This window comes from Pseudoalteromonas sp. AS84, from assembly GCF_038900255.1.
GTDB lineage: Bacteria > Pseudomonadota > Gammaproteobacteria > Enterobacterales > Alteromonadaceae > Pseudoalteromonas.
Genome location: NZ_JBBMQY010000026.1, coordinates 1 through 50,916, shown reverse-complemented (window position 1 = coordinate 50,916; position 50,916 = coordinate 1). Strand labels below are relative to the sequence as shown.

44 protein-coding genes, 3 tRNA genes and 1 pseudogene are annotated in these 50,916 nt (G+C 38.3%); 30 read left to right on the top strand and 18 right to left on the bottom strand.

Annotated elements, in window-relative coordinates; all coding sequences use genetic code 11:
- Window positions 1-2: 2 nt before the first annotated feature.
- The 3 genes from WNY79_RS18895 to WNY79_RS18885 all read right to left on the bottom strand — a co-directional run bounded on the left by WNY79_RS18895 (window position 3) and on the right by WNY79_RS18885 (window position 272).
- Window positions 3-76: transfer RNA gene (locus WNY79_RS18895), tRNA-Asn, on the bottom strand.
- 21 nt (window positions 77-97) lie between these two features.
- Window positions 98-174 (bottom strand) — tRNA-Asn (locus WNY79_RS18890).
- A 21-nt stretch (window positions 175-195) separates the two neighbouring features.
- Window positions 196-272, bottom strand: a tRNA-Asn gene (locus tag WNY79_RS18885).
- A gap of 1,051 nt (window positions 273-1,323) precedes the next feature.
- Here WNY79_RS18885 and WNY79_RS18880 point away from each other — a divergent pair.
- From WNY79_RS18880 to WNY79_RS18860, 5 genes are all read left to right on the top strand, one after another.
- Window positions 1,324-2,703: an MATE family efflux transporter gene (locus WNY79_RS18880; RefSeq protein WP_342876609.1), complete on the top strand. Its 1,380-nt coding sequence runs from the start codon at window positions 1,324-1,326 to the stop codon at window positions 2,701-2,703.
- Window positions 2,700-4,694 (top strand): excinuclease ABC subunit UvrB, encoded by a 1,995-nt coding sequence (gene uvrB / locus WNY79_RS18875; protein ID WP_342876608.1) that lies wholly within the window; start codon window positions 2,700-2,702, stop codon window positions 4,692-4,694. The genes WNY79_RS18880 and uvrB overlap by 4 nt, the downstream gene beginning before the upstream one ends.
- A 2-nt stretch (window positions 4,695-4,696) precedes the next feature.
- Window positions 4,697-5,635 carry a class I SAM-dependent methyltransferase gene (locus WNY79_RS18870; RefSeq protein ID WP_342876607.1) on the top strand — a complete coding sequence of 313 codons (939 nt, stop codon included), beginning with the start codon at window positions 4,697-4,699 and terminating at the stop codon, window positions 5,633-5,635.
- A complete protein-coding gene (locus tag WNY79_RS18865; protein ID WP_342876606.1) occupies window positions 5,636-6,316 on the top strand; it encodes a tRNA (adenine(22)-N(1))-methyltransferase TrmK in 681 nt (226 codons plus the stop codon). It abuts the gene before it with no gap.
- Window positions 6,317-6,417: 101 nt separating this feature from the next.
- On the top strand, window positions 6,418-7,440 hold the full coding sequence (locus tag WNY79_RS18860; protein ID WP_342876605.1) for a hypothetical protein: 1,023 nt from the start codon (window positions 6,418-6,420) through the stop codon (window positions 7,438-7,440).
- A gap of 3 nt (window positions 7,441-7,443) precedes the next feature.
- On the opposite strand, the gene WNY79_RS18855 is transcribed toward WNY79_RS18860, so the two are convergent.
- Window positions 7,444-7,686: a hypothetical protein gene (locus tag WNY79_RS18855; protein ID WP_010553668.1), complete on the bottom strand. Its 243-nt coding sequence runs from the start codon at window positions 7,684-7,686 to the stop codon at window positions 7,444-7,446.
- 208 nt (window positions 7,687-7,894) lie between these two features.
- Here WNY79_RS18855 and WNY79_RS18850 point away from each other — a divergent pair, with 208 nt between their 5' ends.
- On the top strand, window positions 7,895-8,344 hold the full coding sequence (locus WNY79_RS18850) for an isoprenylcysteine carboxylmethyltransferase family protein (RefSeq protein ID WP_294120816.1): 450 nt from the start codon (window positions 7,895-7,897) through the stop codon (window positions 8,342-8,344).
- Window positions 8,345-8,432: 88 nt separating this feature from the next.
- Here the strand turns inward: WNY79_RS18850 and queC are convergent, their stop codons facing one another.
- Window positions 8,433-9,089, bottom strand: a complete 657-nt coding sequence (gene queC, locus WNY79_RS18845; protein WP_002960416.1) for a 7-cyano-7-deazaguanine synthase QueC — start codon at window positions 9,087-9,089, stop codon at window positions 8,433-8,435.
- Between the two features lie 145 nt (window positions 9,090-9,234).
- Between queC and queE the strand changes: the two genes are divergently transcribed.
- The 6 genes from queE to WNY79_RS18815 all read left to right on the top strand — a co-directional run bounded on the left by queE (window position 9,235) and on the right by WNY79_RS18815 (window position 16,544).
- Entirely contained in the window at window positions 9,235-9,900 is a 666-nt protein-coding gene (gene queE / locus WNY79_RS18840; protein ID WP_024591014.1) for a 7-carboxy-7-deazaguanine synthase QueE, read from the top strand.
- Between the two features lie 226 nt (window positions 9,901-10,126).
- Entirely contained in the window at window positions 10,127-10,870 is a 744-nt protein-coding gene (locus tag WNY79_RS18835) for a class I SAM-dependent methyltransferase (RefSeq protein WP_342876604.1), read from the top strand.
- 436 nt (window positions 10,871-11,306) lie between these two features.
- Window positions 11,307-11,615 (top strand): helix-turn-helix transcriptional regulator, encoded by a 309-nt coding sequence (locus WNY79_RS18830; RefSeq protein ID WP_342876603.1) that lies wholly within the window; start codon window positions 11,307-11,309, stop codon window positions 11,613-11,615.
- 66 nt (window positions 11,616-11,681) lie between these two features.
- A complete protein-coding gene (locus tag WNY79_RS18825) occupies window positions 11,682-14,921 on the top strand; it encodes a hypothetical protein (RefSeq protein ID WP_342876602.1) in 3,240 nt (1,079 codons plus the stop codon).
- Complete coding sequence (locus WNY79_RS18820; protein ID WP_342876601.1) at window positions 14,914-15,369, top strand: hypothetical protein; 456 nt, start codon at window positions 14,914-14,916, stop codon at window positions 15,367-15,369. Before WNY79_RS18825 ends, WNY79_RS18820 begins: the two co-directional genes overlap by 8 nt.
- A complete protein-coding gene (locus tag WNY79_RS18815; protein WP_342876600.1) occupies window positions 15,366-16,544 on the top strand; it encodes an alpha/beta hydrolase in 1,179 nt (392 codons plus the stop codon). The genes WNY79_RS18820 and WNY79_RS18815 overlap by 4 nt, the downstream gene beginning before the upstream one ends.
- Window positions 16,545-16,648: 104 nt before the next feature.
- Here WNY79_RS18815 and WNY79_RS18810 read toward each other — a convergent pair.
- The 3 genes and pseudogenes from WNY79_RS18810 to WNY79_RS18800 all read right to left on the bottom strand — a co-directional run.
- A pseudogene (locus WNY79_RS18810) lies at window positions 16,649-16,824 on the bottom strand (thioredoxin-dependent thiol peroxidase); the annotation flags it as partial.
- A 211-nt stretch (window positions 16,825-17,035) separates the two neighbouring features.
- Window positions 17,036-17,515, bottom strand: a complete 480-nt coding sequence (gene bcp, locus WNY79_RS18805) for a thioredoxin-dependent thiol peroxidase (protein WP_342876599.1) — start codon at window positions 17,513-17,515, stop codon at window positions 17,036-17,038.
- Window positions 17,516-17,526: 11 nt separating this feature from the next.
- Window positions 17,527-18,060, bottom strand: coding sequence for an ACT domain-containing protein (locus tag WNY79_RS18800; protein ID WP_002963123.1), 534 nt, complete (start codon window positions 18,058-18,060; stop codon window positions 17,527-17,529).
- 359 nt (window positions 18,061-18,419) lie between these two features.
- On the opposite strand from WNY79_RS18800, the gene bamC reads away from it, so the two are divergent.
- Together bamC and WNY79_RS18790 are read left to right on the top strand one after the other, a co-directional pair.
- Window positions 18,420-19,481 carry an outer membrane protein assembly factor BamC gene (gene bamC, locus WNY79_RS18795; protein WP_342876598.1) on the top strand — a complete coding sequence of 354 codons (1,062 nt, stop codon included), beginning with the start codon at window positions 18,420-18,422 and terminating at the stop codon, window positions 19,479-19,481.
- A gap of 66 nt (window positions 19,482-19,547) precedes the next feature.
- Window positions 19,548-20,918 (top strand): YjiH family protein, encoded by a 1,371-nt coding sequence (locus WNY79_RS18790; RefSeq protein WP_294120827.1) that lies wholly within the window; start codon window positions 19,548-19,550, stop codon window positions 20,916-20,918.
- A 29-nt stretch (window positions 20,919-20,947) separates the two neighbouring features.
- Here the strand turns inward: WNY79_RS18790 and WNY79_RS18785 are convergent, their stop codons facing one another.
- Both WNY79_RS18785 and WNY79_RS18780 read right to left on the bottom strand, forming a co-directional pair.
- On the bottom strand, window positions 20,948-21,094 hold the full coding sequence (locus WNY79_RS18785) for a DUF2897 family protein (RefSeq protein ID WP_121954333.1): 147 nt from the start codon (window positions 21,092-21,094) through the stop codon (window positions 20,948-20,950).
- Between the two features lie 87 nt (window positions 21,095-21,181).
- Window positions 21,182-21,718, bottom strand: a complete 537-nt coding sequence (locus tag WNY79_RS18780) for an acyloxyacyl hydrolase (RefSeq protein ID WP_002963116.1) — start codon at window positions 21,716-21,718, stop codon at window positions 21,182-21,184.
- A 245-nt stretch (window positions 21,719-21,963) separates the two neighbouring features.
- Between WNY79_RS18780 and WNY79_RS18775 the strand changes: the two genes are divergently transcribed.
- A complete protein-coding gene (locus tag WNY79_RS18775; protein WP_101163304.1) occupies window positions 21,964-22,557 on the top strand; it encodes an ABC transporter substrate-binding protein in 594 nt (197 codons plus the stop codon).
- Between the two features lie 241 nt (window positions 22,558-22,798).
- Window positions 22,799-24,136 (top strand): ankyrin repeat domain-containing protein, encoded by a 1,338-nt coding sequence (locus WNY79_RS18770; RefSeq protein WP_002963113.1) that lies wholly within the window; start codon window positions 22,799-22,801, stop codon window positions 24,134-24,136.
- An 82-nt stretch (window positions 24,137-24,218) separates the two neighbouring features.
- On the opposite strand, the gene WNY79_RS18765 is transcribed toward WNY79_RS18770, so the two are convergent.
- The 5 genes from WNY79_RS18765 to WNY79_RS18745 are packed head-to-tail and all read right to left on the bottom strand — an operon-like array spanning window position 24,219 to window position 27,738.
- The gene (locus WNY79_RS18765) at window positions 24,219-24,662 is read right to left on the bottom strand and encodes a DUF2069 domain-containing protein (protein WP_002961460.1); all 444 of its coding nucleotides are present in this window, start codon (window positions 24,660-24,662) and stop codon (window positions 24,219-24,221) included.
- Window positions 24,659-25,213: an NAD(P)H:quinone oxidoreductase gene (wrbA, locus tag WNY79_RS18760; RefSeq protein WP_342876597.1), complete on the bottom strand. Its 555-nt coding sequence runs from the start codon at window positions 25,211-25,213 to the stop codon at window positions 24,659-24,661. The genes WNY79_RS18765 and wrbA overlap by 4 nt, the downstream gene beginning before the upstream one ends.
- A complete protein-coding gene (gene arsC / locus WNY79_RS18755) occupies window positions 25,213-25,560 on the bottom strand; it encodes an arsenate reductase (glutaredoxin) (RefSeq protein ID WP_342876596.1) in 348 nt (115 codons plus the stop codon). The genes wrbA and arsC overlap by 1 nt, the downstream gene beginning before the upstream one ends.
- A 53-nt stretch (window positions 25,561-25,613) precedes the next feature.
- A complete protein-coding gene (locus WNY79_RS18750; RefSeq protein WP_342876595.1) occupies window positions 25,614-27,071 on the bottom strand; it encodes a M48 family metalloprotease in 1,458 nt (485 codons plus the stop codon).
- A 1-nt stretch (window position 27,072) separates the two neighbouring features.
- Window positions 27,073-27,738 carry a hypothetical protein gene (locus WNY79_RS18745; RefSeq protein WP_002961456.1) on the bottom strand — a complete coding sequence of 222 codons (666 nt, stop codon included), beginning with the start codon at window positions 27,736-27,738 and terminating at the stop codon, window positions 27,073-27,075.
- 145 nt (window positions 27,739-27,883) lie between these two features.
- Here WNY79_RS18745 and WNY79_RS18740 point away from each other — a divergent pair, with 145 nt between their 5' ends.
- The 11 genes from WNY79_RS18740 (at window position 27,884) to WNY79_RS18690 (ending at window position 43,018) form a co-directional block, all read left to right on the top strand.
- Window positions 27,884-28,102: a sulfurtransferase TusA family protein gene (locus WNY79_RS18740; protein ID WP_002961455.1), complete on the top strand. Its 219-nt coding sequence runs from the start codon at window positions 27,884-27,886 to the stop codon at window positions 28,100-28,102.
- Entirely contained in the window at window positions 28,095-29,171 is a 1,077-nt protein-coding gene (locus WNY79_RS18735; RefSeq protein ID WP_024598356.1) for an AI-2E family transporter, read from the top strand. The genes WNY79_RS18740 and WNY79_RS18735 overlap by 8 nt, the downstream gene beginning before the upstream one ends.
- 135 nt (window positions 29,172-29,306) lie before the next feature.
- Window positions 29,307-31,562 carry an aminotransferase class V-fold PLP-dependent enzyme gene (locus WNY79_RS18730; RefSeq protein ID WP_342876594.1) on the top strand — a complete coding sequence of 752 codons (2,256 nt, stop codon included), beginning with the start codon at window positions 29,307-29,309 and terminating at the stop codon, window positions 31,560-31,562.
- Window positions 31,563-31,961: 399 nt separating this feature from the next.
- Complete coding sequence (gene pgi / locus WNY79_RS18725; RefSeq protein ID WP_342876593.1) at window positions 31,962-33,608, top strand: glucose-6-phosphate isomerase; 1,647 nt, start codon at window positions 31,962-31,964, stop codon at window positions 33,606-33,608.
- A gap of 268 nt (window positions 33,609-33,876) precedes the next feature.
- Window positions 33,877-35,349 (top strand): glucose-6-phosphate dehydrogenase, encoded by a 1,473-nt coding sequence (zwf, locus tag WNY79_RS18720; protein ID WP_002961451.1) that lies wholly within the window; start codon window positions 33,877-33,879, stop codon window positions 35,347-35,349.
- A 2-nt stretch (window positions 35,350-35,351) separates the two neighbouring features.
- Window positions 35,352-36,062: a 6-phosphogluconolactonase gene (gene pgl, locus WNY79_RS18715; protein WP_197185908.1), complete on the top strand. Its 711-nt coding sequence runs from the start codon at window positions 35,352-35,354 to the stop codon at window positions 36,060-36,062.
- Window positions 36,063-36,398: 336 nt separating this feature from the next.
- Window positions 36,399-37,103 carry a SapC family protein gene (locus WNY79_RS18710; RefSeq protein ID WP_002961447.1) on the top strand — a complete coding sequence of 235 codons (705 nt, stop codon included), beginning with the start codon at window positions 36,399-36,401 and terminating at the stop codon, window positions 37,101-37,103.
- A 126-nt stretch (window positions 37,104-37,229) separates the two neighbouring features.
- Entirely contained in the window at window positions 37,230-38,261 is a 1,032-nt protein-coding gene (locus tag WNY79_RS18705) for an isoaspartyl peptidase/L-asparaginase (protein WP_342876592.1), read from the top strand.
- Between the two features lie 107 nt (window positions 38,262-38,368).
- Complete coding sequence (hrpA, locus tag WNY79_RS18700) at window positions 38,369-42,256, top strand: ATP-dependent RNA helicase HrpA (RefSeq protein WP_342876591.1); 3,888 nt, start codon at window positions 38,369-38,371, stop codon at window positions 42,254-42,256.
- A gap of 75 nt (window positions 42,257-42,331) precedes the next feature.
- The gene (locus WNY79_RS18695; RefSeq protein ID WP_007581064.1) at window positions 42,332-42,712 is read left to right on the top strand and encodes a response regulator; all 381 of its coding nucleotides are present in this window, start codon (window positions 42,332-42,334) and stop codon (window positions 42,710-42,712) included.
- Window positions 42,713-42,721: 9 nt separating this feature from the next.
- Window positions 42,722-43,018 (top strand): PilZ domain-containing protein, encoded by a 297-nt coding sequence (locus WNY79_RS18690; protein ID WP_007581065.1) that lies wholly within the window; start codon window positions 42,722-42,724, stop codon window positions 43,016-43,018.
- Window positions 43,019-43,048: 30 nt separating this feature from the next.
- Here WNY79_RS18690 and WNY79_RS18685 read toward each other — a convergent pair whose 3' ends face one another.
- A complete protein-coding gene (locus tag WNY79_RS18685) occupies window positions 43,049-44,239 on the bottom strand; it encodes a class I SAM-dependent methyltransferase (RefSeq protein WP_342876590.1) in 1,191 nt (396 codons plus the stop codon).
- Between the two features lie 139 nt (window positions 44,240-44,378).
- Between WNY79_RS18685 and WNY79_RS18680 the strand changes: the two genes are divergently transcribed.
- Both WNY79_RS18680 and WNY79_RS18675 read left to right on the top strand, forming a co-directional pair.
- Window positions 44,379-45,035 (top strand): HD domain-containing protein, encoded by a 657-nt coding sequence (locus tag WNY79_RS18680; RefSeq protein WP_076924084.1) that lies wholly within the window; start codon window positions 44,379-44,381, stop codon window positions 45,033-45,035.
- A 1-nt stretch (window position 45,036) separates the two neighbouring features.
- Window positions 45,037-45,483, top strand: a complete 447-nt coding sequence (locus tag WNY79_RS18675; protein WP_294116785.1) for a VOC family protein — start codon at window positions 45,037-45,039, stop codon at window positions 45,481-45,483.
- Between the two features lie 22 nt (window positions 45,484-45,505).
- Here WNY79_RS18675 and WNY79_RS18670 read toward each other — a convergent pair whose 3' ends face one another.
- Together WNY79_RS18670 and WNY79_RS18665 are read right to left on the bottom strand one after the other, a co-directional pair.
- Window positions 45,506-46,504, bottom strand: coding sequence for a two-component system response regulator (locus WNY79_RS18670; protein ID WP_294116784.1), 999 nt, complete (start codon window positions 46,502-46,504; stop codon window positions 45,506-45,508).
- A 3-nt stretch (window positions 46,505-46,507) separates the two neighbouring features.
- The gene (locus tag WNY79_RS18665) at window positions 46,508-49,840 is read right to left on the bottom strand and encodes an MHYT domain-containing protein (protein ID WP_342876589.1); all 3,333 of its coding nucleotides are present in this window, start codon (window positions 49,838-49,840) and stop codon (window positions 46,508-46,510) included.
- 246 nt (window positions 49,841-50,086) lie between these two features.
- Here WNY79_RS18665 and WNY79_RS18660 point away from each other — a divergent pair, with 246 nt between their 5' ends.
- Entirely contained in the window at window positions 50,087-50,773 is a 687-nt protein-coding gene (locus WNY79_RS18660; protein ID WP_294116782.1) for a SprT family zinc-dependent metalloprotease, read from the top strand.
- The last annotated feature ends 143 nt before the right edge of the window (window positions 50,774-50,916 follow it).

The following is a 50,916-nucleotide window of genomic DNA, read 5'->3' as shown; positions in this document are numbered from 1 at the left end:
GGCTCCCCCTCCCCGACTCGAACGGGGGACCTGCGGATTAACAGTCCGTCGCTCTAACCAACTGAGCTAAGGGGGAATCGTTTATGGTTGAAAAACTTGGCTCCCCCTCCCCGACTCGAACGGGGGACCTGCGGATTAACAGTCCGTCGCTCTAACCAACTGAGCTAAGGGGGAATCGTTTATGGTTGAAAAACTTGGCTCCCCCTCCCCGACTCGAACGGGGGACCTGCGGATTAACAGTCCGTCGCTCTAACCAACTGAGCTAAGGGGGAAGCGTCTTGCCTTTCAACGGGGCGAAATATTAATGACCGCGTCGCAAAGTGTCAACATATAAAAGTCATAAATTGAAAAAAGAGGTTTATTCGTTGTTTTTGTGTTCGATCTGCGTGTTTTATAGCTCTATTAAAGTTATTTTTTTTGAAATTTAAGAATAACAGTGTGACTTTTATTATTGCAGAGTCTTTAAATTGGTTAAATTAAACACGTTATTAAAGTGGCTTGTTATTAAAAAACAACTCAAAAACATAAAAACTCATTTTTTACTTGGCGGTATTTTCAATATTAAATTTGTTTTTGTTTTAAATTTTTAAAAATATACCTACGCGTATATCCACAGAAATATTTTGTGATCTAAATTGTGATCTAATTACTATGAATAAAATGGGTATTTACTTTATCCGTTCAAAAATAGAACAATCAATAACTTAACTTTATGGTAAGCGTATTTTTATACCAACCGTACAACTATGTTAAGAAGAAAAATTGGAGAGCTTCAGTTTTTAGCGTGAGTTTATAAAAATGCTACAAATAGCAAATGATCAATTGTCTAGATATCACCGAAAATGGCGGCTCTCTCAAAGCCTTTATAAATGCGGGTTTGAATGAGTTATCCACGGTTTCTGTGGATAACTCTGTTTATGAAACTTTAAGAACATCATCGGCACCAATGGTTTAGGGTGCTACAACGATTTCAAGCTTTTAAATCATTATTTTTAATTTAATATAAAACAATGAGTTATGATTTGATGCAGAATAGATGCAACTCGATGAGGGAATTTTTTCGTAACGATAAACCAAGCATCACCTTTGTGTAAAAAAGCATCAGATATCACTGGGTGTTTGTAATAAAAGTTATAAAAATGTGTTTTAATTGTTTTTTGCGGTGTTTAGGCTCTATTTTAACAAAAAGATGTAAAAACTAAGTTTTACTATTTTTTCGAATCTTTACTTCTTTAATTACTTCAATTGTAGTGATAAATCCGTGGCTTGAACTGCCTTGATGCTTTAAAATGATTCGTTCAGTAAAAGAGGCCTATTTATTTCATGCGCGCAATTTCAAAATCCCAGAATCGCCCAGATTTACTAAACGATCCCATCTTGCCAACATTAAAGACGATGACCATTCCGATGATATTCGGCATGATCACGTTAATGATGTTCAATATTGTCGATACATTTTTTATAAGCTTACTTGGCACCGAACCGCTTGCAGCAGTGAGCTTTACATTTCCGGTTACCTTTACCGTTATAAGCTTAGCAATAGGGCTGGGGATTGGTACATCGGCGGTAATAGCAAAAGCACTCGGTAGTAATAAAATAGATGAAGCGCGTTTTGATGCCAGTATTTCTTTAATGGTTGGTGTGGTTTTGGTTATTGTGTTGTCATCTATTGGTTATTTACTGATTGACCCCATATTTACTCTGCTAGGAGCGGGCGCACAAGTATTACCGTTAATACACGAATACATGAATATATGGTTTATCGGTAGTGTATTTTTAATAACCCCAATGATTGGTAACTCAGTACTGCGCGCCAGTGGCGATACAAAAACGCCAAGTATAGTTATGGGCGGAGCCGGGCTGATAAACGCCATACTCGATCCAATACTAATATTTGGCTTTGGGCCTGTACCAGCGTTAGGAATTCAAGGCGCTGCCATAGCAAGTGTTGTTGCGTGGTCGGTTGCTGTCGTTATTATTTTATATATATTAGCGTTTAAAAAGCGTTTGTTGAGCCTAAAAGCAGGCAAGCAAACAGTGACTGGCGCTATTCGCAAAATATTAAAAATTGGTTTACCTGCTGCCGGCGCGAACATGCTTACACCGGTTGCAATGGCTGTAATGACCGCTTTGGTGGCACACCATGGCCCAGAAGCCGTAGCTGCATTTGGAGTAGGAAGTCGAATAGAATCGATTGCAAGTATATTAGTGCTTGCGCTATCTATGACATTACCGCCATTTGTTAGCCAAAACTTTGGTGCTGGCAAATTATGCCGCGTTAAAAAAGCGTACACCGGCACACTAAAATTTGTGATGGTGTGGCAATTTGCCATCTACGTATTACTAATTGCATTCTCAGGCGTTATAAGCCAATTGTTTGGTAAAGAACAAGCCGTAATCGATGTAATTAAGCTCTTTATTTATACCATCCCGCTAAGCTACGGCTTACAAGGGGTGATCATATTATCAAACTCATCGTTTAATGCTTTACACAAACCAATGTATGCATTGGTTTTAAGTGTCATTCGGTTATTCATATTTTATGTACCATTTGCTTATATAGGCAACGAAATAGCCGGATTATTAGGGCTGTTTATTGGCGCTGCGTTAGGTAACTTATTTACAGCAATAGTGGCGTATAAATGGTTTATGAAAAAACTAGAGGCGCTGAGCGGCGAATCGTTACAGGAGTGCAATAATTGAGCGACCATTTTCAGTTAAGATCACATTTTAAACCAGCAGGCGATCAGCCCACAGCAATTAAACAGCTTTGCGAAGGGCTAGAAGCTGGCCTTGCACACCAAACGTTATTAGGTGCTACTGGTACAGGTAAAACCTTTACCATGGCTAATATTATTAACGATTTAAACCGTCCAACAATAATAATGGCGCACAATAAAACGCTTGCCGCGCAGCTATACGGGGAGATGAAAGAGTTTTTCCCTAAAAATGCGGTTGAATATTTTGTATCGTATTACGATTACTACCAACCAGAAGCCTATGTTGTATCAAGCGATACTTTTATTGAAAAAGATGCCTCTATAAACGAGCACATAGAGCAAATGCGTTTAAGCGCGACCAAAGCACTGCTTGAGCGTCGCGATACTATTATTGTGGCCTCGGTATCGGCTATTTATGGTTTGGGCGACCCTAAATCGTACATGAAAATGATGCTACTTTTAAAAGTGGGCGAAAAAGTAGATCAACGCGACATGCTACGTCGCCTAGCTGAAATACAATATACCCGCAACGACATAGATTTTAGCCGAGGTACATACCGTGTACGTGGCGAAGTGGTCGACATATTCCCTGCAGAATCAGACACATTTGCTGTTCGAGTAGAAATGTTTGATGACGAAATAGAGCGCTTAAGCATTTTTGATCCGCTTACTGGCGCTGTTGAAAAGCACATAGTCCGTACCACTATCTACCCAAAAACACACTACGTTACCCCGCGTGAAAAAATACTCGGTGCTATCGATAAAATACAAGAAGAACTAAAAGATCGAAGAGCCCAGTTACTCAGTGCTAATAAATTAGTAGAAGAGCAACGCGTAACACAGCGTACGCAATACGATATGGAAATGATGCGAGAGCTAGGTTATTGCTCTGGCATCGAAAACTATAGCCGCTATCTATCTGGCCGTACGCCAGGAGATCCACCGCCTACGTTACTTGATTACCTCCCAGACGATGCATTGATGATTATTGATGAATCGCACGTAACCGTATCGCAAATTGGTGCAATGTATAAAGGCGACAGAAGCCGTAAAGAAAACTTAGTTGAATATGGCTTTAGAATGCCCTCAGCAATGGACAACAGACCGCTGCGCTTTGAAGAGTTTGAAGCTATTTCACCACAAACTATTTATGTATCGGCAACGCCAGGCGACTTTGAATTAGAACGTTGTGTGGGCGCAATTGCAGAGCAAGTAATTCGCCCAACAGGCTTGCTCGACCCACTTATTGAAGTGCGCCCAGTGGGCGATCAGGTTGATGATTTACTCTCAGAAATATACAAAAGTGTGGAGAAGGGCGAACGCGTACTGGTAACTACACTTACTAAACGTATGTCTGAGGATTTAACAGACTACCTAAGCGAGCATAATGTAAAAGTACGTTACTTACATTCAGACATTGATACCGTTGAGCGCGTAGAAATAATTCGTGACTTACGAGCAGGCGTGTTTGATGTGTTAGTGGGCATTAACTTACTGCGAGAAGGCCTTGATATGCCAGAGGTGGCACTTGTTGCCATACTTGATGCAGATAAAGAGGGCTTTTTACGCTCAGCCCGCTCGCTGATACAAACTATTGGCCGTGCTGCTCGTCACTTAGATGGCCGCGCTATTTTATATGGTGACAGAATTACAAAATCTATGGCCAAAGCCATGGACGAAACAGCACGCAGACGCGAAATTCAGCATGCATACAACGTTGAGCATGGCATAGAGCCTCGTGCTCTGGCTAAAAAAATACTTGATGTAATGGATGTAGGCGAAGAAGCGGCCCCTAAAGATAACCTTAAACTTATTCGTAAAGAGTCTAACAAAGTACTTAGTGCGAAAGAAATTGCCGTGCAAATTAAGCAGCTTGAAACCAAAATGCATGCATACGCAAGCGATCTAGAATTTGAAAAAGCGGGCTCTGTTCGCGATGAAATACATGAACTACAACAACAGTTGATTAATTAAAAATGACAGCAAACTTTACTCCTCTTATTACTGCGCTTGAAGATGCGCCAATTTTAAAAAATGAACTGTGCCGTGTCTTTCATGGTCGAGGCCACAGTATTGAGGCGTTAAGCCATATAAATTTAGACTTTTATCCGCCAAGTTTATTTTTAGTTTCGTACGACGAAATTGACGAGCAAACACTAAGCGAGCTTACCGATGTAGTGTGGCAGTGGGCGCAAGCAAATCAGCCTGAGCTTATTACGTCGCTTGTGTATCAGCAACGCGCTGGTGTACAAAGCCAAAACACCGTGGTTTATGGGCAATTACCTAACCCGCATGTTGTAACCGAAAACGGCATTCGTTTTTTGGTTGATTTACAGAGCCGTCAAAATACCGGAATATTTCCCGACATGCGCAGCGGTCGTGAGTTTGTAATGGCTAATAGTAAGCATGGCAAAGTGCTTAATTTGTTTTCGTATACATGTGGGTTTTCGCTTGCAGCAATGCAAGGCGGGGCAGATCATGTAATGAACATGGATATGAGCAAAGGCGTACTTAAAGTAGGCAAGCAAAACCATCAACTAAACGGTTTTGAGCGCGGCGTAAGCTTTTTACCTCATGATATTTTAAAGTCGTTTGGAAAACTAAAAAAAGCAGCCCCGTTTGATTTAATAATAGTTGATCCGCCAAGCTTTCAAAAAGGCAGCTTTATTTTAACTAAAGACTATCAAAAAGTGCTGCGCAGATTGCCAGAGCTACTTTGCGATACCACACAATTGTTATTGTGCGCTAATAGCCCAGAGCTTAGCGAAGACGCGTTTAAAGCGTTAATAAACGAGCACACCCAAGGCGCAATTGAATTTGTTGAGCGCCTAGCCCCTACCGAGCGTTTTATTGAAGTAGACAGCGACAGAAGCTTAAAAGCACTTATCTACAAATCGTCACAATCTACTGATTAAATGAAACTCAGCAAACGCCTAACTGCCATTGATAGATTAATTTCGCAGCATCACGATATTATTTGGGATTGCTGCTGCGACCATGGTTATTTAGGCATGGCGCTATTAAAACGCGTATCTGCAGAGCAGGTTATTTTTGTTGATATAGTCGCCACTTTAATGAACGACCTAGAAGCGCAATTATCATCTATTAATAAATTACAAAAAGCCTGTAATAAAAATCCACAGTGGCAGGTCTTATGTCAGGATGTAGGCAAAATTGAAATTGCTCAAAGTAAAAGCCAAGTAGTTGTAATCGCAGGTGTTGGCGGTGAGCTGTTGTTAAGTTTAATACAACAAATTACGGCTAATAATGCAGTGGAGCATTTAAATAATGTTCGGTTTATTTTATGTCCAGTGCATCACACTTATAAGTTGCGAGTCGGTTTAAAGCAACTAGGCTTAGGGCTTATAGGTGAGCAAATAGTTTACGACAACAAACGTTTTTATGAAGTAATAGAAGTGAGCTTTAATACCAATAATGAGATTAGTCACACCGGCCACAAAATGTGGGACTTTACCAATACAGAACACGTTATGTACCAAAGCCAACTTATAAATCATTATAATAAAATGCTCAATAAAGATAAGCCATACTATCAAAAAGTTATAACAGACTATCAAGAACTCACTGATAGTTAAAAAAGCCTGAAAGTAGGGCGTACATGTGATCTAATTACGACATTGATGACGTAATGTGTTCATAGTTTATATCGCACACCGCGAGTTTATTTGGTTTATTTATGTCAGATAACAAGAGTCACATTAATCATTTGCTTAGCAATGAGCAAAAATGGCAACACAGTTACGAGCAACCTATTTCTTATGCACCCCTTGTGCAATTGGCTAATAGTAGCTGGGTGGTGCCACAGCATTTTTTACGTTACAAGCACACGCTTGAAAGCGTAAACGAAGTGCTTGAGAGTATTGAATTTTCGGCTCACTTTAGAGTGCTTGCTGCGCAAAAAGGTGAAGAAATTTACTTGCAAGTAGCAGTGCTCAGCCCAGATAACTATCAAAAAAGTGCATCTACAAATGAAGGCAAAGCCAAAAAGCTATTATTTGGCAGACGCTGGATAGTAGAGGAAAACCTACCTACTTCAGAGCTTATTCAAACAGCATTTTTAGCGTTAAAAGTAGCGCGTGAACATGAAGTAAGAGAGCTTTTTCAGTTAATGCAAAGCGGCGCAACAAGCACGCCATTTAATAACCACCACGATTTACCTGTAATGGCGCAAAACCCCGAGCTTGTTAAAAGTGTAAGTGCTGAAAGCCATGTAGATGAAGTACTTAAACGTATTGTATTTGCAGGAAAAAGTATTGAGCTTAAAAGTCAGCAGCAAATAGCCAAGCAACATTTATATACTGTTGAGCTGTTGTGTGAGAATTGCCAACTTAGCGAGTTTAATAACAAAACTATTTCGTTTTTAACAGCAGATCCATCAGCTAATAGCTTTTTGCACGCCTTAATTACAGTATTGGTAGCCACAAGCAATGATTACGTAAACGAGCAATTTAAGTACAAAGGTTTTGCCCGTTTTAGTAAGCACGTTGTGGTTGAGCAAATAGGTAACTTAAGTATCGCTATGCGCTCGCCAAGTACCGTAGGGCTTTGCTCTATGGGTAAGCAACATGCAAATAAGTTAAACTTTGAGATAGACAGTGGCCGAGCTCCACAGGGTTGCGGGCAAGCTATTGGTGGGTTTTTAGCTGCTCATGGCATTGAGCAGCCAGAAAATGCACATTTATATCCAAATTACTTATAACAACTAAAGTTTATTAATTTCATCTTTAACGTTAAAGCTAGAATCAGTAACAATAGCCTCAAGTGTTTGTACACGCTCTTTTAATGCAAGCACTTGTGCGTTTGTTTCAGCTAATTGTTTATGGGCATCGCTGTTGTTGTTTTGCATTTTATGCTTAAACTCAAGATGCTTTTTATACATATCGTAAACCACTCCTGAGCCAACCGAAATTAGCACAATAAGTACAATCATCGTAGTTCCAGACATAACCTCATTCCTTATCATTTTATTATTCGTTTATGGTTAAAGTATAACCTTTAAGCGCTTATGATAAAGCTGACAATTGTAACTTAATTTGTATAGCTTAATTAAGCTCAGCTTTGAGCGTGTTCATAATTCATACATTTTTTATATTGTTTAATGGCGATAGTGCCTCCATATAATAAACATACTTTAGCCAATACAGAGAGTTGCCATGTTAAATAATAAAATACCTCCCGTTATTGTTGTGCTGTTTTTTGCAGGCATAATGGCGCTTATTGCGCATTACAGTGTTATTGATTTCACCGCCTTTATTACCTACTTAGCAGCAAGTTTGGTTATTATAGGGTGTGGTTTTTGTATTGCAGGGGTGGTGAGTTTTAAAATAGCAAACACCACAGTAAACCCTAGTAAACCTGAGCAAGCGTCAAAACTTATTACGAGCGGCATTTATAAAATTTCCCGTAACCCAATGTATGTGGGTTTTGCATTTATTTTAGCTGGGTGGGGTATTTGGTTGAGCTCATTGTGGGCACTTTTATGTATTGTCGGGTTTATTGCGTATTTAACGTTTTTTCAAATAATACCCGAGGAGCGAGCGCTCACTAAATTATTTGGCGAAGAGTTTACCACTTACAAAGCGCGCGTAAAACGCTGGTTGTAATCTCTACGTTAAAATTAAACAAACAAAAAAAGGCTATCGATGATAGCCTTTTTTGTTTGTAGCAACTGTATTACTAATTAATTGCTGCTTATTCGTATTCTAACGGGTCTGTAATGTTATTTAGTGCAAATGCTTCAAGGCGTTCTTGGCACGCGCCACATTTACCACAGGCCTTTTCACGGCCGTTATAACAAGTCCACGTTTGGCTGTAATCTAAACCCATTTCAATACCGTCGGTTAAAATACCAATTTTAGTATTGTTTAAGTATGGGCTAAAAATTTCTACAGCGTCGTAATTAGCAATACGGCACACATCATCCATTTTTTGCACAAATTCAGGACGGCAGTCGGGGTAAATAGCATGATCCCCAGAATGAGCACCGTAATAAACTTGGCTAGCTTTAAGTGATACCGCGTAACCAACCGCAAGCGAGAGCAAAATCATATTACGATTAGGAACAATCGTACTTTTCATGCTTTCTTCTTCGTAATGGCCTTCTGGCACGTCAATATCATCAGTAAGAGATGAGCCACCAATAAGTTGGTTAATCGCCGAAATATCAACAATTTTATGTGGAACGTTTAATTTTTCGCACACACTTGCCGCCACTTTAAGCTCTTTTACATGACGCTGACCATAGTCAAATGATAGGGCATATACATCATGGCCTTGTTGCAGGGCTTTATTTAATACGGTAAATGAGTCCATACCGCCGGAATAAATAACAACTACTTTTTGCGTCATATCTGTTTTGCTCTTAGTTTTGATAGAGGTTTATATCAGGGCGCGATATACTACACGGCCGCAGCTTAAATAACAATTTTTGCACAGCGCTTTTTAGTTTTTTAATAGTAGCAATTTGGCTGCTAGGTAGTAAGTGAGATCTCTTTTGTACAAAATTAATGAAGTGTTTGAAACCATTCAAGGTGAAGCTAGCTTTACTGGCACACCCTCAATATTTTTACGTCTGCAAGGCTGCCCAGTAGGCTGCTCTTGGTGCGACACTAAGCAAACGTGGGATGTTGATAATGTATATAAAGTATCGCTGGATGAAACCGTAGAAAAAAAAGCCGACTCAGATCATTGGGCTAACGCCAGTGCAGAGCAAATTTTAGCGTTGTTTCAATCACGTGGGTATACCGCAAAGCATGTTGTAATTACTGGCGGCGAGCCATGCATGTTTGATTTAAATCCAGTCTGTAACTTATTACACGAACACGGTTTTAGCACACAAATAGAAACCAGCGGCACGTTTGAAATACTCGCCCCAGAGCAAACATGGGTCACTGTATCGCCTAAAATAAACATGCGCGGTGGTTACGAAGTACTTACCAGCGCCATGAAGCGCGCCAACGAAATTAAACACCCCGTTGCCATGCAAAAGCATGTTGAAGAGTTAGAAGAATTATTTGCTAAAACAGGCGTTAATCCTAAGCTTGTTTATTTACAGCCAATTAGCCAAAAAGTATCAGCAACAAAATTAGCAATCGACACCTGTATTGCCAAAAACTGGCGCCTATCAATACAAGTACATAAGTATTTAGGAATTAGTTAAAGCCAGCTTAAAGTTATAGTACGTATGTTGGGTAGAGCGAAGCTAAACCCAACAAATATCCACTTCCGCACCATTTTCTAATAACGTTTTATAATATTTAAATACGCAGGTCGGATAAGCGAAGTACCAACCGACAACCCTAAAACTCATATCTTCTTCGCTAATAGCCATAACTAGTTTACTATGCGCGACTTAAAAATATTCTACTACTTACCACTAGGCTTATATGTCCGCAAACGCGCTTTACACCGACCTTTCTGATTACTACGACTTAATGTGTGCAGATATTGATTATCAAGCCCAAAGCAATTCTATTCACAGGCTGCACCAAATTTTTGGTAATGGTGCAAACACCCATCTAGATTTAGCATGTGGCACCGGCCCACATGTACGCCACTTTATTGATAACGGTTATAAAAGTAGTGGGCTTGATTTAAACCAGCCAATGCTAGATAAAGCAAAAACTCGCTGCCCAGAAGCGCAATTTTCATTGCAAAACATGAGTGAATTTAAGGTAACTGAGCACTTGGATTTAATTACCTGCTTTTTGTATTCAATCCATTACTGCGACGGCATTAATAAACTAAAAGAGTGCCTTGCTAGCGTATACAATGCATTAAATGTAGGTGGAATATTTTGTTTTAACACGGTTGATAAAAACAAAATCGACAGCGATTCATTTGTAGAGCACACCGCAACAAGCGAAAATAGCTTCTTCACATTTCGCTCTGGCTGGCACTACAGTGGCACTGGCTGCAAACAGTTATTAAAACTCAGCATAGAAAAAACCACCGCAGATAAAACACTCGTATGGCACGACGAGCACCCAATGGTTGCTTTTAGTTATACCGAGCTTAAAGAAGCCCTAAAGCCGTACTTCGAAATCCACATATTTGAACATGACTACGACAAAATAACCCCATGGGCACAGCGCTCAGGCAACGCCATTTTTGTCTGCGTAAAAATTTAAGGCAAACATTCATCAAGAAGAGATAAAAGTTTGGGTAGAGCGTAGCTAAACCCAACGAACCTCCAATACCACGCCCCAATAACCCCGCATTATATATTTGAAAACGTAGGTCGGATAAGCGAAGCGCCATCAGACACAGTAACTTATTTAAGTTTCGGCGAATATAAACAGCTAATTAATTATGATGTATGAAGTCAAGATTTTTTAGAGGTATCTCATTTTCCACCTGTAAAGTGGGCTTAATGCAACCATATTGTTCTGCTAATTCAGTAATTGGCCTTTTCCTCTATTTATCTCTTCCATAATGAGATTCTTACGTTCTTTTTTATACATTTATTAACCTGCGATTTATGTGACTTAGGATTGCTAAGTATACATGCTGCTATAAAACTTAGACAATCTAAGTACCGTCATAAATTATGCTAAACAACTTATTTTGCAATTTAAAAACCCTTTTCCAATGCGCCTTAAAAACGCTAGAACAGTCGCTAAATTATCTCAAAAAGAGCTTGGGATTAGAATTGGTATGGAGCCAAGCTCTGCGAGCGGACGTATGAACCATTATGAAAAGGGTAGACATTTTCCTGATGTTAATACTCTAAAACGCTTAGCTGAGGAACTAAATGTGCCTCTTAATTACTTCTTTTGTGAAAAGGGTTTAATGGCTGAAATGGTTTTACTATTTAACTCTCTTACTGATGAAGAGAAAGAAAAGCTGGTGCAGGAACTTAAATCTAAATATTAACTAATAGGGAGCATTCAATTTATCAGTTTGGATGTATAATTAGGATTCAATTATTGAGAGAAAAGGATGAGTAGGAAAAGGCAAAGTAGAAAACCAGAAAAAGTAAAAGAAAAGCCTGTAATGGACTTAGTAAAAAGAATACTTCCAAGAAGAAATTTGTCTCTTAACTACATAAATGAAGTTAAAGAAAATTATGTGGAATTTGTATATAGATACAAAGGCCGAAGTTTCAATATGGTATTAAAGCACCTCTTAAGCAATCAATATTTCAGAGAAATATCTTCAACTTTTAATTTTAATTTTGAAAAAAAACCTAGAGAAATGGTTTTTGAAGATATTCCACTTGAATATTTACTTGATATTTTATTAGTTCCACTAACCTTATATTCGGATAAAGTAAAAAGTTTTAATATTCTTAGAGTAAAATTTGAAAAGCTTTTCATATATGGCAATAAAGCTGAAATATCTCTTCTTTTAGATGAAATTAAGAGAGATTATGGTGATACTCTTTGGTTTGTTAAGGCAAAAATGATGTACTTAGAGCACTATGGTGAGCATGGTGAATTAAAAGACTACATAAACCACTTTTCAAATAAAGAACTACAATATAATATTTATAAAAATCTTAGTAGCTTATCTGCAATATTTGAGACTGCTGATCCAAAGTTAATAATTGAAAATACATTGGTTAGAGACATCAATGAGTTTATTGATGGAGAGGCGCTTGACTTTGCTTCTATAACGATATTAATGTTTATACCTTTTCCAAACAAGTTTGAAGTACACCCGTATTACTCTTTTAAGTGGTTGCAAGATTATAACTATCTTGATTCATTTATACTTTTGAAAGAGATCTCAATACAGGCTGATATTATTGAAAGAACTTCAATAGATACAGGGGAGGAAAGCTTAATAAAGAAAAAGATATTGAATATAATTGAAGTTATTGAACCTGATTGGAATAAAAGGCGGGTTTCAAAAAATAAACATTATGAATTATATAAAAAAGGTTCCTATGATGAGGTTGTTGACGAGTTTGAATCAATGGAGTCTTTAGATGATATATTAATATCAAATCTAAATATATATGCAAAAAGTTACATCTACTCACGTAGCAAACCTTCAGAACGTATTCCTGGGTTTCTAAAGTTGTGTATATTGAATTTAATTAATATATATAAGCTAAAAGATATTCAGCAGTCCGTAACCAATTTAGAAACAATAATATATAATACAAACCATTTTGATATTTCTAAACATGTAACAGTTGCATTATACAAAGCTCTGCCATATGGCTACTCATCAATGCATCGCCTTCAAGTTTCATTTCTAACAAGATACACGTACTGTGGGGGAACTGAGTCTGTTCATTTACTTCCTTTTAGTCCGTATCAAGTAATTAAAGATAGATTACTTGATAATACAGAGAAACAGATCGCTAAAAGATTATATCTAGAAAACCCAACTAGAAATAATATTGAAAACTATAAAAACCTAAAACCTATATATAAGGATGTTTTAGAACTAGTAGCTGCTAAAATGATAGAGACTAAACAGCTTGAAGAGTTGTTAAATTTTTCCGTAAACGAGCTGTTGAAAAATGATTCATCTTATATTTGTTTTCCTATGCAACTTATTTCTGAGTATGTTGAATCAAATCAACTAGAGAGTGAAGATGCTGTCATATTTAATTATTTTTATAGTTTATTGATAAATAAAGATAGAGTTGATTACCTAAATCAAGTTTTTGATGAGTTTATATTGAATATGGGTATTGAGCGGCCGAGTGATATATTTGAAAGTAAGGAAAAGTTGTCAGATAAAGAGATGTTTATAATGAGGGAGGTTTCAAAAGTCTCTGTAATGGACTATATGGGGTGCTTTGTTGGAACTACGGATATTATGTATGAAAGAATTAACATACTAAACTCCTTAAAAAGCCTTGGCTTGCATGAAGATGAGCAATTAGAGAGCGAGTACCAAGATATACTAAAAGAAATACTTTTAGATGAAGCAACGGCAACATTAAATACGGCTAAAGTTCAAGTTGATAAACAATCAATATTCAAGGTTAATGCTAGTAAAATAAAATCATTAGGGGGGCAGTATTTTGTAGCTCTTGATAAATATAATGAAAATAAATCTAGTGAAGATGATTATGTGTCTGTATATAACCTCCTTGTAGATATTTATCAGTTTTTAATGTCTGAGTATTTACATAATTTGGAGTATGGTCTTGATAGTAACTTAAGTGGTGAAATTAGACATACCTATTTTAGTAATCTTATGAGTTCTAAATTTGAAACCAATAACCTCATCACTGAGTTGAAAGGAGATAGGTATAAATCCAACGAATACTGGTTAGACTACTACCAGATTGTTCATCCGAAAATTACGGGTGAGATGGATAAGAGGTTAATGAAATTTTCAAAGGACTTTAATGAGCTATTAGATATAGCTGAAAGTTGGATGAAGGTCTCGATTGATAATTCAAAGCCTGAGCGTGTATTTGTTTTTGATAATGCAAGTGATTGTTTTTCAAACGATATAGATAGATTCTTTAAAGCGAGTTCCTTAGATGAACTTGTAATATTAATATTTGATAGTTTAAATCAACAATTAGATAGTTGTCTTAAAGTTATGAGGTCGAAAATAGACCATGACTTTTCAATTTCATTAGATGACTTGTTCGAGGAGCTTATTTACGATTTAGATAGAATCAAACAAGGCTCATCTCTCACAGAATTAATTAGAGTCGTAGATAAAGTTAGGAATGATATTAAAGAAGATGTAAAAACATTAAGCGACTGGTTTAATCTTAGAAGTCCCAAAATTTTTAGCTCTTATTTATTAACAGAAGTCCTTAGAATATGTGAACGATGTTTAGGAATTGAAGTTGATAGCACAGAAAATAGCTGTCCAGACCGAAACCCTGTCCCTGAAGTTTCAGGCGATTATGTACCATCTTTGGTTATGGCATTAAATAACTGTATTTTAAATGCTAAAAAACATTTGAGTAATAATGAAGTTGTCAAAGCCAAAATCATTGGTAAAAAAGACGGTAGTTATCGCATGCAAATTTTGAATTCTATTTCAAAAGAACATGAAAATTGCATGTTGGCGGGTGAACTTATACGAGCTAGAAGTAAGCTAGAAAACATGAATGCAAACTCTCTTTTAGTAAAGGAAGGAGGTACAGGTTTATATAAATCTAAGTTTAAGTTGTTATCCTTATCAAATAATTTTGATTTGAAAATAGATATAGTTGACAAAAACTTTATTACCGAGGTGTCTTATAATGTTTAATATACTAGTGGTTGAAGATAATTTTAACAAGATGAATAAGGTTATTGATTGTATAAATAGTAATTTATCAGATGTTAACTTGGAGGTAGGTGAATCCTTTACTTCTGGCTGGAAAAAAATAAACTCAAAACACTTCGATCTTATTTGTTTAGACATGAGTTTACCAACATTTGACCAATCAGATAGTGAGGTTGGAGGCCGGTTCCGAGTGTTTGGTGGAAGAGAATTAGCTCAAAAAATGAAACGTAAAAACATAAAGTCGAAATATATATTTATAACACACTATAAAAATTTTAGTGATCACAATAAAAGTTACTCTTTCGATGAATTAAAAGTAGAGTTGTTAGATAGTTTTAAAGAAAGCTGTATAGATGTCATTTTTTTTAGTAATAAAAGTAGTGAGTGGCGGGATACATTTTCTAATCACTTAGTGGAACTTAATAGATGAAAATTGCTATTGCTGATGATGATCCCAAAAGAAGTCATAAAATTAAAAACCTTTTAATAAATGAATGTAATTTAATAGAAAGTGATATTGAGATATTTCATACAACTCAGTCTATTAAGGGTGCTCTAAGAAATATTTATTTTGATATAATGTTTTTAGATGTAATTATGCCTCGTAGAGATGAAACTCCGTCTGCGATGACATCTTTTCGTCTATTGAAAGAATTAGAGTCTAATATAAAAATAAAGAAACCAGATACTATTATTGGGATAACTGCTAGCACTGAGGATTTTCAAGACTTTAGAAGTGAATTTGATAAAAGGTGCTTCACACTAATAGAGGCAAGAAGAACAAGCTCCAATTGGCAAGAAAAGATTGTAAGTGCTGTTAAATATAAACAGTCAAATAGACTTGGTCGAAGTACAACTGATAAGGCTATTTATTGTTACACTATTCATGGTATTAGAACCAGAGGTGCGTGGCAGCAAGATTTGAAAAAAATAGTGCAAAAAAATGTAGATAATGTGGAATTTGGAACCTTTAAATATGGTTATTTTTCAATTTTTTCATTTTTTCTTCCTTTTTTAAGGTGGCCAGCGGTTAACAGCTTTGCTTCATCTTTAGATGAGGTGTTAGAAAAAAATAAAGAGAAAAGAATAATTTTGTTCTCTCATAGCTTCGGTACTCACATCTTAATTAAAGCATTAGAAAAGTTAGTTAAAAAAAAGGAGTATAAAAATCTATCCACAATAGTTCTATCTGGTAGCGTGTTAAGAAGGAACTATAGTTTTAGAAATATTCAGAAACAGACTAATGCCAGAATAATTAACGACTGTGGCTCTTCTGATTATATATTATCACTTAGCGAAGCGTTTGTTCCTTTTTCTGGTATGGCTGGAAAGGTAGGTTTCAAAGGAAAGAATGACAGTACTTTTATTAACAGAATCTTTGATGGAGGTGGGCATAGCCATTACTTTGACCAAGATGGTTACTTCATAGAAACTTACTGGTTACCTCTTTTTTATGAAGATTATGAAGTAGAAATGATTGATAATAGAAAGGATAGCTTTTTTCGCCTTGGACTTCTTGATAAAACGACTACACTCCTTGGGGCTTTTAAAGAATTTATTTATATTTTATTTATATTATGGGGAATATATATTTTTTTTAGTTAGTGATTATTGCATAAACACCTAAAAAGTCAGGGTGTTTATGCAGGTAGTTCAATGTATCAAACCTACAATTCATAAACCAATCAAGGGAATACAACTCGTTTCTATTACTCGTTTTGCAAATAGCCTAGCACTACTCCGTGGTGCTCTTTAGTTTTGAACTTATTGAAAACATGTTCCACATCTCCATTCTCATTTACTAAGAATGAGGTATGCACTAAACCATATTTTCACGGCCCATGCACTTCTTCAGTTGCCAAACACCATAAGTTTCACCGACAGCAAACCGAAGGGGTCAAGCAAACCGAAGGGGTCAAATCTTGACTTCATATATCAAAATTATTGCCTACCTACTTATCCCTCAATCATGCTTTCACTTAACCAAAGATTTAATAACTAGCATAAAAAAGCGTTGCCCTTGAGCAACGCTTTTCTGTATTTGTCTAATAGCTGTCAGCTAATTTACTGTGCCGCTAGCTTATTCTGCCACAAACTTATTCTGCAGCTAAATAGTCCAACACTACTTGATGGTGATCTTTAGTTTTAAACTTATCAAATAGGTGTTTTATTTTACCGTCTTGGCCTACTAAAAATGTTAGGCGGTGAATACCATCGTACTCTTTACCCATAAATTTTTTGTAGCCCCATACACCAAATGCTTCAGCAATGGCGTGGTCTTCGTCGGCTAGTAAATCAAAATTAAGCTCTTTTTTAGTTTCAAAGTTTTTAAGGCGCTTAATTGGGTCTGGGCTAATACCTACAACGCGGGTGTTAAATTTAGCAAGCTGTGCTTGCTCATCGCGTAGGTTTTCGGCTTGTATAGTACAACCCGGCGTTGACGCTTTAGGGTAAAAGTACACAAGCACTTGTTGCTCTTTTAACAGCTCGCTTAATGTTACTGTTTCGTCGTTTTGGTTTTGTAGGCTAAAAGCGGGTGCAGTATCGCCAGCTTGTAATGGACTAATTGTGTTCATGTTTAGCATCCTTAACGAATTCGTTTAAAAATATAATCTACGTTTAGCGTGTGAGAAAGGCTCTCAAAACTAATTTTAAATTGATCTATATCTACATCAACTGGAATATTAAATTCGATTTCACAACGCATTTTCATGTCGACTTTTTCATCGAATGTATCTGACTTTAATGAACAAATGCTGATGTTGTTATCGGCAAAAAAGCGCGTAACTTTGCTCAATGTGCCAGGGGTGTCTATGCCAGTGTATTCTAGGGTGTAACCTGCACAAAACTCACTAGGAGTATGACTCGCTGTACGCTTCATCATGGTTAGCAGGCCAAGTTCCATGGCTTTAGTAGGCAGTACGTGCTCTATGCGGCTTATTGCCGACATGTCGCCGCTGAGTAGCATTATGAAGGTAAATTCGCAGCCTAAAATAGCAATACGGCTGTCAATAATGTTGCAGTGGCAATCACTAACCAGTTGGGTTAGTTCACTTACAATACCGGGTCTGTCTTCGCCAATCGCTGTTAAAACAATTTGATGATTTGAAAATGCAGTCATGAGTTCAAATACCTTGTTACTTGGATTATATCAACCGAGTTGGCAACACCAAAAATACACACGAGAAGTTGCACGGCGGCGAAGTTTAACACAAAAAGGGCTCTAAACTACAGCACACGCTAATTAAGCGCTTTTAAAGTGCGGTGTTTCTTGTTTTTACTGGCACGGGAAAGTACCATAGCTAAAATTTGCTTATTTGCGCTTAGTTTTATTGCTAAGTAGAAGTGCTGAACTTTATTGCATTTAGGCAGCCAAATAATAAATGTAAAGTTAATATTGATTTTACACTGAACCAAATCGGCATTACCCACTCATATATTTGTTAAAACAATTAAAGGGTATGCTAAGGAGAAATATCTGTGCAGTATTGGATCCCAAAAGCACTTGCAGTAAGTGTATTGGTAAGTTTATCAGGGTGTAGTGTATTTATTAATAAGGCACATGACGAACGTAACTATCGTACGCATGAGCCTGTAAAAGCACCAACGTCGTTATCTCAACCAGCTCAAGACCCAGTTTATAAAATGGATGTAGGTCAATACGACAACAATCCTGAAGCTACAAATTACCGCCCACCGGCACAAGTATTAACAATTGCTAAAGGCAGTTGGGTAGAAGAGACAGATAAACAAGCGCGTATTTATTTTGATAAAAACGATGGCATTGCTGATTTAGATGAATTTCTTTGGGATACGATTCAATCGGTACTTGCTGATAATAACGCGGGCACAACTAAAGAAGATAAGCTACTTGGTATTATTGAAACTGATTGGTACTCAATCATCAAAACAGAAGAAAGCTTTTGGTGGTGGGGCGATGAAGTTAACGATGATTTAGAAAAATTTAGATTCACTATTGAAGAAAAGTCACATCAGCGTACTGCGTCTTTACGTGTAGAGCTGATAGATTTTAAAGGCGACCATACACTTACTGATTTGTTAAAGCAGCAGTTAGAAGTACGTGCGCTTAACCAAGTAGTGAGCGAGTTTGATTACCGTTACCGTCAACTTGAAGTTGATATGCGTAAACGCCAAGGTATTATTTCTCTTGAAATGGGTTTTGATAACAAAGGTAATGCAGCACTTGTAACTGAGCAATCTTACGAAGCTGTGTTTGATCGTTTCTCTGGCTTTTTAGAGCGCTTGTCGTTCACTATTGTTGAAATTAACCCAGATACGGGCTTAATTACTGCTGATTATACTAAACCGGAAACAAGCGTTTGGGATTCAATTTGGGGTGATGACGTAGCTCAACTACCTATTGATGAAGGCCAATACCAAATTTTAGTAAGTAAAACTAAAGAAGGCGGTACTAGCTTAACGTGGATGGATGAGAAAGGCGAAACGCTTGAACCAGGTACTATGAATGGTTTACAACAAGCATTAGAAGCAGCACTCATTCAGCGCGGCATTAAAATTTAAATAATAATAAGTTTTACCACAAAAAGAGCGCTATGCTCTTTTTGTGGTTTTTATAGGTTAATAAATATGTCTCAGCTACCTCATCGTTCACACTATACGTGGCGCACTTGGTTTACTTTTTTGGTTCCTTCGTTAATTGGTGTGTTTTTATTTATGACACCCATTAGTACCTCGCAAGGGATGACCATTCCTATTGCCGTTATGGCAAAAGCGGTTCAAGCAATGATGCTTGGCTCTGCTCAAGCAATTATTACTCTCATTATTTGTATTACAGGGGTTATTTCTGTAATTACTAAAGTGTTTAAACCCGCCGCTATATGTAACTCACCTTTGTTAAAGCATTTATTTGACGTGAGCTGGACATGGCTGGTGGTACGCTTATTTGGTATGGCGTTTGGTTTAATGACGTACTTAAGCCTAGGTAGCGAGATGATTACCTCGGCCAATACTGGCGCGCTGGTATTAAATGACTTATTGCCAGTGTTGTTTTCGGTATTTATTTTAGCGGGCTTATTACTGCCGCTATTAATTAACTTTGGTCTACTAGAGCTTGCTGGTACGTTAATGACTAAAGTAATGCGCCCTGTATTTGGTGTACCTGGTAGAAGTGCGGTTGACTGTACTGCATCGTGGTTAGGTGATGGTAGTGTAGGTATTTTGATGACTGCAAGGCAGTACGATCAAAAGCACTATACACAACGCGAAGCGGCTATTATTGGTACTACGTTTTCAGCGGTTTCAATTACGTTTAGTTTAGTGGTGCTTGGGCAAGTTAAACTTGAATACCTATTTGCACCGTTTTACGCAACGGTATGTTTAGCCGGTATTGTTGCCGCTATTATTGTGCCGCGATTACCGCCACTGCGCTTTAAAAAAGACTTACTAATTGATGGTACTGAGCCAGATAGAGACGCTGAAACAATTCCGGGCCATAAAACTTTATTTGGTCATTCGTTAGATGTTGCACTCGCAAAAGCTGATAACTCAACGGGTGTTAAAGGTACTATAAAAGAGGGCGTACATAACGCGCTTGATATGGTATTTGGTGTGTTGCCAGTGGTTATGGCAGTAGGTACATTTGCACTGATCATTGCTGAGCATACGCCTATATTTCAGTATTTAGGTATGCCATTTGTGCCATTTTTAGAGTTATTACAAGTACCCGAAGCTGCAGCAGCATCGCAAACTATTATGGTTGGTTTTGCTGATATGTTTATTCCGTCAATATTAGCAGCAGGTACTATTGAAAGTGATGTAACGCGCTTTATTATTGCAGCCATGAGCGTAACGCAGCTTATTTATATGTCTGAGGTGGGCGCACTTTTACTTGGCAGTAAAATACCGGTAAATATTTTAGAGTTGTTTATTATATTTATTTTGCGAACGCTAATTACTTTACCTGTTATTGCGCTGATGGCGCATTGGCTAGTAGGCTAGGTTTAGCATGTATTAAAAGCCCTGATTAATCAGGGCTTTTTTGTGTCTGTTGTATTTTTAATATTGGCGTTGGGCTTTTTAAACTCCGTTTTTGCAGAGAGCCTAATCAGCGCAATATTACCAATGATAATGGCAAAAACAACGGCGACAATAATTACAATATGCCAAGTTTGCATAACCACTTACCTACTTTAAACAGGGGATAAGTGTGACCGTTTTACGCTATAACAGCAATTAAATTACTTAAAACACAATCAATAACGTTAAAAGCGTCTAGCTACCGAAAGTGTTAAAAAGTTAAGCCCAGGGTTTGGCTCTTTAAAGCCTGCGTTTGAGTAGTGAATAACTCTAAGAGCAACGTTAGTGTGGCCAAAGTCGGCAACGAGGCCTATACGGTCTTCAAACTGGTAGTGAGTGCTTATGTTTTTACCGGCAAACTGCGTCTCATCAATCAGTGATACACCAATTCCTGCTTCTACATAAAATGGGGTGTTGTTAAAACTAAAGGCAGGAAATTGCAGCACAGGTGACATAGCAAGTACTAGGTTTGATTGTGTTTCATCGCCGTGGCGGTATTCCCACATGTTTACGCTGGTTTCAAAGTAAAAGCGAGCATCGCCAATAAGGTTTTGCATACTAGGCGCATGATACTGATACGCAAGCTTAACGCCGTTTACGTTACCTTCGCCTTTGAGAAAATCAACAGCATAACCATGGTTCGATTGAGCAAAAGCAAGTTTGCCAAAAAGTGAAACTACTAATGCAAAAGAGATAATAAGTGTTTTAAGTGACGTTTTCATAGGTGCCAAATGTTTGTTTGATTTAAGTTGATAACTAAATGATAAGGGCGACCTATTAACAATTACAATGAGGACAAAATGCCGGTTGTATATGAGCTGTTAATGGCGGTTTCTAACTGATTGAATTTATTTTAGTTATTTAATTGGTGCTGTTTGGGCATTAATAAGTTGCTTATTTGTGCCTTTTTTATTGCGTATAGTTCGCGTAAATTACAGCCATCTTAATCACACAGACATATACAATTATGAAACTCTTTAAACTATTCGTTTTAGCCACTGCTTTTTTTAGTAGTTCGTTATTTGCACAAACTCAGCAATCGCCAGATCAGTTACTTGAATCAGTAGCCGATAAGCTATTTGCAGACATTGGCCAAGTAAATTCAAAAGGCACAGCAAGTAAAGACGCGATGGCTGCCATTGTTGAAAAACGTTTAATGCCGCATATTGATGTTAAGTTTGTGTCGTTTAAATTATTAGGTAAGCACATTAAAGGCATTGAGCGCGAACAGGCTGTTCAATTCATAGATGCAGTAGAGCATTATTTAACAGGCACATACGCTGGTGCACTAATGAAGTACACAGGTCAAAAAGTAGTGTTTGAGCGTAATAACGCAAAAAGTGACTCTGAGTACGCAACAGTTAACACACAAATTATTGAGCCAAATGCGCCTACAATCGACTTAAGTTTTAAGCTTCGTTTAGGTAAAAATGATGAGTGGAAAGTATACGATATTGTTGCCGAAGGTATTTCACTATTAAGTGCTAAGCAAAAAGAGATTATTCAACGCATTTCTGAAGTGGGTTTAGATCAAGTTATTAGCGAGTTAAAAAGTAAATAAACTATTTGTCTGGCTCTGATTAAGCCCAACTCCAACCTCAAAAACGGCCAATTACCTATGTACTTGGCCGTTTTTATATTCTTGTCTACGGTAATCCTAAAGGATTGTTGCTATTGCGTAATTTTGCGCTAGCAGCAAAACAAAGGTGTGCTAGAATATCGACACTTTGATTAAGCGTGGTGTCAGCTAAAAACTGATATAACTTACCACCCCCAAGCCACACTGGAGTTGTGTTGTTTTAATGGAAAATGTACTGATTTGGCCAAAGGAATACCCATTACTTATTAAAGGACTGGTAGAACAAAACGGTGCCTTTATTTTAGATGCTTTGGAAGCTTGGCCTGCTTGTCGTTCTACAAATGAAGACGATGGTGTATGCACCACCGTGTTACCGCCTATTTATTATTTGGCATGGTTAACCCCGTTAGAGCCATTTGAAGAATGTTATTTTCAACATATCTCTGAATATGACGAAGACGCACAAGCGTATATTAGTGCGGTTAAAAGCCATTACTACGATAATGAATACACCCCTGAAAGCTTAGTGCTTATGCTATGCCAGCGCCTTGAAAAATACGCAAGCGTGGCCGCGCAAAACACCATAGATACGCCACTGTCTTTAGTTGATTTGTTTTTTAGTAAACGCTATTTCACGTTAATTGAGCATGCGTTAAATAATAAAAGTAAACTCTCGGCAAAAGATACATTAGCCCTTTGGAAAGAAGTTGATTTTAGAGAGCGCTTAAGTGCATTTATACCCGAGTCTGTTGCTGATTTAGATATGCTTTCTGAACTTGCTAGCGAAAAAGTAGCGGCGGGTAAAGACTACTTTACGTTGCTTACACAGGTTTCTCCTGATGTTGACTCTGTTGTACTGCTAGAAAAAGCATTATTAACGCACTTACGTAAAAAAACAGCCAAGCAAACAATGGCCATGCGTTTTATTGAACAAGGCGCCACAGGCGTTCTTGCTGACGAGAACAATAAAACAGCCTTCATGTGGGCCGCCGAAAAAGGCTATGTAAATGTGGTTGAAACGCTACTTGCAAAGCAAGATAAAAAAGCGGTTGATAATTTAGGTAATACAGCGCTTCATTACGCTGTATTTGCTAAAAATGAATCGTTAATGGTGCTGTTAATTAAAGCGGGTTATAACTTTAGAGCGCGCAATAAAGAAGGCTTAAGTTGTTACCGTTTGGCGGTTAGTATTAAAGCCAATAACTTGGTTAAATGCTTAGAGCGTGACTTTGGTATTAAAGAGCTTTCCCCGGAAGGGCAGTTTGATCGTATTAAAAAAGTACATGTGCTGCACGCTATTGTCACTATATTGCTGCCTTTGCAGTTGTTCTTCTTTTTTGATGAAACACTCTCAATTAAAAGTGAGCTGACGCTGGGTTTAACTATGGTTGCAGTGATTTGTTTTTTCTTTGCGACCACTTTAAAACGCTGTGCGTTATATCCACATATTAAACACCCTTGGGGTTTGTTTGTGCTTAGGGGCTTTTCGTTTATTAGCTTAATTGCTCAAATAGGGTTAGCGAGTATTGTGGTACTAGCAGCCTTAAGTGATTTGGTTTAGTCACTTTTAGAAAGTTAATAAAAAACGCGCTTAAAGCAATTTAAGCGCGTTTTTTGTATTTATAACCGTTTATGGATAAATATTATTTATTGTGCTCATTTGCTGCTTTTTCTTCAGCTAATTCTTCTTTAAGCTTACGGATTTTTAAACCCTGTTCTTGTCCGCGATGCCTTGCATAATACGTACAGCCAATAAACATTGAAGAGGCAAACACAAGCTCTAACAATACCCATATAAGCTCATCAGGAGCTGCCCAAAGCATGGTTAAGCCGTGTATAAAATACAGCATTACAATAAAGTTAGCCCACGCATAAGTGTAAGTATAGTCTTTTATTATGCCTCTTAGCGGCAGTAGTAATGGAATAATAGGCACAAATAAAGACACTAAACTCGCATTACCATTTAAAGGTGGTACAAAATACATCCACAGTGGAATAAGAACAAGTAAACCTACATAGCCAAATAGTGCGGCACGCTGAAATTTTACTGTAATTGGCTTTTTAGCTGGGTTGTCAGCTGTATTCATTTAAGTTTTCTCGCAATGTGAGTAAGGCGTTTACCAACGCTTTGGCATATTTTAATTTCGTCTTTACTAAGTTGTGCACTATTAGCGCTGCCAGCAACGTGTGTTGCACCGTATGGTGTTCCACCTGTTTGTGTTGCAAGTAGTTCGGGTACATCGTACGGCACGCCCAGTAGCATCATACCGTGGTGTAATAGTGGCAGAGATAAGTTAAGTAAGGTTGCTTCATTACCACCATGCATACTGCTTGATGACGAAAACACACACGCTGGCTTATCTATTAACTGGCCTTTTAGCCACAAGTCGCTGGTGGTTTCCCAAAAGCTTTTAGCTTGAGAGGCCATCATGCCAAATCGGGTTGGTGTACCAAATGCCAAACCATCGCAGTTTATTAAGTCATCTTTGTTGATCACAATGTCGTGCGCATTTTTAGCCACAAAGGTGCGAAGTAGTGCGCTAGCACCTTGTTGCTCTATCGACTCTGCTATTTCGTGAGCCATTGCTTCAACTGAGCCATGGCTTGAGTGATAAAGCACCACTATGGTTGCACTCATTATAAAACGCTTAGTACGTTTTCTGGTGGGCGACCAATCGCGGCTTTATTGTTATTAACCACAATAGGGCGCTCAATTAGTTTTGGGTTTTGTACCATGGCATCTATTAATGCTGATTCATTGCTTTCATCTTTTAAATTAAGCGCTTTGTAGTCATCTTCTTTTGTGCGCATTAATTCACGTACGGATGAAAAACCAAGTTGGATTACAAGCGTTGCAATTTGCTCGTGTGTAAGAGGCGTTTTTAAATACTCTACAACACTTGGCTCTATCGCTTTACTTTGCAGTAGTGCTAGCGTTTCGCGTGATTTAGAACAACGTGGGTTGTGGTAAATAGTAACAGGCATAAAATGATTCCAAAGTGTGAATTGCGTCTATTTTAGGGTAAGCGCTTGCAGACTTAAAGTCTTGCAAGCTCTTTTTGTAAAAGTCGATACTGGGTAAGTAGTGCTTTTAAACGTTGTTGCTTTACAAGTTGGGTAGACTCTACAAAGTTAAGTGCTTTTTGTACTTCGTCTGCGGCTTTTAAATAAGCGCCATATTGCGCTAATACATCGGCGTTCGCTTCGTGATAAGAGGCTAATTTATCTTGTTTTTTATACGCATCAGCAAGGAGTTGTTTGCCTAAGTTGTGGTCGGGCTTTTCGAGTAAAAAACTCTTTAAAATATTTTCAGCAAGCTCATATTGCTCAGCTTCGAGAGCTGCATTGGCATAGTTAAGCGTAATTACCTGATTATTAGGGCGATACTGATTTAAATCAGCTAAAAACTTAACGGCTTCATCTGCCTTTTCTTGTGCGATAAGTAAATCGGTATGGGTATCTATATAAAATAAGTTTTTAGGATCGTTTTTTAAAAGCTCGTCTAATATTGGCGCTGCTTCATCAAGCTTTTTTTGATCAAGTAAGCTTATGGCTAAGCCATACTTTAATGCAGTATTGTTGTAACTGTTTTCGCGCAGTAGTTTTTTAAATAAGTCTTCTGCGTTTTCTGGTTTGTTGTCGTAGCGGGCAAGCACTCGACTTTTTGCTAAATTAAATTCAAGGCTCGCATTCATAAGACGCACAGGAAATTGCTCTGCACGCAAACGTACGTCTGACACTCGGCTCTCTGGTAATGGGTGAGTTAGCAAAAATGCTGGTGGCTTGTATTTATAACGAATTTGCGCTGCAAGTTTAGTTAAAAACTCACTCGATGCACGTGCATCAAAACCAGCATTATTAAGTGTTTGCATGCCTATGCGGTCAGCTTCTTGCTCAGCTGAGCGGCTATGTGTTAATTGGCTAAAAGCAGATTGTGTTTGGCTTGCTGATATAATGGCAATACCCGCGTCGGGTGCAACAACGGTTGCTAATATACCAGCAATCATTCCGGCAATGGTCAGTGCGCTGTTATCTTGTTGCTGCTGTATTCTACGTGCTAAGTGGCGCTGTGTTACGTGGGCAATTTCGTGACCAAGTACCGAAGCAAACTGGCTCTCGTTATCTGCTTGCGCTATTAATCCCGTGTGCACTCCAACATGGCCGCCGTAAAAGGCAAATGCGTTTATTTCTGAGTTATTTATCCAAAAAAATGAAAACGGAAAGCGTACATCGTTAGCATTAGCAACGAGTTTACGGCCAATAGTGGTGAGGTATTCATCTAGCACAGGGTCGTTTATAACTGGCGATGAACCTCGTATTTGCATCATCATCACTTCGCCAATAGCTTGTTCTTTTTCAAGTGGCAGTGCTTGTAATGCAGATGTTCCTAAGTCAGGAAGAGTAAAGTTAGTTTGCGCTTTTAAAGGTTCGCTTACTAATAAGCTAAACGTAAGCGCTGCGGTGCATAAAGTGATAAATGCTGATTTTAGCTGCATTTTATTCCTTGTTAATTTGTTCGCCAATTGCAATTTTGGCTATGTCTATTTCGTCACTGCTTGCACGGCTGTCTTTTTCGCACAATTGGTATAGTTCTTTTATTGTGACTCCATCAAGCTTTACAACGTTCAATTCTCGCTGCAAAAAAGTAATAATTTTATGTACTACTTTATGTGCGTGTAAAATAATGGCTTTATCTGCTTTGTCGCCCCGTTCAAAATAAAAGCCAATAAACTTATGTAACTGACTTATTCTGATCAGGTTTTTCATTGAATGTGGGTCCCACACTCTAAACTCCATAAAGCGATTATTTTTTATGTATTGGTCAACAATAACATCTTTAGCATAAGGCTGTGCCCAAAGCTCAAAGCCTCTGTCGGTAAAAACCTGGTGCAGCGCAATGCGAGGCTTATATTTGGTATGTATTTCACCAAAGCTGTCTTCGTGGCCTTCTAATAAATCTAAGTTCCAATTGCGTTTATCTATAAGTTGTTTAACCGCATTATCGAATCCATGATCTAAAATACCTTCTGATTCGCTTATTGATGAGGCAACAAGGTGATAAAAAGGAGGGAGTTCGCCCCAATTAATTTGCTTTTTAAACCAATTAATCTCTTTGAGTGTTGGATTACTTGGTAGTTGCGCTTTATTATGCGTGCCAGGCATTAACTTATCCTTACTGCGAGTTATGTTATAAGGATAAACTATTGCAGGTATTGTTTTAACAAAAAGTTACAACGGTTTGCGTATATAAGTATATTGACCGTAAATATGCGACTTATTATTCATTTACTATACGGATAAAGTAGTTATGGTAGAGCGCGATTTAAAAGAGTTTAAATGCCCTCAGCAATTTGTGCAGTTTAAACTTGCGCTACGAAGTGCGCAGTCATCAAAACAACGTATCACTTTTAGTCTTAATAAAGGTGAGAGTGCGAACGATATTGAACGTTTTTTGCAAAAAAATGCTTATAGTTACAATTTTGATAAACAACGTGGGTTGTTATTAGTGGAGCCATTACATGTTTGAATACGTAAAAACATGGTACGAAAGGAAGTTCTCGGATCCTCACTCGTCTACCTTATTATTTTTATTATTGGCCTCAGTAGCCTTACTTTACTTTTTTGGCTCGTTAATAGTCCCTGTGCTTGTGGCATTGGTTATTGCCTATTTACTTGATTGGCCGGTTGTTCATTTAGAGCGCGTTGGTTTAAAGCGTTTTAGTGCAACGATTATTGTAATGTTGATATTTATTAGCATTATGCTCACCCTTATTTTGGTTATTGGCCCAGTGCTTTGGAAGCAAACCAGTAACCTAGTCCAAGAAACCCCGCATATGTTAGAGCAGGGGAAGTCTTATTTAATCGCTTTACCAGAACAATACCCAAGTTTGATTAGTATTGAACAAGTACAAGCTATTGTTGCAACAGTAGAAGCTAAAATTATTGAGTTTGGTCAGGCTGTGTTGTCGTTTTCACTTACCTCTTTAAAAGATGTTGTAGCTTGGCTTATATATTTAGTACTTGTGCCGTTACTGGTGTTTTTTATGCTTAAAGACAAGCTAGAGCTAACAGGAAGTATTGCTAAACTGATCCCTCAGCAACGACGCTTAATTTTGCAAGTGTGGCATGAAATGAACCAACAAATTATGAATTACATTCGCGGTAAAGTGTTTGAAATTTTAATTGTTGGTGGTGTGTCTTTCATTGCATTTACTGTTTTAGATTTACGTTACGCCGCATTACTTGGTGTGCTTGTTGGTTTGTCGGTCTTAATTCCATTTATTGGTGCTGCACTGGTTACTATTCCGGTAGCAGCAGTTGCGCTGTTTCAGTTTGGATTAGAAACACAGTTTTGGACTATTTTAATTATTTACGGAATTATTCAGGCACTTGATGGCAACGTACTTGTGCCACTGTTGTTTTCTGAGGCAGTTGATTTAAATCCGGTGTTTATAATTGTTGCGGTATTATTTTTTGGTGGCTTGTGGGGGTTTTGGGGCGTATTTTTTGCCATCCCATTGGCTTCATTAGTAAAAGCGCTAATAACAGCTTGGTCGTCAACACATGAAGAGATAAGTAAAGAGCTCAGTGAATAATTAAGTAAACAAACTTTTAGTTTAAAAAAGAATAGTAAACGCACCTCTAGTGCTAATTGATTATTACTCATTACCTGTAAATTTATGTACTATTGGTAATAAGATATATTTTTTAGTAATAAGGTGCGTTTTTTAATGTCTGAGTTTTTATTGCACGATGAGCCAGTAAAACAAGTTTACCTTGATGCAAACGCAACGACCCCTGTGTTGCCTTGTATTGCTGATGTTGTTTCTCATACCATGCAAATATGTTTTGGTAATCCTTCTAGTCCTCATATAACAGGTATTCAAGCCAAGCATTTATTAGAACAAACGCGTCAAAAAGCCCACACGGTTATTGGCGCAAGTAATGGCGATATTTTATTTACCTCTGGCGCAACAGAAGGCATTCAAACTGCGGTAGTTTCTACGCTAATTGATGCTAAAAAACACCCGATTAAAAACCCTATATTGTTATATGGCGCAACTGAGCATAAAGCGGTACCAAATACACTTAAGCACTGGAATAGCGTACTTGACGTTAATGCTGAAGTGCTTGCTATTCCGGTTGATAGTAACGGTATTTTAGATTTAGATTTTATAGCAGAGCATATTAATAACGCTTTGATGATTTGCACCATGGCCGTTAATAACGAAACCGGTGTGTATCAAGATTTACCCGCTATTGAGCAGGTAATTCGTAGCCGTAATAAAAATGTATCGTGGATGGTGGATTGCGTGCAAGCGCTCGGTAAAAAAGCACTCGCGCTTAGTGATACAACAATAGATTACGCACCTTTTTCGGGGCATAAGCTTTATGCACCTAAAGGTATCGGCTTTTTATATATTCGTAGTGGCAGTGCGTATACTCCTTTTATTGCGGGTGGCGGTCAAGAAAGTGGAATGCGTTCAGGCACCGAAAATCTACCCGGTATTGCAGGGTTAAATAAGCTATTTAGTATGTTGCTTGATAAATCAGACGAAACATTTAAATCAGTTAGTGTACTTAACTCTTATCGAAGCCAGTTACAAAACGCGATAAAAGACACCTTTGGCGATATTACATTCAACCATGATTTTGCTTATAGCGTACCTACCACACTTAACTTTGCTGTTAACGACTTAACGAGTAAAGAGGTGATTGATTTATTTGATGCTGCGGGTATTCGCGTAAGTGGAGGCTCGGCTTGTAGTACAGGTGCATCAACAAGTTTTGTTTTAGATGCAATGGGTGCAAGTAAGTGGCAAAGCGAAAACGCGATTAGGCTATCGTTTGGACCGGCTGCAACACAACATGATATTGATGATGCTTGTGTGCGAATTCGCGCTCTAAAAGCAATATTACAGGCAAACTGTTTAATCGTGTCAGACAGCACCACACCACAACAAGAAGTATGCGCACTGGGCCTTACTCAATTTAGGCACCAAGGTGCATGTAGTTGGCTTTATGTGAGCGATGATAAACACGCAGTTATAATTGATCCGATTATTGAGCTTATTCCGCGTTTTGAAAAAATAGCCAATACACAAAACTTAACTATATCAGCGGTGCTTAATACTCACCTGCATCAAGAGCGAGAGTCAGCGACTAATTTACTAACCAGCGTTCTTGCCTCAAGAGTTGTCAAAGGTGAGGTTGATTCGCTAGGTTGGCCGCTAAATACAGCAAGTATTAATTTGGCAAATGAAGCACTTGAAAAAGTAGCTACACCTGGGCACAGCAAAGATAGCGTAAGTTATTTATTAAAAAACAGTAATGGCGAAACGCGTTATTGTTTTTGTGGTGATTTAATATTGCCTGCTGGGCTTGGCAATACGTCCCTTATGGGAGGGGATGCAAAAGCAATGGCTCGATCTGTTTTAGCAATGAGCAAGCAGCTTAAAAGCACCAGCATTATTTGCTCAGGGCACGACTACCAACAATGTTTTGCCATGAACTGGGCTGTACAGCAAAACCAAACGCCACTACTTGATGCGTTAGTGAGCGGCAGTATTTCAGTTGATGAATTTGCAATACAAAAACAGCAGTACGACGCTTCAAAGCAAATAAATAACACGCAATTGTGTGGTTATGTAAATGCATTACCTGAGGTTGATACACAGCAATTAAATTTTGATGACGCTAAAGTGATGTTAAACACCAGCGATACATATTTAATAGATACCCGAGAACCGTATGAACATGGAGCAAATAATGTTGCTCAGTTATTTAATACGCTAGATGAAAAAACATTAAATATACCACTTAGCAGAATGGCAAATGCGGTATTTGAAGGCCAATTAAACAAAAATAACAAGTACATTTTATTATGCCGTAGTGGTAACCGCTCAAAAATTGCTGCAACGAATTTAATGCAACTAGGATACAAAACTGTTTATAACCTAAGTGGTGGGTTGGCGCTTAGCAATTAAACAAAGATTGTAATTTATACAAAATCGGCTTTAGAGCCGATTTTTTGTTTTTAAGGTTTATTGCACGCAATGTAAACATGCACAGTAATTAGTTAATGAGTATAAAAAGCAATTAGTAGTACTTATGAAAATTCATGAATATTTCATTTTGATTGATTAAGCTATGCCGTTGCCTTTAAAATTGAGGGTAAATTAATTTATAAAATTTTTATGATACCGGTGTCAAAAGCTAAAAATTGCGTTATCATCGGCATCTAAAATTATAAAAACAGCACTTTTTTTGCATTTTTAGTTATACTATCGACGCTTTATTTTAGTATAAATAAGCAGTGTTAAGAGTTTTGCTTTTATAAAAAGCATTTTTAAATCAATTGATTGAAAAAATTAGAGGGTACTTACATGTCTAACCGAACGCAACTAGCAAGTTGGCAAGCACTGGAACAAAGTGCAGCTAAGATGAAACAAACACATCTAAAAACGTTATTTGCACAAGATGACACGCGCTTTTCTAAGTTTTCGACTCAAGTACCTGGTGTATTATTCGACTACTCTAAGCAACTTATTGATAACGATGTTTTTGCTAACTTAATGTCACTTGCTAAAGAATGCGATATTGCATCGTGGCGTGATAAAATGTTTAGCGGTGAAAAAATAAATATCACCGAGGATCGCTCAGTACTGCATACGGCCCTTCGTAATCGCGCTCACACTCCATTAATTGTTGATGGCGAAAACGTAACACAAGCTGTAGACAACGAATTAGCTAAAATTAAAGTGTTTGTTGAAAAAGTGCGTAGTGGTAAATGGTTAGGTTATACCGGTAAAGCGGTAAAAGATGTTGTAAGTATTGGTGTAGGTGGTTCTAACCTTGGCCCGCAAATGGCAACCGAGGCATTAAAAGCACTTGCTGATGATACGTTAAATGTTCATTACGTATCTAATGCTGACGGTGTGCAGATTTCATCTATATTGAAAGCCATTGACCCTGAAACAACATTATTTGTTATTTCGTCAAAAACATTTACGACGTCAGAAACAATGACAAATGCTAAAACAGCGGTTGATTGGTTTTTACAAACAACAAAAGATGAAAGTACAATTGCAAAGCACTTTGTTGCAGTAAGTACAAATTTAGAAAAAACGGCAGCCTTTGGTATCAGCGACGAAAACGTATTCACTATGTGGGATTGGGTTGGCGGTCGCTTTTCACTTTGGAGTGCGATAGGCTTACCAATTGCTTTATATTTAGGCTACGACGCCTTTGAAGCAATTTTAGAAGGCGCGTTTGAAGTAGATGAGCACTTTAAATCAGCTCCCTTTGAGCAAAATATACCATTAATTATGGCGTTGCTTAGTGTGTGGAATACGAGCTTTTTGGGCTACACAGCACAAGCTATATTACCGTACGACCAAGCACTGCATATGTTGCCTGCGTATTTACAGCAAGGCGAAATGGAAAGTAACGGTAAACACGTTAACTTTGCAGGCGAAACGGTACCTTATACTACAGTTCCAATTATTTGGGGTATGACGGGTATTAATGGTCAGCATGCATTTTATCAGTGTTTACACCAAGGTAATGTAATTGTACCTGCAGATTTTATTGCATCAGTTAAACCACAAGTGAATGTTGATAAGCATCACGATATTTTATTATCTAACTTCTTTGCACAAACAGAAGCGATGATGAGTGGTGTAGATGCAGCGCAAGTTACTGCTGATTTAACCGCTAAGGGTAAATCGCAAGCAGAGATTGATGAGTTATTAAATCATAAAATTCATCAAGGCAATCGTCCTACAACGACTATGCTATTAGATACAGTAGATGCTAAAACAGTGGGTCGTTTAATTGCACTGTATGAGCATAAGATATTTTGCCAAGGCATTATTTTAGAAATATGTTCGTTTGATCAATGGGGTGTAGAGCTAGGTAAAGGTTTAGCATCTAAAATTGAGAGTGAACTCACTGATGAAAGCGTGAAACACGCTCATGATAGTTCTACAAACGGCTTAATGGCGTACTACAAACAAAACCGTACGCAGTAAAAAATTCGCTTACGCAAGTAAGTAAACCGAGTACCTTTGAACGGGTAGCGCTGGAGTGCTTAGGGTCTGTATTTTTGTGAGAGGAGATACAGGGCCCCTAAGGCTCATTTAATAAGCGCAATGATAAAAATAATAATAAATCATCGATATAGAACAATTCAGCAGGCTTTTATTTAAATACAGCTATAAAAGCCATCTAATCTAGCAATAAATAGGCATATCCGCGCATTTATAAAATGTACTGGGTATCACAACGTAGAGAGTAACTATGCTTAATCCTTTTGATATTATAATTTTTGGGGGCGGTGGTGATCTTGCGTTACGCAAATTGCTACCTGCAATGTACAGAGCATATCAAGAAGGTAACTTACCTGAAGGCTCACGTATCCTACCAACAGTTCGCGAAGAATCTAAACGTGCTGAATACGTAGAAACAGCGCATAAAGCATTACAAGAATTTTTAAGCAAAGGTGAGTTTAACGCTAAAGATTGGAAAGCGTTTTCTACTTTTTTAGTGCCAGTAGTAAGTAATGTTACAGAAGCAGACGACAACTGGGATGTGTTAAAAGGCATTTTAGATGAGCACGAAAGCACTAAGTCTCGCGTATTTTATTTATCGCTTCCGCCTGCTGTTTACGGCACATGTTGTGAAATATTATCGACTAAAGGTTTAATTACACCTACATCGCGCGTTGTTGTTGAAAAGCCAATTGGTTATTGCGGTGATTCTGCTGAAGCAATTAACGGAAAAATTGCAGAATTTTTTAATGAAGAGCAAATTTTCCGTATTGACCATTACTTAGGTAAAGAAACAGTACAAAACTTAATGGCGCTGCGTTTTTCAAACTCATTGTTTGAAAATATGTGGGATGCTAAATCTATTGATAACATCCAAATTAGCTTATCAGAAACGGTTGGCCTTGAAAGCCGCGCTGGTTTCTACGATAAAGCCGGTGCACTTCGTGACATGGTTCAAAACCACTTATTACAACTACTTTGTTTAGTTGCAATGGAGTCGCCTAATAAGCTTAACGCTAATAGCATTCGTAACGAAAAATTAAAAGTATTAGAAGCACTTCGTCCACTAGTAGATGGTGATGTTGATGAAAATATTGTTCGTGGACAATACGTACCTGGTGACTTAAACGGTAAAATTGTACCGGGTTACTTAGAAGAGCTAAATGAAGGTTCTAGTAAAACAGAAACGTTTGTAGCTATTCGTGCGCACATTGATAACTGGCGTTGGGCAGGTGTTCCATTTTACCTTCGTACGGGTAAACGTATGGCTAAGCGCTGTGCAGAAATTGTGGTTGAATACAAAAAAGTATCTCACAATATTTACGAAGATAACGTGGGCAATATCGAGCCGAATCGCCTTGTTATTCGTTTGCAGCCAGAGGAAACAATTCAACTAACGCTTATGTCTAAGCGCCTTGATAATCTTCAAATGCAACTTGAGCCAGTAACAATGAATATTGAGCTTTCACAAGCTTACAGCAATGGTTTCCATTCAGATGCGTACAAGCGTTTAATGCTTGATGCCGCTGCAAATAACCCATCGTTATTTATTCACCGTGATGAAGTTCGCCAAGCGTGGAAGTGGATTGATCCAATTATTGATAGATGGCAAGGCAAAGGCAAACCTGCGCTTTACCGTTCTGGTAGTTGGGGTCCTGAAGATGCTGATGAATTATTAGCAGAAAACAACCACGTATGGTTTAACACAGGCGATAAGGTATAAGCATGGCAACATTAGTTGAAAAGTTTTTTGACGATAAAGACGCGTTAACAGCTGAGCTTTCTGCAACGCTTGAGCAATCACTACGTGATGGTATTAAAAATGATGGCCGTGCTGTATTGATGGTATCTGGCGGTTCGTCGCCAGCACCTGCGTACAAGCATTTATCAACGCTTGACTTAGATTGGCAAAATGTTGATGTTGCCATGGTTGATGAGCGCTGGGTAGACCCAAGCCACGAAAAAAGTAATGAAGCCTTTATTAAGAGTACGTTATTACAAAACTATGGTAGTGCTGCTAACTTTATCACTATGAAGAACACTGCTGCAACGGCCCAACAGGGCGCACAAGAGTGTGAATCTGCCTATAGCGAACTAAAAAAACCATATGACGTGACTATTTTAGGTATGGGTCCAGATGGCCACACAGCGTCGTTATTCCCAAATGCAGACGGTTTAGAGCATGGTTTAACAACCACACAATCAGTGTGTGCTATTAATGCAATACAAAGCGACGTTACAGGTAGTATTACTGAGCGAATGACGCTTACGTTAAATGCCATTGCGCAATCTAAAGTAGTTAAGCTTTTAATTAGCGGTGAAGAGAAACTCGCTGTTTATAAGCAAGCAAAAGCGGGAGGCGATGTTAACGACATGCCACTACGCGCGGTACTTAACCACCCAAGTATAAATATTGAAGTATATTGGGCACCTTAATTTAGATGCTAATTTAACTTTTAAAGGCCGCTTATATAAGTGGCCTTTTTTATTTGCTCAAATTTAAGCCTAAACACGACAAAAAAACAGACCTGTACTGTTAACCAATGTTAACGAATAATCGGTATTTGTATTAAAAATAACCATGAAGTGTGTTGTTTTTGCACAAAATTTATGAGTTTTAGCTGTATGTTTTTTAGCAACGTTCAGATTTAGTTAAATTTTATTTTTTCATGGTTGTTGTCATAAAAGTTTCCCTTCCTTTTTTAGCTCAAAAGCATTAGCCTAAAGGCATTAACAATGAAACATATAAATTAAAATAAACGGAGCAGTAACATGGCGGAGCAACAAGTACAGCCTTTACACAACGAAAAACATGCCAACACTAAAATTCAAAACGGCATCAATGTAGAATTCATGAAAACTCAACACTTAGTGCCAGTAGTTGCACATGAGTTTGCACGTGTAGCAAACGAGTTTCCAATGTCATTCGTTAAAAACAACGAAAGCGGCACTTTTCAAGCTGTTGCTATGTTTGGCTTAGAGCCTGGCGAAAACCTTTTTGTAGAAGATGGTAAATGGACTGCAGCATTTGCACCTATGGCATCTACTCGTTACCCACTGGGCTTAGTTAAACACCCAGATCAAGATCAATACGGTATCGTAATTGACGAAGCAAGTGCGCTTGTTGGTGAAGACGAAGGTAACGCATTATTTGAAAACGGCGAAGAAACAGATTACCTAAAACGTCGTAAAGAAGCGCTTGTATCTTTCATTGAGTTTTCTCAAGTAACTGAAGCGTTCACTAAATTTCTTGCTGATAAAGAGCTACTAATTGCGCAAACGCTAACAGTAGACATTAAAGGCGAGAAAAAAGACATCAACGGTATTTACCTTATCGATGAGAAAAAGCTAAACGAATTAAGCGATGCTGATTTCTTAGAGCTTCGTAAACGTGGTTACTTAGCACCAATTTATTCTTTCTTAACGTCTACTCATCAAGTAGCACGTTTAGCGCGTTTAAAAGCAAAACAAGCTTAATTACAAACACGTTAAATTTAAAAAGCGCCTTAAGGCGCTTTTTTTATGCCATTAAACTCACTTTAGTTGAAATTAAGCTCTCAACCATTCACATTAGTTTATAACTTCCCCATAAAAGAACTTATTATGAAAACACCATTATTAGCAATTTTTGCGAGCAGCCTTTTTGCTTTAAGTAATAGCGTATTAGCAGCAGAGACTCCATTTGCCATTGCGATTCATGGTGGGGCAGGGACCATCGAAAAAGCACGGTTTACACCCACTCAAGAAAAGCAGTACCGCGCTAAATTAAGTGAAGCAGTAGAGACAGGCTATAAAGTATTGCACCAAGGCGGTGAAAGTTTAGATGCGGTGATAGCGGCCATTACAGTATTAGAGCAATCGCCTTATTTTAATGCAGGACGCGGAGCGGTATACACTTACGATGGCGGGCATGAACTTGATGCATCTATAATGGATGGTCGAAACCGTGAAGCCGGCGCTGTTGCAGGTGTAAAACATATTGAGAGCCCGATTAAATTAGCACGTTTGGTAATGGATAACTCCGTGCATGTAATGCTTAGCGGCCAAGGCGCTGAGGAGTTTGCTAAAGAGCAGGGCGTTGAGCTTATTGAAAATAACTTATTTGATACTGAGCCTCGTTACAAAGCACTTTTAAAAGCAAAGCAAAAATTAGATAAAGCCAAAGCAACCAGCAAAGAGTACCAAGCCGCGCACAAAGCATTACCTAATAACTATAAAATGGGCACGGTTGGTGCCGTGGCACTTGATAAAAACGGTAATTTAGCAGCTGGTACATCAACAGGCGGTATGACCGCAAAACGTTATGGCCGTGTGGGTGATGCGCCAGTAATTGGGGCAGGAACATTTGCTGAAAACGAATCGTGCGCAGTATCGGCAACTGGGCATGGTGAATATTTTATTCGCTATAACGTAGCGAGCGATATATGTGCGCGTGTTAAGTATCAAGATAAAACCATAGCTGAAGCTGGAGATGAAGTTATAAACGGTGTGCTTAAGCCTATAGGTGGGACTGGCGGCGTTATAATTATTGATACTAAGGGGAATATTAGCTTGCCGTTTAATACCTCGGGCATGTATCGCGCGAGTAAATCGAACACACAAGCGACTTATGTGGGGATTTTTAACGACGAATAACCCATAAGTACATATATCTGGGCAGTTATGCGCTTTGTAGGATTAACCCTGAGCATTTAGTTTGATACAATTAATGCTCTATTATTAAAATTTTATAAGGTATGCGGGTGGTTAACCTAGGTCAGTTGTTTGGCGAGCTAAAAACGTGCTTAAAAAAAGATCAATTTATTTTTAAAAAACGCTTACATGGTGTAAAAAAAATAACCGATGAAAACAAGCATGCCAACGCGCTTGAAAAAATAGCGGCTGATATAACCCGTAGCCAAGAACTGCGAGCTAAGCGCTTAGCGGGTCTTCCTAAAGTGACTTACCCTGAGCAATTGCCAGTAAGCCAAAAAAAGGAAACAATTAAAGACGCCATTGCAAATAACCAAGTGGTTATTATTGCCGGTGAAACGGGCTCTGGTAAAACAACGCAAATTCCTAAAATGTGTTTAGAGCTTGGCCGCGGTGTTGATGGCTTAATTGGCCACACGCAACCACGACGATTAGCTGCGCGAACCGTGGCTAATCGTATTGCTGAAGAAATGAAATGTGAACTTGGTCAGCAAGTCGGTTTTAAAATTCGTTTTAGCGATCAGGTTTCTAATAATACCTACGTTAAACTAATGACTGACGGTATTTTACTGGCAGAAATTCAGCAAGACCGATTTTTAAATCAATACGACACCATCATTATAGATGAAGCGCATGAGCGTAGTTTAAACATCGACTTTATTTTGGGTTATTTAAAAAACCTACTTCCAAAACGCCCTGATTTAAAAATAATTATTACCTCTGCGACCATCGATCCTGAGCGCTTTTCAAAGCATTTTGATGATGCGCCCATTATAGAAGTATCGGGTCGTACTTTCCCTGTGGACGTTCGCTATAACCCAACGACTGATATTAATAAAGATGATATGGAAGCCGAGGGCGATCAGCTGCAAGGTATTTTTGATGCAGTAGATGAACTATGCGCCGAAGGCCCAGGTGACATACTAATATTTTTAAATGGTGAGCGTGAGATACGCGATACCGCTGATGCACTTAGCAAGCGTAATTTAAAACACACTGATGTATTACCACTATACTCGCGCTTATCTAACGCAGAGCAAAACCGTATATTTGCACCGCATTCTCGTCGTCATATTATTTTATCGACTAACGTCGCCGAAACATCACTAACTGTGCCGGGTATTCGTTATGTAATAGACCCAGGTACTGCGCGTATAAGCCGCTACAGTTATCGTACAAAAGTTCAGCGCCTGCCAATAGAACCTATATCGCAAGCAAGTGCTAATCAGCGTATGGGTCGTTGTGGACGTGTTGAAGCGGGTATTTGTATACGCTTGTACTCTGAGGATGATTTTTTATCGCGCCCAGAGTTTACCGACCCTGAAATACTGCGTACTAACTTAGCCTCAGTTATTTTGCAAATGTTGGCACTCGGGCTTGGTGATATGGCGCAATTTCCGTTTGTGCAAGCACCAGATAGCCGTAATATAAGTGATGGTTTATCGTTATTAGAAGAACTACAAGCCGTAAAGCCAGACAAACGTGATAGTAAAACGAGTTTAACTCAATCGGGTAGAGAGCTAAGTCGATTACCGGTTGATCCTCGTTTAGCTAAAATGGTGCTCACAGCTCACAAACTTGGCGCATTGCGTGAAGTGATTGTTATTGTGGCGGCGCTGTCGATTCAAGATCCACGCGAACGCCCGCAAGAAAAACGTGCTGCAGCCAATGAAAAACACGGTCGCTTTGACGACCCAGCTTCAGACTTTATCGCTTTTTTAAACTTATGGAATTACCTAGAAGAGCAGCAAAGCGAGCTAACTAACGGCCAGTTTAGAAAGCTGTGTCAAAAAGATTTCCTAGCCTATATGCGCCTGCGTGAGTGGCAAGATATTGTTTATCAAATAAGTACTGTGTGTAACGAAATGGGCATGAAAGCAACCAGCCAAGCGGCTGATGGCGAACTTGTTCATAAAGCGTTATTAAGCGGAATGCTGAGCCACATTGGCTTTAAAGATGATAAACAAATATACAAAGGCGCACGTAATAGTCAGTTTCATATTTTTCCGGGTTCAGGTTTATTTAAAAAGAGCCCTAAATGGATTATGTCGGCAGAGCTGGTAGAAACCAGTAAATTATATGCCCGCACAAATGCAAAAATAGACATTAACTGGGTAGAACCATTAGCACAGCATTTAGTAAAACGCAGCTACACAGAGCCACACTGGGAGAAAAAGCCAGGTGCGGTAATCGCGTTTGAGCAGCAAACTTTGTACGGCCTACTTGTTGTAAATAAACGCCGCTGTGTTTATAGCAATATCGACCCAAAAGTAAGTCGAGAGCTTTTTGTACGCACCGCATTAGTTGAGCAAGAGCTGGGTTTAAACGAGAGCTTTTTAGCATTTAACCGTGAGTTAATAGAAGATATTCAAGTTCTGGAAAATAAGTCGCGTCGCCGTGATATTTTAGTTGATGAGCAAACGTTATTTGAGTTTTACGATAAAAAAATTCCCAAAGAAATTAATAACCGCGCTGCATTTTTAAAATGGTATAAAACACAAAAACAACAAAATAAACATTACTTACATATGACTCGTGAAGAGTTAATGCAGCATGGCGCAAGTAATATTACTGAGTTTGATTACCCTGACACATGGCAGCAAGACAATATTATATTACCACTTGCTTATCATTTTGACCCAGGACAAGCAGTTGATGGTGTTGCGGTACAAATACCGGTAGCGCTGTTGAATCAAGTACAAGAGAGTGGTTTTGACTGGCACATACCTGCATTTAGACATGAGCTAATAAGTGGACTTATAAAGTCATTGCCTAAATCGCTGCGCCGTAATTTTGTGCCAGCACCAAATTATGCAGATGCAGTGCTTGCAGCCATTGAGCCAATGCAAGGGGGCTTAATTGATGCTTTAGCTACGCGTTTATTAAGAATGACAGGTGTGAGAGTTGATATGGAGGCGTGGGATTTAACAGCCCTTGCGCCGCATTTGCGATTACAGTTTGAAGTACGTGATGAACACGATAAGTTACTTGCCCGTGGACTTGATTTAGCCAAACTTAAAGCAGAGCTGCAAGGTGAAGTAACCGAAACATTGTCTAAAGTAGCCGATAAAGGCATTGAAAAATCAGACCTAACACAATGGGACTTTGGTGAGCTGCCAGCGTCGTATGTTAAAAAACAAGGTCAATACGAAATAAAGGCGTACCCTGCGCTGGTGGATAAAAAGTCAGCCGCTGCAGTAGAGCTTTTTGATAGTGAAGCAAAAGCGCAGCAAGCGCATCAACAAGGTTTGCGCCGTTTAGTATTGTTAAATGTGCCGTCGCCAATTAAGTACTTACAACAAAACTTACCCAATAAAGCAAAGTTGGGTTTGTATTTTAATCCGTTTGGTAAAATAGCCGATTTAATTGATGACTGTATCGCCGCAGGTGTTGATAGCTTATTAGTGAAGCACGGCGATATACGCGATGAAAAAGCATTTGAAACAGTAAAAGATCAAATACGAGGTGAGCTCGGTGACTCAGTTGTATCGATTGCAACGCAAGTTGAGCAAGTATTGAGTATTGCGCACGCACTGCATAAAAAAATGAAAGGGCGCGTTGATTTAACCATGATTACCGCGCATGGCGATATAAAATCACAGCTTGAGTCACTTATATTTAAAGGTTTTGTGAGCGCGCATGGCGCAGATAAAATAACGGATTTAATTCGTTATTTAAAAGCGATTCAAAAACGCTTAGAAAAACTACCTGTGGATCCAAATCGTGATAGGTTATGCGTATTAGAGCTCGATAAAGTCGCTCAAGAGTACAAAAAGGTAGTTAATAAAACGCCTAAAGGGTTACCTATCCCACAAGAGGTAACCGCTATCTTTTGGATGCAACAAGAGCTAAGAGTGTCGCTATTTGCTCAAACGCTTGGAACTCCTTACCCAATTTCGGCTAAGCGAGTACTCAATGCGATAAAAGAGATAGAATAAAACTTGCATTTTCTATTAAGCTTAGTACCTTAATAGGAGGATTTATTTTTGTTTTGAAAAGGAAGCGACATAGTTATGTCCTCATCGATTGAACATAAAACAAAGCGACTTTTAGTGGTAGACGACGAGTATTTTAATTTTGAAATGCTTAAAGCAGCACTGGCGTCGAAATTTGATGTTAGTTATGCAGATTCAGGGCAAAGCTGCCTTGCATCGGCAATCGCGAGTCCGCCAGATATAATTTTGCTTGATGTTTGTATGCCTGGTCTTGATGGTTATGATACATGCCGAATGCTAAAACACACACCTGAAACAAAAAATATTCCTGTTGTTATGGTATCGGGCCTAGAGTCTCCATCTGAAAAGCAAGCAGGGTTTGATGCTGGTTGTAACGCATATGTTGTAAAGCCATTTTCAGTGGGTGCTTTGTTGGAAGAAATTAACACGGTTTTTTAGAGGTAACGTATGTTTACTGATGATAAGCGAAATTTTAGACGCATGCAGATCAATACACCTGCAAATTTAACAACGATAGAACCCATAGCGGGTTTAAGTTTTGCTGCAGAGTGCGTGGATTTAAGTGCAACAGGTTTATCAATTCATTTAGATGAATTACTTGAACCTAATACATTACTGACGGTGAACATTGATTCAACTCACCCAAGTATTGCGCCTTTAAATGCAACAGCAAAAGTAATACGTGCCAGCAAAGAAGATGATGGCACGGTAACAGCAGGTCTTGAAATTATTCAGTTTAACTAAGTTGAATCTAGTTAAACTCAATAGTAGATATTAAAAAACCTTACAGATTAAGCCTTTTAAGTAAAAGCCTTCAGGGTAGCTGCCAGCAATTGGATGATCAGCTGCCTGGTTTAATCGCTCCATTATAAGTAGGTCTTTACCTGCATCAAGAGCCGCATCGGCGACTACTTTTTGAAACAAGTTTTGTTCCATTAAACCAGAACATGAGAATGTTAGTAATGTTCCGCCTGGTTTTAGTATTTGCATGGCTATCATGTTGATATCTTTATAACCACGGCACGCACCTGTTAGCTGCGCTTTATTATCAGCAAACTTTGGTGGGTCCATTACGATGGTATCAAACTGTTTGCCTTCGTCGCGGTATTGGCGTAGTAACTTAAATACATCCTGCTTAACAAAGCTCACTTTATCTAAATCTAAGTTATTATGCTCAACATTACGTTTTGCAGTATCAAGCGCTGGCTGAGATACGTCTACGTTAGTGACATGCTCACATCCACCACGCAAAGCGTACAACGAAAATGTACCTGTATAACTAAAACAGTTAAGTACCGTTTTATCCTTTGAAAAACGCTCAAGTGCGGCACGGCTATCGCGTTGGTCTAAATAAAAGCCCGTTTTATGTCCATCGATTATATCGACTTCAATTTTAAAACCGTTTTCATCAATAAGTACTGGCTGTGTTGGTTCATTACCCCAAAGAGCGCCTTTTATTGGCTCTAAGCCTTCTTTAGTACGTACTTCTACATCTGAACGTTCGTATATGCTAGAGCCTGGGAAAATAGACATCAACGCGCCAACAATCTCGCCTTTATGACGCTCGGCACCGGCACTTAGTAGCTGACACACTAATACGTTATCAAACTTGTCGATTGTAACGCCTGGTAAGTAATCAGATTCAGCGGCACATAATCGAAACCCTGTTAATCCGCCTTCTTCTATTACTTGGCTACGTGCTTCTAATGAACGACGTAAACGGCGTTCAAAAAAGTTTTGATCGATGATTTCTTTTTCGTCAAAGCTCCAAACACGTGCGCGAATTTGTGAGTGAGGGCTATAAGCAGCAGTTGCTAAAAATTTACCTTCACTGTCGTGAATCGTTACTGTATCGCCTAATCCTGGTTTACCTTTAATTTTTTTGATGGCTTTTGAAAATAACCAAGGGTGTTTTCTTTTTAATGATTTATCGCGACCAGCTTGTAGGTAAACGGCAGATGACATAAGGCTTCTCAGTAGTAATAAATAAGCGCTGTATTTTAGTCAAGCAGCGAGCAACATACAATGAATGTTTTGCAAGGGGGGCATAAAGCACGGTAAAGTACGGATAATTTACCGATTCATTAGCTTTTGGAACCTAATAGTGCCTGACGCCGTTTTAAGCCCCGATTTAAAAATACTTAATTCACAATGTAGAGAATTTATAACTTCTTTAGTGCATGCCGATGTAGCTCACGATATCACCCACATAGAACGCGTGGTACGTGTTGCAATACAGCTATGTAATGCAGAGCAGGCAAACATGTCGGTGGTATTACCTGCAGCGTGGATGCACGATTGCGTGGCAGTTGCTAAAAATCACCCTGATCGTGCAAAAGCCTCTACTATGGCAGCCGATAAGGCATTGGAATTTTTAAAATCTATTAATTATGACGAGTCACTTTTTGATGAGATTCATCATGCTATTGCGGCGCATAGCTTCAGCGCAAATATAAAAATTAAAACAGTTGAGGCGCAAATAGTACAAGATGCTGACAGAATGGATGCATTGGGCGCAATTGGGGTGAGTCGCTGCATGAAAGTAGGCGGATCAATTTCTCGGCTATTGTACAATCCAGAAGACCCTTTTTGTGTTGAACGCGAGGCTGATGATAAAAAATACACGCTTGATCACTTCTTCATAAAGTTATTACATATTGCCGACAGCATGAATACGCCATCAGCTAAAGCAGAAGCGAATAGGCGTACAACGTACATGCATGAATTTTTAGAGCAATTAAAGTCAGAAATAGGCGAGTAGCGTGAATAATACAAGCATACCTAAGTTATCTGGAATTGATCATTGCCATTTAAATGTTGATAACTTGGTTGGTGCCGTTAAGTGGTATGAGCGTGTTTTAGGTTTTAGTGTAGTACCCGAGCTTGCCTTTTGGGATGAGGACGGACGCGGCCCTTTAACACTTGAAGATACTAGTTCAACAACTCGTTTAGCACTTTTTGAAGGTGAGGGGCGTAGTAAAGGGATTGCATTTTTGGCCTCAGGGGATCAATTTATTCAATGGCTCAATCATCTTGAGGGTTTAAATGTAAAAGCAGTTTTAGCAGATCATGGTGTAACGTTTTCTATGTACTTTAAAGATGAAAGCGGTAATAGCCATGAAATTACCTCACATGACTACAGCTATATTAAGTGTATTTATAACGATGTGAAGCTTGGGTCGCACGTCAGTAAAAAACGTACTGATTAAATGAACACTAAGCATTAATTGCTTAGTGTTGTTGTTCTTGGTGCGCTTCTTTAATCGCAATAATATCGTCAATTTTCTCTATAAACAATTCAACTAATTTAGGGTCAAAGTGTTCACCGGCTTGTGATTGTATATGTTGAATTGTTTTTTCAACACTCCAAGCTTCTTTGTAAGGACGTTTCGAAGTAAGTGCATCAAATACGTCAGCTATAGCTACAATTCTACCTTCAATTGATATATCTTCGCCTTCAATTCCATTAGGGTAGCCAGTGCCATCCCACTTTTCATGGTGCTCAATAGCAAGTGTATGAGCGAGTTGTAATAATGGTGACGAGGAGTTTGCTAATATTTGCGCGCCAATTATGGCGTGCTTTTTCATATGATCAAACTCTTCAGAAGTTAACTTTCCAGGCTTGAGTAAAATGGCATCTGGGATACCTATTTTTCCTACATCGTGCATTGGAGCGGCTTGATGTAAAAGCTCTGCTTTTTGCTCATCCATACCTAGTGCTAACGCTAATACTTTACTGTATTGGCTCATACGAACTATATGCTCGCCAGTATCGGTATCTTTATATTCAGCAGCACGACCTAAGCGTTGTACTAAATCTACATGAGCTTGTTTTAATTGCTCTGCTTGCACTAGCGACAAGTGAGTTTTAACTCTAGCTCTTACAATAGCAGGGCTTATTGGCTTAGTAATATAATCTACGGCACCTAACTCAAAACCTTTATATTCATCGCTTTCATCGCCAAGCGCAGTAACAAATATAATGGGGATATGTGATGTTTTAGGGTTAGCTTTAACTATTTGACAGACTTCAAAACCATTCATATCTGGCATCATTATGTCGAGTAAAATTAGCTTTGGTAATTCTTTTTCAAGTAATGCCAGTGCAGCGTCACCCGATTTAGCAAACGACATACGATATTGATTACCTAACACTTCGCGCATTACTTTTAGATTTGCAGGCTCATCGTCAACAATTAATACTCGTGGTCTATCTGACGTAAAGTCCATTAATTAATACTCATTATTTGTTAGTTTTTCAAGTAAGGTTTCTAGTATTACGTGTGCTTTATCAAAATCAAATTCATCAAAGGCCTCGGCTATATCATCAACTTCATTTTTATAGATAGAAGGTGTGCCGCGTTGCAGTTTTGCTAGTAGTTCATCATTTAATTCTGCATTTTGTGCATCTTGAGAAAGTATTTCACACAATGACTTAATTTCATCGATTGATAGCGTGTTTGAACTATTATCTTCAGAGTTAATACTTGGCTTATCGCAGGTATTTGATGACAGCAGTTGTGAGATGACAAGTAACTCGCTTTTTATATCGTCTAAAGTACTAATAACTTTAGCATCACTTTGCTTTTGCTCTAAATCGGTTAATAACTTCATCAATGTTATTAGACCTAAGTTACCAGCAACACCTTTGAGTGTGTGAATGAGGCTATCGGCATCTTTTATATTTGATAATTTATCATTAAAGAGCATCTCGAACCGCTTATTACTATCACTAATAAATTTAGTAATTTCGGTAAGCTGCTTACACTTAGAGCCCCAAAGTGCTAACCCTTTTTCAAAATCTATGTGCTGTGCTTTAGGATCGCTTTGCGATATAACCATTTCTTTTGCAATACCGAGGCCAAGGACTTGTGCTATTTCTTGGTTTAGTTGGTTTATATCAATAGGCTTATTAGCAAAGCCATTCATGCCTGCTTTTTTAGCGGTTAGTTTATCTTGCTGTAGTACACTGGCAGTGAGCGCAATAATTGGTGTGTACTTAATTTGTCTTTGGTTTTCTATTGCTCTTATTTTTTGCGTTGCTTGTATGCCATCACACAATGGCATATGTATATCCATTAAAATGACATCAAAGTCTTGTTCTTCAAATACTTTTATCGCCTCGAGCCCGTTTGATGCCTTGGTAACGGCATGCTGGTCGCGCGAAAGGAGCAAAGAAAGTAGTTCTGTATTTTGTTCAATATCGTCAACTACCAATATTCTAAGAGCTGGTAACTGGGTGTGTAGACCATCAAAATGATCTATTTTAGTTTCGTCACCTATAGCAAGTGGCAATGAAAAGTAAAAGCAGGTGCCTCTACCTAGTTCACTTACTAAGTTTATTGTTCCGCCCATAAGCTCTACAAGTTGTTTACTTATGGTTGTACCAAGACCTGTTCCACCAAAGCGGCGCGTAGTAGTGCCATCGGCTTGCTCAAAAGGTTGGAACACTGCTTGAATACGATCTTTTGCAATGCCAATACCGGTATCTTGTACTTCAAAAAACAGATGCTGATTTTGTGTCACGCCAACGGTTACGGTAACAGAGCCTTTTTCGGTAAACTTAATAGCGTTACCAATTAAATTAGTAAGTACTTGCCTGAGTCGATCCGGATCGCCGTAATAAGTAGCACTTACTGATTCTTTAATATGAAGTTTAAGTTCTAAATCTTTCTTTTTAGCTTCTAGCCAAAAAGTAGAAATAATACTGTCTATTACTGGCTTTAAACTAAAATGTATTGGCTCAATAGTAAGCTTACCGCGCTCTAGTTTTGCGGAATCGAGAATTTCATTTAATAATCTAAGTAATGAACGAGCCGCATTATTCACAGTAACTAAATGTTTTTGTTGTTCTTGATCGAGTGGTGTGTCCATTAATAGGTCGCTAAAACCTATTATAGAGTTCATAGGTGTGCGTATTTCATGGCTCATATTAGCCATAAAAGATTGCTTTGCATGAGCGGCTTCTTCAGCTTTAAATTTAGCCTGCTCTAGTTTTTCTTCATATTCTTTGCGTTCAGTAATATCAACTAAAACACCATCAATCCACTTTGCTTGACCTTGGGGATCAAAGTCGATACTGCCTTTATCTAAAAGCCATAAGATTTTGCCGTTTCTATGGCGAATCCTGTATTCGATTGAGTACTGACGTTTTTCATCTACTGCTTTAGTTACGGCATCTACAATAGGCTGCTGATCGGATTTTAAAATCAGATCGTTAAATTCAATGCAATGTTCAGTAAATTCATTTGGATTATAACCCGTTAACTCGTTGATGCTCGGGCTGATAAAAAGCATGGTCCAGTTATCATCAAACTTACACCTAAAAGCTACACCTGGCATGTTATCCATTAAAGAGCGGTATTTTTGTTCTTTTTCCTCAAGGCTTTTTTGTAAAGCTCGCTGCTCTGATAAGTCTGTAATGAAGCCAACGTATAGAGGATTTTGCCCTGGCTGATTAACTTCTCCAATCCCCAAGCGAATAGGGAATAAGTGGCCGTTTTTGTGTTTAGCAAAAATTTCACGGTTAACACCAATTACTTTACCTAAATCAACATTTTTAGCATGTAAAAGATAGCTATCGTGATGTGTCGCGATAGCATCATCCATTAGCATCTTAATATTATGATTTTGTACTTCATTTTCATGCCAGCCAAAAATTTTACTGGCTGATTCGTTAAAACTTAAAATAATGCCTGTATGATCAATCGTTACAATTCCATCAATGGCTGTGCCTAAAATTGCGTTTAAGCGAGACTCGTCTGCTGACTTTTCTTCGAGCAACATACGGTATCGAACCATGCCATTTATAACTGCCACAATACTCGTGATTGCAATTGTTGCAGTTGCTACAGCAATAGCTACAAAGGTGAGGCCTGCATTAGCATTTACATCATCGTAAATGAGTGGAGAAGTTGCTACAAATCGTGTTGCAACCATTCCCATATAATGCATGCCAGCAACAGCCAATCCAAGAATTGTTGCGCTGATTAAATTATTTTGCAGCGGTGTTAGGCCTGGTAAAACACGTTCAAGATTAAAGCGACTGTACAAAGCAATAAAAGAAAGAACAACGGCAACTATAATTGATAAACCAAATGTGAGAGGGTCGTACCGAAGAAGTGGAGCAAGCTCCATTGCGGCCATACCACTGTAATGCATAGTGCCAATACCAGCGCCAAGTAGCACGGAACAAATAGATAATACTTTTAAGTTACCATTACTGTTCACCAGCATCGATATTGCATACTGACAAGCAAAAAATGCGGGTAAAAAAGACAGCAGTGTAATGGTTGGATCGTAACTAATGTTGGTACACAATGAAAATGCGAGCATACCGATAAAATGCATACTCCAAATGCCGGCTGAAAAAACAGTCGCTGCGGTCATATTTGCTATACGTTGATAACCAGGGAACTCAGTTTCTTTTGCTAAATCGATAAGGCGGGTAGTAAAAAAAGCTGCAAAAATAGCAATCAGGATAGACATTGAAACTAAAACAGGATCATAAACGCCATTAATAATTAAGCTTGGGTCTTGGTCAGTAATGAAAAAAGCTGATAACATAATGGCTCAAAATATAGTCTTTATTGCACAAGTTTAATCTAATTTACTAATAAATAAACTGTTAATTAAGTTAACCGTCTAAAATAATGTCTTTATAACTTTATACTACCTTTTAATCAGCAATTATTGTTTTTCTAAATCTGTTTTTTTGTTTTAATATCACACATTTTATAATGTTAAGTTTTAATACGCCTGTTTTTAGCCTACGCAGGGTTGAGTTATAATAAAAAGTTTATGAGAAATTGAGTGTTTGAATATAAGTTAAAGAAAAGTGTTAGACGCAAAACAGTTGCTATAAAAGTACACAATCAAAATGTGACTGTGTATGCACCACATTTTGTCGCAAAAAAGCAAATTGACACTTGGTTATTTGACAAACAAGAGTGGGTTGAAGAGCAATTAAAAAAACAATTTTTAATTGAGGACACTAAGCAATACCCTTTTGAATCGAGAGAGATTTGTGTTTTTTCAGAAACTATTTATTTGAAACTGGACTCAGGCCAAGATTCTAAAGTAATCCCACATGATAACCATTTACTAATTACAATATCTCCTCGAGTTAAAAATGACTTTCAAAAGTACCAGCAGCTATTAGAAACTTATTTAAAAGAGCAGCTTATTGCATACATAGAAATGCGTTTAGCGTATTTCTGCACTCTAATGGGTGAAGAGTTGCCAAATGATTTAAAAATAGGTGTTTATAAACGCAAGTGGGGGAGTTGTAATAGTAAGCGAGAACTCACTTTTAATTTACATCTTATAGGAGCCCCTTACCACGCTATAGATTATGTGATTGTTCATGAACTTGCTCACTTAAAGTATTTAAACCACAGCAAAGCTTTTTGGCAACGGGTAGAGACGTTTTTTCCCGATTACAAAACATCCTCTAATTGGTTAAAACAAAATGGTATGAGTTTACAATGGGTGTTTTGATGTTACTGAATATAGGAATATAGGAATATAGGAATATAGGAATATAGGAATATAGGAATAATAGAGAAGTGGTGGAGGGAGCTGGATTCGAACCAGCGAAGGCTGAGCCGTCAGATTTACAGTCTGATCCCTTTGGCCGCTCG

What these genes read in the sequence shown, in the direction of transcription:
- WNY79_RS18730 (WP_342876594.1), top strand. Translation starts at nt 29,307, where the DNA reads ATGTCTGAGTTTTTATTGCACGATGAGCCAGTAAAACAAGTTTACCTT.
- WNY79_RS18815 (WP_342876600.1), top strand. Translation starts at nt 15,366, where the DNA reads ATGAAAATTGCTATTGCTGATGATGATCCCAAAAGAAGTCATAAAATT.
- WNY79_RS18850 (WP_294120816.1), top strand. Translation starts at nt 7,895, where the DNA reads ATGTTAAATAATAAAATACCTCCCGTTATTGTTGTGCTGTTTTTTGCA.
- WNY79_RS18740 (WP_002961455.1), top strand. Translation starts at nt 27,884, where the DNA reads ATGGTAGAGCGCGATTTAAAAGAGTTTAAATGCCCTCAGCAATTTGTG.
- WNY79_RS18870 (WP_342876607.1), top strand. Translation starts at nt 4,697, where the DNA reads ATGACAGCAAACTTTACTCCTCTTATTACTGCGCTTGAAGATGCGCCA.
- WNY79_RS18745 (WP_002961456.1), bottom strand. Translation starts at nt 27,738, where the DNA reads ATGCCTGGCACGCATAATAAAGCGCAACTACCAAGTAATCCAACACTC.
- WNY79_RS18865 (WP_342876606.1), top strand. Translation starts at nt 5,636, where the DNA reads ATGAAACTCAGCAAACGCCTAACTGCCATTGATAGATTAATTTCGCAG.
- queC (WP_002960416.1), bottom strand. Translation starts at nt 9,089, where the DNA reads ATGACGCAAAAAGTAGTTGTTATTTATTCCGGCGGTATGGACTCATTT.
- bcp (WP_342876599.1), bottom strand. Translation starts at nt 17,515, where the DNA reads ATGAACACAATTAGTCCATTACAAGCTGGCGATACTGCACCCGCTTTT.
- WNY79_RS18695 (WP_007581064.1), top strand. Translation starts at nt 42,332, where the DNA reads ATGTCCTCATCGATTGAACATAAAACAAAGCGACTTTTAGTGGTAGAC.
- WNY79_RS18785 (WP_121954333.1), bottom strand. Translation starts at nt 21,094, where the DNA reads ATGCAAACTTGGCATATTGTAATTATTGTCGCCGTTGTTTTTGCCATT.
- WNY79_RS18705 (WP_342876592.1), top strand. Translation starts at nt 37,230, where the DNA reads ATGAAAACACCATTATTAGCAATTTTTGCGAGCAGCCTTTTTGCTTTA.
- WNY79_RS18690 (WP_007581065.1), top strand. Translation starts at nt 42,722, where the DNA reads ATGTTTACTGATGATAAGCGAAATTTTAGACGCATGCAGATCAATACA.
- WNY79_RS18765 (WP_002961460.1), bottom strand. Translation starts at nt 24,662, where the DNA reads ATGAATACAGCTGACAACCCAGCTAAAAAGCCAATTACAGTAAAATTT.
- WNY79_RS18835 (WP_342876604.1), top strand. Translation starts at nt 10,127, where the DNA reads ATGTCCGCAAACGCGCTTTACACCGACCTTTCTGATTACTACGACTTA.
- WNY79_RS18855 (WP_010553668.1), bottom strand. Translation starts at nt 7,686, where the DNA reads ATGTCTGGAACTACGATGATTGTACTTATTGTGCTAATTTCGGTTGGC.
- WNY79_RS18770 (WP_002963113.1), top strand. Translation starts at nt 22,799, where the DNA reads ATGGAAAATGTACTGATTTGGCCAAAGGAATACCCATTACTTATTAAA.
- WNY79_RS18820 (WP_342876601.1), top strand. Translation starts at nt 14,914, where the DNA reads ATGTTTAATATACTAGTGGTTGAAGATAATTTTAACAAGATGAATAAG.
- WNY79_RS18880 (WP_342876609.1), top strand. Translation starts at nt 1,324, where the DNA reads ATGCGCGCAATTTCAAAATCCCAGAATCGCCCAGATTTACTAAACGAT.
- zwf (WP_002961451.1), top strand. Translation starts at nt 33,877, where the DNA reads ATGCTTAATCCTTTTGATATTATAATTTTTGGGGGCGGTGGTGATCTT.
- WNY79_RS18735 (WP_024598356.1), top strand. Translation starts at nt 28,095, where the DNA reads ATGTTTGAATACGTAAAAACATGGTACGAAAGGAAGTTCTCGGATCCT.
- pgl (WP_197185908.1), top strand. Translation starts at nt 35,352, where the DNA reads ATGGCAACATTAGTTGAAAAGTTTTTTGACGATAAAGACGCGTTAACA.
- WNY79_RS18825 (WP_342876602.1), top strand. Translation starts at nt 11,682, where the DNA reads ATGAGTAGGAAAAGGCAAAGTAGAAAACCAGAAAAAGTAAAAGAAAAG.
- WNY79_RS18790 (WP_294120827.1), top strand. Translation starts at nt 19,548, where the DNA reads ATGTCTCAGCTACCTCATCGTTCACACTATACGTGGCGCACTTGGTTT.
- WNY79_RS18665 (WP_342876589.1), bottom strand. Translation starts at nt 49,840, where the DNA reads ATGTTATCAGCTTTTTTCATTACTGACCAAGACCCAAGCTTAATTATT.
- wrbA (WP_342876597.1), bottom strand. Translation starts at nt 25,213, where the DNA reads ATGAGTGCAACCATAGTGGTGCTTTATCACTCAAGCCATGGCTCAGTT.
- pgi (WP_342876593.1), top strand. Translation starts at nt 31,962, where the DNA reads ATGTCTAACCGAACGCAACTAGCAAGTTGGCAAGCACTGGAACAAAGT.
- WNY79_RS18670 (WP_294116784.1), bottom strand. Translation starts at nt 46,504, where the DNA reads ATGGACTTTACGTCAGATAGACCACGAGTATTAATTGTTGACGATGAG.
- WNY79_RS18775 (WP_101163304.1), top strand. Translation starts at nt 21,964, where the DNA reads ATGAAACTCTTTAAACTATTCGTTTTAGCCACTGCTTTTTTTAGTAGT.
- WNY79_RS18710 (WP_002961447.1), top strand. Translation starts at nt 36,399, where the DNA reads ATGGCGGAGCAACAAGTACAGCCTTTACACAACGAAAAACATGCCAAC.
- arsC (WP_342876596.1), bottom strand. Translation starts at nt 25,560, where the DNA reads ATGCCTGTTACTATTTACCACAACCCACGTTGTTCTAAATCACGCGAA.
- WNY79_RS18800 (WP_002963123.1), bottom strand. Translation starts at nt 18,060, where the DNA reads ATGACTGCATTTTCAAATCATCAAATTGTTTTAACAGCGATTGGCGAA.
- WNY79_RS18685 (WP_342876590.1), bottom strand. Translation starts at nt 44,239, where the DNA reads ATGTCATCTGCCGTTTACCTACAAGCTGGTCGCGATAAATCATTAAAA.
- WNY79_RS18780 (WP_002963116.1), bottom strand. Translation starts at nt 21,718, where the DNA reads ATGAAAACGTCACTTAAAACACTTATTATCTCTTTTGCATTAGTAGTT.
- WNY79_RS18750 (WP_342876595.1), bottom strand. Translation starts at nt 27,071, where the DNA reads ATGCAGCTAAAATCAGCATTTATCACTTTATGCACCGCAGCGCTTACG.
- WNY79_RS18860 (WP_342876605.1), top strand. Translation starts at nt 6,418, where the DNA reads ATGTCAGATAACAAGAGTCACATTAATCATTTGCTTAGCAATGAGCAA.